Source organism: Microlunatus aurantiacus, assembly GCF_039536605.1.
Lineage (GTDB): Bacteria > Actinomycetota > Actinomycetes > Propionibacteriales > Propionibacteriaceae > Microlunatus > Microlunatus aurantiacus.
The window spans coordinates 285,476-343,146 of record NZ_BAAAYX010000020.1; the positions used below are offsets into that span (position 1 = coordinate 285,476).

A 57,671-nucleotide genomic window follows, 5' to 3' on the forward strand; every position below is an offset into this window, starting at 1 on the left:
TGAACAGCCCGTCGGGGAAGCGCAGCAGGTCGGCGATGCGCAGGTCGAACAGCCCGGCCCAGGCGTAGCAGTAGTCGACCATCGTCGACGTGGTGGTGGGCAGGATCGACGAGCGGGGATCGAGCACGCGGTCGCGGCGGGCCTCGGGCGCCCGCACCACCGAGCGACGCCCGGCGGTGGTCTGGACGTGGTCGGTGCGGACGAAGTCGACGTCCAGCCGGGACATCACCTCGACCATCCCGGCCAGATGGCCCCGGGCCAGCCAGTCGTCACCGTCGAGATAGGCGAGGTAGCGGCCCGTCGCCCGGTCGAGGCCGAGGTTGCGGGCGGTGGCCAGGCCGACGGGGACGTCGTTGCGCAGCACCTCCAGCCGGGGCAGCCGGTCCGCGTACGAGCGGGCGATCACGCCGGTGGCGTCGGTCGACCCGTCGTCGACCACGATCACCTCGAGCGCCTCGGGGTCGCCGAGCTGGCCGACGAGGCTGCTCAGGCAGTCACCGAGGTGGGGTTCCTGGTCCTTGGCCGGCACGACGACCGACACCAGCGGCCTCACGGGCCGATCCGGGTCAGCGCCCGCTGCACCTTGCGGTAGGCGCGCTCCGGCAGCGACCGGCGGTCGACGGCCCGGTTGATCCGGGCCAGCCGGGCGTCCTGGGCGTGCACCCGGTCGGCCAGCCGTCGGTTCTGGGTCTGCAGCGTCCTCAGCTCCGCGGTGATCCCGGTCAGCTCCGGCCGCAGCGAGTCGACCGGATCGGGAGGCAGCGGCACCGTCGAGCCGGTCATCCTCGGGTTGGTCACCGCGCCCTGGGTGTCGCGCCGCAGGTGGACCGCCAACGGGTGGTCGCTGTCCTTGAACCGGGGCACCGTCGCCTCGATGCCCTTGCCCGACACGCAGTAGACGCTCCAGTGCTCCCGCCAGCCGCCGAGGTGGTCGACCGGCACCGAGTCGTCGCCCGAGGGCCAGAAACCCGGCTGGTCGACGCGGCGCTGACTCAGGTCGTAGCCCTTCTCCAGGCAGGCGAGGTCGGAGAAGAGGAACTCCAGGCACTCCGGGGAGTAGCGCCAGTAGTCGATCGGGCACGGGTGGTTCCGCCAGGAGAACAGCGTGTGGGTGATGGCGACACCACCGGGGCGCAGGATGCGGGCGATCTCCGCGGCCGCCAGCCAGGGCCGGTCGATGTGCTCGAACACGTCGGAGGAGAACACCACGTCGAACGAGGCGTCCGGGATGACGTCGGCACAGCCGGTGATGTCGGCGATGATCGTGTTCGGGATGTCGGACGCGACGAGGTTCAGGTCGTGGTAGCGGAAGCGGGGCTCGGGGAACAGGCCGACCGCGCAGCCGGACAGCGTGTGGCCGCCGATCTCCAGCACGTCGCCGCTGAGGTCGAGCTCGTCGATGTAGTGCCGGGTGAGGGCACGGGTGGTGGTGCGCACGGCCCGACCCTAGGCATCCCGAGGAGGCGTCCGGTGATCATGAAGCGGATGTCCGGTGAACGCCCGATGTCTCGTCGGCGAACCGATCCCCACGGGTGGGCCAGCACGTCGTCTGCTGTTCGTCCGCCGTTCAGACGGCACCTCCCGTCCGGCAAGATGATCTTCCTAGCGTCTCGATCATGAGCACGCACCCCACCCTCACCACCCCCGCCCGCACGATCGGTGACAAGATCATCGGGGCGGGGCAGCCGGTCTACATCACCGGCGAGATCGGCATCAACCACAACGGTGAGCTGAGCAACGCGTTCGCCTTGATCGACCAGGCCGCCGCCGCCGGCTGCGACGCGGTCAAGTTCCAGAAGCGGACCCCCGAGATCTGCACACCGCGCGACCAGTGGGAGATCGAGCGGGACACCCCGTGGGGACGGATGACCTACATCGACTACCGGCACCGGGTCGAGTTCGGCGTCGAGGAGTACTCCGCCATCGACGAGTACGCCCGGCAGCGGGGGATCGCCTGGTTCGCCTCCCCGTGGGACGTGGAGTCGGTCGACTTCCTCGAGCAGTTCGACGTGCCCGCACACAAGGTGGCCTCCGCGTCGCTGACCGACGACGAGCTGCTCCGGCGGCTGCGGGCCACCGGCCGGACGATCATCCTGTCCACCGGCATGTCCACCCCGCGGCAGATCCGGCACGCCGTCGAGGTGCTGGGCAGCGACAACATCGTCCTGTGCCACGCCACCAGCACCTACCCGGCCAAGCCGTCGGAGCTCAACCTGCGGATGATCCACACCCTGCAGGCCGAGTTCCCGAACGTGCCGATCGGCTACTCCGGTCACGAGACCGGTCTGCAGACCACCCTCGCGGCCGTGGCGCTGGGCGCCACCTTCGTCGAGCGGCACATCACCCTCGACCGGGCCATGTGGGGCTCGGACCAGGCCGCCTCGGTCGAGCCGCCCGGCCTGCAGCGTCTGGTCCGCGACATCCGCACCATCAGCGAGTCCCTGGGTGACGGCGTCAAGAGGATCTACGACGGTGAGCTGGCCGCGATGAAGAAGCTGCGCCGGGTGCAGGACCCCCAGCTCGTCGGTGCCACCTGAGGTGAGGACCGTCGCCCTGGTCGAGAGCCCGGCCCAGCTGCTCAACGTGATCGAGTGGGCGCACCATGCGGCCACCCGGCCGGACGTGCTGATCCTCGCACCCAAGAACGAGACCAGCCGGTGGCAGCTGCGCTGCATGGCCCGGTTGGCCCGGGAAGCGGGTCTGTCGGTCGGCTGGCACGAGCCGCGTCTCGGTGGGGCCGCGATCGCCCGTACGGTCAGGGGTCTGGCCGGGGACCTGGCCGGCACCGACCGGCTCGTCCTCGGTGACCCGTTCTCCGGGGTCATGCAGGTCGTGGCCGGAGTCACCCGGACCAGCGAGCTGGTCATCGTCGACGACGGCACCGCGACGCTCGAGTTCGCCCGGCAGTGGGCCAGCGGGGAGCACCTGCGCCGTTGGCACCAGGTCGCGACCGAGGAGCACCGCCGCCAGATCTCCACCTTCGCCCGGGACCAGATCGCGGACTCGCTGCGTCGTCGCCTGCAGCCCGGGTCCGGGTGCCGGTTGACGGTCTTCAGCTGTCTGCCGGTCGAGGTCGCCCACGCCCGGGTGCTGCGCAACACCTACGCCTGGGTCCGGGCCCAGCACCCTCGACCACGGGTCAAGTCGGCCGCCGACCTGATCGGCACGTCGCTGGTGGAGACCGGGGTGGTCAGCGAGGACGAGTACGTCGCCGCGGTCGCCGCCCTGGCGGCGCAGCACGGTGTCGACCGCTACTTCGCGCACCGCAAGGAGGCGCGGGACAAGCTCGCCCGGATCGCCCGACTCGGCCTCCGGATCGCGATGCCCGAGCTGCCCCTCGAGGTGGCCATCCGCGAGGGCGCCGTCGGGCGGGTGGTCGTCAGCTTCCCGTCCACGGTGGTGCACACCCTCCCCGTCGTGCTGTCCGACACCAGCTCCGAGCTGCTGGTGTGCGAGATCGACCCGAGCTGGTACGCCCCCGGCACCGATCCGAACTCGCACCGGTTCCTGGGCGCGGTGACCGACTCGGCCCGCGAGCAGCACGGTCTGGCCAGTACCGCCTGCTGACACCGGCCGGCCCCGGCGGGCCCGAGAAATCGGCTTCGCGGGCTCGCGACGATAGGGTCGGCGGCGTGAACGCAGGGTGGGGTGACCGGTTGCAGCTGCTGCCGGCGGTCGATGTGTCCGGAGGTCAGGCCGTCCAGCTGGTGCAGGGGGTGGCGGGGTCGGAGAAGGTGTTCGGCGATCCCCGGGCCGCGGCTCAGCGCTGGCAGGACGCGGGCGCCGAGTGGATCCACCTGGTCGACCTCGACGCCGCGTTCGGCCGCGGGGACAACGCCGAGATCATCGCCGAGGTCACCTCGCAGATGCGGCTGCAGGTGGAGCTGTCCGGCGGGATCCGCGACGACGACACGCTGGAGCGGGCGCTGTCCACCGGGTGCACCAGGGTCAACATCGGCACCGCCGCGCTGGAGCGCCCCGAGTGGTGCGCCGAGGTCATCGCCACCTACGGCGACAAGATCGCCATCGGGCTGGACGTGCGGGGTCAGCGGTTGGCGGCGCGGGGCTGGACCCGCGAGGGCGGCGACCTGTTCGAGACGCTGGACCGGCTCGACGCGGCCGGCTGCGCCCGCTACGTGGTCACCGACGTGGCTTCCGACGGCATGCTGTCCGGTCCCAACACCACCTTGCTGCGGGACGTCTGCGCGCGTACGGAGGCCCCGGTCGTCGCCAGTGGTGGGATATCGTCCCTCACCGACATCGCCGATCTCGCGGCGCTGGTCGGCGTCGGCGTCGAGGGCGCCATCATCGGCACCGCCCTGTACGTCGGCAACTTCACCCTGACCGAGGCGCTCGAGCTCACCCGGGTCTCGAGCAGGGAGGACACCCCCTCATGAGCACGGTCACCCCGGCCGACACGTTCCGTCGCAGCGTGGACGCCGACCGCTCCGACCGGCCGTTGCTGGACGGCCGGCTGCGTGACCTGCTGGCCGGCAAGAAGATCCTGATGACCGGGGTCACCGGCTTCATCGGCGAGCAGCTGCTCTGGAAGATCCTCACCGAGCTGCCCGAGACCACCCCGGCCGTGCTGGTCCGCCGCAAGCGCTCCGCCGACGCCCGGGCCCGGATGATCACGGTGGTCAAGAAGGAGATCTTCCGCGGGGTCCGCGAGGCCGCCGGGGGACCCGAGGCGCTGCTGGACAGCCGGATCGACGTGATCGAGGGCGACCTGCCCAACGTGCCGGTGCTGCCGAGCGACATCGACGTCGTCGTGCACTGCGCCGGCGACGTGTCCTTCGACCCGCCCATCGACCAGGCCTTCACCACCAACGTGGTCGGCACCCAGGCGCTGATGGACCGGATGATCGAGGCCTGCTCCGACGACGACGGCAACCTGCTCAAGGTGCCGCACTACGTGCACATCTCGACCGCGTACACGGCCGGTCGCCGCCGGGGCGCGATCCCCGAGGCCGCGCACGTGCACACCATCGACCACCGGGCCGAGACCCGCGCCGGCCTGGCCATGCGGGACCTGATCGAGGCGGAGTCGCGGACGTCGGAGCGGCTGACCGCGCTGCGCAAGGAGGCCGAGCGGGAGCACCGCCAGGCCGGCTACCTGACGACCGCGGCCGACACCGAGCGGCGCCGGTTGGAGTGGGTGCAGTCCGAGCTGGTCACGGCGGGGACCGAGCGGGCCCGGTCACTGGGCTGGACCGACGTCTACACCTTCACCAAGGCCCTGGGCGAGCGGGTGGTCGCCGAGGTGGGCGCCGGCGTCGAGGTGTCCGTGGTGCGACCGGCCATCGTGGAGTCGTCCTGGCTGCACCCGTACCCGGGGTGGATCGAGGGCTTCAAGATGGCCGAGCCGCTGATCCTGGCGTACGGCCGCGGCGAGCTGCCGGAGTTCCCGGCGTCCCCGGACTCGGTGATCGACATCGTGCCCTGCGACCACGTGGTGAACGCGATCCTGGCCGTCTGCGCCACCCACCCGACGATCGGCCGGCCGGAGTTCTACCACGTCAGCTCCGGGGCCCGGAACCCCTTGACCTTCCAGGGGATCTACGGCCAGATCCGGGAGTACTTCTCCGAGCACCCGCTGGAGGGCGGACCGCGCGGGGCGGCCCGGCTGCCGCAGTGGCAGTTCCCCGGGGCGGGCTCGGTGGAGCGGCTGCTGGCCACCTCGGAGCGGGCGCACACGATCGCGAACCGGCTGCTGGACGCCGCCCCGCGGTCCGCGCGGACCCGCAAGTTCGCCAACGACCTGGACCGCACCCGCGGTCGGCTCAGCTTCCTGCGCCGCTACCTCTCGCTCTACAACGAGTACGCGCAGTCCGAGCTGCACTTCGTCGACGACCACACGCTCGCGCTGACGGAGTCGCTGCATCCCGACGACCAGCCGGTCTTCGCGTTCGACACAGCGGTCTACGACTGGAAGACCTACATCCAGGACGTGCATTGTCCCTCGATCACCTCGTCCATCCGGCGGATGGACGCGCTGCGCCGCCGACGTGGCAAGCGGCCGACCACGATGCGGGACCTGGGGCGCGACACCGCGGGCTCGACGGCGATGGCCGTCTTCGACCTGGACGGCACGATCATGTCGACCAACGTCATCGAGCAGTACCTGTGGTCACGGCTGCCGGGGCTCTCGGCCCCCCGCCAGGTCGCCGAGCTCGGTCAGGTGCTGCAGAAGCTGCCGTCCTACCTCTGGGCGGAGCGTCGCGACCGGAGCGCGTTCCTGCGCGCGGTCTACCGCCGCTACGCCGGTGCCGACCTGGCGGCGCTCGAGCAGTTCGTCGACACCGAGCTGGCGCCGACGATCCTGAGCCGGCTGTCGCCGGACGCCGGTCGCCGGATCCGGGAGCACCGGGCCGCCGGGCACCGGACCGTGCTGGTCACCGGGGTGGTGCGGCCGCTGACCCGGCCGCTGGAGCCCCTGTTCGACGTGATCGTGGCGGCCGACCTGGCCACCGACGCGGGCGGTCGCTGCACCGGGTTCCTCACCGGCCCGCCGTTGGTGGGCGAGTCCCGGGCCGCCTGGCTCCACCACTACGCCGCGCTGAACGGCATCGACCTCGCCAGGAGCTTCGCCTACGCGGACTCGCACTCCGACCTGCCGATGCTGGCGGCCGTGGGTCACGCCGTCGCCGTCAGCCCCGACATCGCCCTGATGCGGGCGGCCAACGCCAACCAGTGGACGAGCGTGGAGTGGAAGATCGCCCCGATGACCCCCCGCTGGGCGTTGCCCCGATGATCCCCCGCACCTCACCGACAGGAGCTCGCTAGATGGTCCGCCCCGGATTCGTCCTCGACGTCGACGACCGGACCCCACCCGTCCTGGTGGCTTCCGGTGACACCTTCCGCCTGGAACGGCTCCCGGTCGGGGCCCGGGTGGTCTACCCGGCCGACTCGCTGCCGGCCGTGCACGCCGACGAGGCCATCGCCGCGGCGTTGGACCACCCCACCGACTCCGAGCCGCTGGCCGCCCGGCTGCGGCCCGGCATGCGGTTGACCATCACCTTCGACGACAACACGGTGCCGGTGCCCGGGATGACGGCCCCCGACCTGCGGGCCGCGGTGATCGAGGCCGTGCTCGGCCGGGCCGCGGACGCGGGGGTGGACGACGTGGCGCTGATCGCGGCCATCGGTCTCAACCGTCGGCAGACCCCGGCCGAGCTGCGGACCCTGGTCGGGGAGCGGGTGTTCCGTTCCTTCCACGCCGACGGCCTGCTCACCGACCACGACGCCGAGGACGCCGAGGAGCTCACCGAGCTCGGCACCGTCGGTGAGCTGACGGTCGCCGTGAACCGGCGGGTGGCCGCGTCCGACCTGGTCGTGCACGTCCACCTGGTCACCTCTCCGACCGGTGGCGGAGCCGCGGCGGTGCTCACCGGGTTGGGCGCGGCGGCCACGCTGGCCGGGCTCGGAGCGGAGGACGCCGATCCCGCGACCGCTGGCGAGGCGGCGCAGCTGGTCGCGTCGTCGGTGCCGCTGTTCAGCGTGGAGGTCGTGCTGGACGCCAACGTGTTCCCCGAGCCGTTCGGCTTCCTGGCCAAGCGGGAGTGGGAGTGGAGCGTCAAGGACCAGGCGCGCTGGTTCGGTCTCCGCCGCGCCACCGAGGCGGTCACCTCGGCCACCCTGCGGCGTCGTGTCCTCGGTCGGCTGAACGCGCCCTGGCACCCGGTCGGCATCGTCGGTGGCGACCCCACCGCGACCGCCGCCGCGGGTGCCGAGCTGGTCACCGCGCAGCAGCGGGTGGAGGTCAGCGGCCAGGCCGACGTCGGCATCGTCGGGGTGCCGGGCCGGACGCCGTACAGCGTGGACTGCCCGACCAACCCGGTGCTCGCCGCCTGGGCCGGACTGGTCCGGGCGCTGGGTGCCCACACCGGCACCCCGCTGGTGCGCGAAGGCGGAGCCCTGATCGTGTTCCACCCGTTGGGCGGTGACTTCTCGCCGCTGTTCCACCCGTCGTACGTGGACTTCTTCGCCGAGGTGCTCGGCGCCACCACCGATCCCGTCCGGATCAGCGCCGACTTCGAGAAGAAGTTCGCCACCGACCCGTGGTACGCCCACCTGTACCGCACCAGTCACGCCTTCCACGGACTGCACCCGGTGCACCGCTGGTACGAGATCGCCCACGCCACCGCGCACCTCGGCGACGTCGTCTGGGTCGGCGCGGACCGCGCCAACGCCGAGCGGCTGGGGTTCCGGGCCGCGTCGACCCTGGCCGACGCGCTGGAGATCGTCTCCTCCTCGGTCGGCCGGTCGCCGTCGATCACCTACCTGCACACGCCGCCGCAGATCCTGCTGGACGTGTCGTGAGGGGGTCCGACGGTGAGTAGGGAGCTCGCGCCCTGGACGGTCGATCCCGGTCGGCGCCGGCCGGCGGGTCGGCTGGCCGACACGGTGGCGGACCTGCGGACGCTGGCCACGGGCTGGCGCTGGGACCTCGCCGTCGACGTGGTCAAGGCCGCCGCCCGCACCGCAGTGGGCACGGTCAAGGGTGACCAGGACGCGCCGCCGCTGCCGACCGCCTGGGCGCGGACGCCCCTGGTGGTGGCCGTCCGCGACCTCGGTCAGGCGGGCGTGCTGCGACCGGTGATCAGGGCCGAGGTGGCCCTCGAGGACCACGGCACGGAGCGGCTCCCCGGGGGGTCGGGCCCGACCCTGCTGGTGGCCAACCACGCCTCGCACCTGGACGTGGGAGCGGTGCTGGCCACCCTGCCCCCGTCCTGGCGGGAGCGCACAGCGGTGGCCCTGACCTCCGACACGTTCTTCCACACCTGGTGGAAGGCCGGCGCGGCCGCCTTGGGCTTCAACACGTTCCAGCTGCCGGAGACCGCCCCGAGCGCCGACGGGGCCCTCCGGTTCGACGTCGAGCCGTTGGCCAAGGTGCTCGCCACCGGCTGGAACGTGCTGGTCTTCCCCGAGGGCGGACGGACCCGCGACGGCGTGGTCCAGTCGTTCCACGCCGACGTCGCCGCGGTCGCGGCGCGCCTGGCCGTGCCGGTCGTGCCGGTGGGTCTCCGCGGGACGTTCACGGCGATGCCGCAGGGCACCAGCTGGCCCCGTCGGGGGCGCCCCCGGGTGGCCGTCCGCTACGGCGCAGCCCTCGAAGCGCAACCGGCCGAGTCGGCCGAGGTCTTCACGGCCCGGATCCACCGGGCGGTGGCCGACCTGATCGACGAGGACGCCAGCACCTGGTGGCAGGTCCGGCGCGGCTCGGGACCCGAGGTCGGTGACGCCCAGGGGGCGCGCTGGCGTCGCATCTGGCAGCAGAGTGAGGAGCCGACGGCCGGCGGTCGCCCGCACCGCAGGCGGATCTGGCGATCCTGACGGGCACCACCGTGCTGTACGCCGACCGCATCGCCGGCGCGGTGGACTAGGCTTCCTGACCATGTCGGGACATTCCAAGTGGGCGACCACCAAGCACCAGAAGGCCGTGGTCGACGCCCGGCGGGCCAAGTCGTTCGCCAAGCTGATCAAGAACATCGAGGTAGCCGCACGGATCGGCGGGGGCGACGTCGCCGGTAACCCCACGCTCTACGACGCCATCCAGAAGGCCAAGAAGACCTCCGTCCCCAAGGACAACATCGACCGCGCCGTCAAGCGGGGCTCGGGGGCCGAGGCCGGCGGGGCGGACTACGAGACGCTCATGTACGAGGCGTACGGTCCGGCCGGCATCGCCCTGCTGATCGAGTGCCTGACCGACAACCGGAACCGCTCCGCCTCCGACGTGCGGGTCGCCGTCACCCGCAACGGGGGCACCATGGCCGACGTCGGCTCCACCTCGCGGATGTTCAACCGCAAGGGCGTCGTGGTCGTGCCCAAGGCGCAGGAGGGCGGCCAGGCGGTCAGCGAGGACGACCTGCTGGAGGCGACGCTGGACGCCGACCCCGAAGAGGTCAACGACCTCGGCGAGAGCTTCGAGATCATCAGCGACCCCAGCGACACCGTCCGGGTCCGCGAAGCCGTTCAGGCCGCGGGTCTGGACTACGACTCGGCCGAGGTCTCCTTCGTGCCGGAGTACACGCAGGAGGTCGACGCCCCGACCGCGGAGAAGCTGTTCAAGATCGTCGAGGCGCTCGAGGACTCCGACGACGTGCAGAACGTCTACAGCAACGTCGACGTCTCCGACGAGGTGCTGGCCAGCATCGGCTGACCCCGTACCGGTGTGTCGGTGAGCACGTGGGCCGACCGGATCGCGTACCGTGCGAACGTCTGTTCGCTTCGCTTCTGGCCCCGGCGGCCGAGGGGGCGGGTTCTGCGGAGGAGGTCGGTGGATGCGCGTGTTGGGAATCGACCCGGGGCTGACCCGGTGCGGTCTGGGCGTGGTCGACGGCGTCCCCGGACGCCCGCCCACCCTGGTCGCCGTCGGTGTCGCGCGCACCCCGCCCGATCTGGACACCGCCCGGCGGCTGGTCCGGCTCGAGGCCGAGATCGAGATCTGGATCAGCACCCACCGTCCCGACGCGGTGGCCGTCGAGCGGGTTTTCGCCCAGCACAACGTGCAGACCGTGATGGGGACCGCGCAGGCCGCCGGGGTGGCGATGCTGGTGGCCGCCCGTCACGGTTACCCGGTGGCGCTGCACACCCCGAGCGAGGTCAAGGCGGCCATCACCGGTTCGGGTCGGGCCGGCAAGGACCAGGTGGGCAGCATGGTGACCCGGATCCTGCGGCTGGACGCGCCGCCCAAGCCCGCCGACGCCGCGGACGCGCTGGCCCTGGCCATCTGCCACGTGTGGCGGGGCGGCGCCCAGAACCGGCTGCAGGACGCCATCGACCGACAGCGGCAGGTCGACCGGACCACGCAGGGAGTCAGAGCCCGATGATCGCGCAGCTCACCGGCACGGTGATCCAGCTCGGCCCCACCTCGGCGGTGATCGAGGTCGGCGGCTTCGGGGTGCTGGCTCTGTGCAGTCCCAACACCACGGCCGGGCTCCGGCTGGGCGAGACCGCCACGCTGTCCACCTCGCTGGTGGTGCGGGAGGACTCCCTGACCCTGTACGCCTTCGCGACCGTCGACGAGCGGGAGTTGTTCGAGCTGCTGCAGACGGCGACCGGGGTCGGACCGAAGCTGGCCCAGGCGGCTCTCGCCGTGCTCCCGCCCGACGAGCTGCGCTCCGCGATCGCCACCGAGAACCTGGTCCAGCTGTGCAAGGTGCCCGGGGTCGGCCGCAAGGGCGCCCAGCGGCTGGTGCTCGAGCTCAAGGACAAGATCAACGCGGTCCGGCTGGTCGGCGATCTCGGGACGGCCACCCCGGCAGGACCGTCGACGACCAGCGGGGCCGGTTGGCGCGACCAGGTCAGCCAGGGTCTGCAGGGGCTCGGCTGGTCGATCCGGGACGCCGAGGCGGCCTGCGACGAGGTGGAGCCGCTGGCCGGCGAACCCGGCGTCGGCGTGCCCCAGCTGATGCGGGCCGCTCTGCAGTCGTTGGCGCGTCGATGAGGGAGGCCCGACCGTGAACGACCCGGTCAGCCTGACCGCCGAGGAGCTCGAGGCGCTGGTCCGACCCGACGCCCAGGCCGACGAGCGGGCCGCCGAGTCGGCTCTCCGTCCTCACGATCTGGCGGCCTTCCGCGGGCAGCCCCGGGTCAGCGAGCAGCTCGGTCTGCTGCTCACCGCGGCCCGCCAGCGCGGCTCGGTGCCCGACCACGTGCTGCTGTCGGGTCCCCCCGGACTGGGCAAGACAACCCTGGCCATGATCATCGCGGCCGAGATGTCGGCGCCGCTGCGGATCTCCAGCGGTCCGGCCATCCAGCATGCCGGGGACCTCGCCGCGATCCTCTCCGGGTTGAGCGAGGGCGAGGTGTTCTTCCTCGACGAGATCCACCGCATGTCACGACCGGCCGAGGAGATGCTCTACCTGGCCATGGAGGACTTCCGGGTCGACGTGGTCGTCGGCAAGGGCCCGGGGGCGACGGCGATCCCGCTGGAGATCCCGCGCTTCACCCTGGTCGGGGCCACCACCAGGGCCGGACTGCTCCCCGGTCCGCTGCGCGACCGGTTCGGTTTCACCGCCCAGCTGGAGTTCTACGACGCCGCCGACCTGGAGCACATCGTGCGTCGCTCGGCGGGGGTGCTGGGAGCGGATCTGAGTGACGACGGAGCCGCCGAGATCGCCCGGCGGTCCCGCGGCACACCCCGGATCGCCAACCGCCTGCTGCGGCGGGTCCGCGACTTCGCCCAGGTGCGGGCCGACGGTCGGATCACCCTCGATCTGGCCCATCGCGCTCTCGACCTGTTCGAGGTGGACGCGATCGGGCTGGACCGGCTGGACCGGGCCGTGCTCACCGCCCTCTGCCGACGGTTCGGCGGGGGACCGGTGGGCCTGTCCACCCTGGCCATCTCCGTGGGTGAGGAGACCGAGACGGTCGAGGAGGTGGCCGAGCCGTTCCTGGTCCGCGAGGGCTTCATGATGCGGACCCCCCGTGGTCGGGTGGCCACCCGGGCCGCCTGGTCCCACCTGGGTCTGACCCCACCCACCGCCACCACGGCGATCGACGCGCCCGGCATCTTCTAGTCCCGGTCAGGGCCCGGAGGCGAGCCCGAGCAGCAGCTTGACGGCGATGCCGGTCATCACCACCGCGACGGCGATGTCGAAGACCCGCCAGGCGCCCGGCCTGGCGAACACCGGCGCCAGCAGCCTGGCCCCGTAGCCCAGTCCGGCGAACCAGGCGAGACTGGCGATCGCCGCACCGAGCCCGAACAGCCACGGGGTGGCGTAGGTGGCCGAGATCGAGCCGAGCAGCACCACCGTGTCCAGGTAGACGTGCGGGTTCAGCCAGGTGAGGGCCAGCGCGGCCAGGACGACCGAACCCACCCGGGTCCGCTCGCCGCCGGCCGGGGAGACGGTCAGCGCGGCCGGTCGGAGGGCGCGGCGGACCGCCTGCACCGCGTACGTGAGCAGCACGGCGGCCCCCAGCACGGTGACGACGGTGAGCGCGGTGGTGTGGCGGGCGATCACCGCCCCCGCCCCGGCCGCACCCACGGTGATCAGCACCACGTCGCTGACGGCACAGACGGCCACCACCACCCCGACGTGCTCGCGCCGGATCCCCTGCCGCAGGACGTACGCGTTCTGGGCGCCGATGGCGACGATGAGTCCGAGACCGAAGCCGAGTCCGGCCAGGAGGGTGAGCATGCCTCGACCGTAGGAGTGCCCCCTGATGAAGTCCAACGAATGTTTCTTCGCCTCCATCAGCAGTGCTTAAGATGGTGCGGGTGGACTGGGACCTGAGCCAGCTCCGTGCCCTCGCGGCGGCCGTCGACCACGGCAGCCTGGACGGTGCGGCGGCGGCGCTGCACGTGACGCCGTCGGCGGTCAGCCAGCGGCTCAAGGCCCTCGAGCGATCGGTCGGCGCGGTGCTGCTGCAGCGCACCCGACCGGTCCGAGCGACGCGGCCGGGGGAGGAGGTGCTGCGACTGGCCCGGCAGCTGGACGCCCTCACCCGCGACGCGGAGCACGCCCTGGGGTCCGGCGACGCGAGGCAGGTGGTGCGGCTGGCCGTGAACGCGGACTCCCTCGCCACCTGGGTGCTGCCGGCGCTCGCCCCGCTGGCCGGCGAGCTGTCGCTGGAGCTGCTGCGCGAGGACGAGGACCGGACCGCCGACCTGCTCAGGGACGGGTCGGCGATGGCGGCCATCACCAGCGAGCGGGTCCCGGTGCAGGGTTGCACCGTCGAGCGGCTCGGCGCGATGCGCTACCAGCCGATGGCGGCACCCGCGTTCGCGAGCCGGTGGTTCCCCGCCGGTGTCACCCACGACGCGCTGTCCGTGGCCCCGCTGGTGGTGTTCGACGACGCCGACCGGCTGCAGCACCGGGTGCTGCAGCGGCACGGCGTCACCTCCGAGCCGCCGGTGCACCTGGTGCCGGCGTCCACCCAGTACGTGGAGGCGGTCCGGCTCGGGTTCGGCTGGGGCATGGTGCCGGACCTGCAGCGAGGGGACTGGACCACCCGGGACGCGGTCGTGCTGTCGAGCGCCGACGCGGAGGACGTGTCCCTCTACTGGCAGCAGTGGACGCTCCGGACGCCGAGTCTCGACCGGGTCGCCGAGGCGATCAGGGCCGCTTCGGCTCAGACCCTCCGCGCCGCGTGACAGAGATCCTGGCTCCGATTGGGTAGAGTACGGCGGTCGGCCTGAGCGTCGACCCCGCTGGCGCGCCGTGCCGCGGGCGCCCAGAGCCCCGAATCGTTGGAGACATGGGAAACTCACCCCTCAGCACGATCCTCTTGATCGCCTTGATGGTGGTCGCCTTCTACTTCCTTCTGCTGCGCCCGCAGAAGAAGAGGCAGCAGGCCCAGCAGAAGACCATGAACGAGATCGTGCCCGGCACCCGGGTGCTGCTCGGTAGCGGCATCTTCGGCACCGTGGTCTCCACCGGTGAGAAGCAGGCAGTGCTCGAGACCTCGCCCGGCGTCGAGGTCACCGTCCTCAAGCAGGCCATCGCCCGGGTGATCCGGCCCGGCGACGAGTTCAGCGAGCCGGTCGCGACCGACGAGGTCGAGGACCTGGACGCGACCAGCCCGCTGGAGCCCACCTCCGACTACGACACCCCCACGACCTTCGAGCGGCCCGCCGACTACGATCCGCTCGCCGCACGTGACCATCCCGCCGCGTACGACCCCGCCGCCGACCCGGCCTTCGGGAACGAGCCCAAGAACAAGGACTGACGCCTGGTGGCGAATCGAGGTGGCCATCCCGGCCGCACCCTGATCATCTTCGGCGTCATCGTGGCCGCGCTGTTCGGCCTGATGGCGATCTCCAACAACTGGACGCCCAAGCTCGGCCTGGACCTCCAGGGTGGCACCACGATCACCCTGACGGCCCAGAACACGAACGGGACCGGCCAGATCGACCCGAACAGCCTGCAGCTGGCCAGGACGATCATCCAGTCGCGCGTCGACAGCCTCGGCGTCGGCGAGACCGAGGTCACGACCTCGGGCGACCGCCAGATCATCGTCGCGGTGCCCAACGTCCAGCAGGACGAGCTGGTCCGCCTGGTCGGCCAGACCGCGGTGCTGCGCTTCCGCGCGGTCTACGGAGCCGAGGCCGTGACCCCACCGGTCACCCCCTCGACCGAACCGAGCGGCGGAGCATCGACGCCCACGACCGAGCCGTCCGCCGGGGCGCCCAGCGCCAGCCCGTCGGGTGACCGTCGGCCGGCGCCGCAGCTGCCGACGGCGCCCCCGGCGCCGACCACGCCGCGACCGACCGCCCCGGGTCAGGGCACCGCGCCGGACAAGGCGATCGAGTGGCAGCCCAGCGAGGCCGACCAGTCCGCCTTCGCGTCGTTCACCTGCGACCAGGCGGACGCCTTCCCCGACGTGTCCGACCAGCCCCTGGTGGCCTGCAACCGGGAGCAGACCGAGAAGTACCTGCTCGGTCCGACCCTGATCGAGGGCACCGACCTGGCCACGGCCTCGGCCGGCGTCCCGCAGAACCAGGTCCAGTGGGTGGTGAACCTGGAGTTCAACAGCGCAGGGGGCGCGGCGTTCGAGAGCGCCACCGGCACGCTGGCCACCCGGCAGCCGCCGGAGAACCAGTTCGCGATCGTGCTGGACTCCGAGGTCATCTCGGCCCCGTCGGTCAGCTCGGCCATCCCGGGCGGCCGCGCCGAGATCTCCGGCAATTTCAACCAGCAGTCCGCGACCGAGCTGTCGAACATCCTGAAGTACGGCGCCCTGCCGCTGGCCTTCGAGGTGTCGGAGGTCTCCAACGTCTCCGCGACGCTGGGTGGCGAGCAGCTGCGGGCCGGCATCATCGCCGGCATCATCGGTCTGATCCTGGTGGTCGGCTTCTGCTTCCTGTACTACCGGGGCCTCGGCATCGTGGTGGTCTCCTCGCTGGTCGTCGCCGGCGCGATCACGTACGCGGCGGTGGTGCTGCTCGGCGACTCGGTCGGTTTCGCCCTCAACCTGCCCGGTATCGCGGGCGCCATCGTGGCCATCGGCGTGACGGCGGACAGCTTCGTCATCTACTTCGAGCGGATCCGCGACGAGGTACGGGACGGCCGCAGTCTGAAGACGGCCATCGAGACCGGCTGGATCCGGGCCCGGCAGACCGTGCTGATCGCCGACGCGGTGTCGATGCTGTCGGCCATCATCTTGTTCATCCTGGCCATCGGGTCGGTCAAGGGCTTCGCCTTCACCCTCGGGTTGACCACGGTGATCGACGTGGCCGTGGTGTTCTTCTTCACCAAGCCGCTGATGACGATCCTGGGGCGGACGAGGTTCTTCGGTCAGGGCCACAAGTGGTCCGGGCTGGAGGCCGACCACCTCGGGGTCGCGGCCCTGCCCGGCAGCCGCGCCCGCCGCCCGCAGGCGGCATCGTCCACCGCACGGACCGCCGGCGCCCGCCCGGCCACCGAGAGCAAGGGGATCTAGATGTCCAGACTCCGCGATCTCGGCCACCGGCTCTACACCGGCGAGGTCTCCTACGACTTCGTCGGTCGCCGCCGCCGGTGGTACGTCATCTCCGCCGTCCTGATCGCGGTCTCGCTGCTGTCCATGGGCGTGCGCGGCTTCCAGTGGGGCATCGAGTTCGAGGGTGGGGCCGACTTCCAGGTCCAGACCGCCGTCACCGCCACCACCGTGACCGACATGCAGCGGGCGGTCGAGGACGCCGGCGTGCCCGAGCTCGGTGAGGCCACCGTCACCACGGTCGGCAACAACCAGGTCCGGGTGCAGACCCGCACCCTCGACCCGGTCGAGGAGGTGCCCAAGGTGCGGTCGGCCATCGCCACCGAGGCCGGGGTGCCGAGCGACCAAGTGGCGTACAGCCTGATCGGTGCCTCGTGGGGCGGTCAGATCACCGACCGGGCGCTGATCGCGCTCGGCGTGTTCCTGCTGCTGGTCACCCTGGTGATCTGGGCCTACTTCCGGAACTGGAAGATGTCGATCGCGGCCCTGGTCGCGCTGCTGCACGACCTCGTGCTGACCGTCGGCATCTACGCCCTGGTCGGCTTCACGGTGACCCCGGCCACGGTGATCGGCGTGCTCACCATCCTGGGCTACTCGCTCTACGACACCGTCGTCGTCTTCGACAAGGTGCGGGAGAACGTCCGCGACCTCACGTCCTCGGCCCGCCAGACCTACTCCGAGGCGGCCAACCTGGCCGTCAACCAGGTGCTGGTCCGCTCCATCAACACCACGATCATCGGGGTCCTGCCGGTGGCGGCGCTGCTGTTCGCCGGCGCGTTCATCCTCGGCGAGGGTCCGCTCAAGGACCTCGCGCTGGCGCTGTTCGTCGGCATGATCTCCGGGGCCTACTCCTCGATCTTCATCGCCACCCCGCTGCTGGCCCAGCTCAAGGAGCGGGAGCCGGAGATGCAGAAGCTCACCAAGCGGGTGCTGGCCCGGCGGGTCAAGTCCGACGCCAGGGTCGGGGCGACGGTCGGACCGGTCGACGCGCCGGCGTACCGGCCGCCGGTGGACTCCGCCGACGACGACGCCGAGGAGCCCGTCGAGCCCGTCGAACCCTCGAGCCCGAGCAGCCCGGCCCGACCCCGGATCACGGTCTCGACCACGCAACCGACGATCGTGAGTCGCCCGACGGCCGGCAAGCCGACCAGCGAGGGCGCGTCCGGGCGTCCGCAACCGCAGAACAGACCCCGCAGCCAGCGGAAGAAATAGGGGTCCGGCGTGCACAGTCATGAGCTCGCGGCGCTGATCCGACAGGTTCCGGACTACCCGCAGCCGGGGGTGGTCTTCCGCGACATCACCCCGTTGCTCGCCTCCCCGGCTGGTTTCGCTTCGGCGGTCGACGCCCTGGTCGAGCTGAGCCCCCGCGAGGTCGACGTGGTGGTCGGCATCGAGGCGCGCGGCTTCCTGTTCGGCGCGCCCGTCGCGCTGGCGCTGGGCGCGGGGTTCGTGCCCATCCGCAAGCCCGCCAAGCTGCCCCGCGAGGTCGTCTCGGTCACCTACGAGCTCGAGTACGGCACCGAGACCCTGGCCCTGCACACCGACGCGTTCGCGTCCGGTGCGCGGGTGCTGATCGTCGACGACGTGCTGGCCACCGGCGGCACCGTGGTGGCCGCCGCCGAGCTCGTCGCCCGCCTCGGCGGGGAGCTGGTCGGGGTCACCCTGCTGAGCGAGCTCGCCTACCTCGGCGGCCGGGGTCGGCTGGTGGACGCCGGGATCTCCCCGGTCACCTCGCTCCTCACCTTCGACGCCGCATGAGCATGCTGCGCGGCGGCGGTCCGCGCGCCCGCAGCCGGCAGTCCTGGTCCCACCAGACCCTGGTCAGCCTGCCGGCGCGGTCGTCGACCCCGGCTCGCGAGCTGTCCCGGCGTGGCCTGATGGCGCTGGCCCTGCTGGCGGCCATCGTGGCCCTGGTCTACTTCGACCGCGACGCCTACACCGACAACTACGACGGCTCGGTCACGCTGATCGACGCCATCTACTACGCGACCGTCACCATCACCACCACCGGGTACGGCGACATCACCCCGATCACCCCGACCGCTCGGATCCTGAACGCGGTCCTGGTGACCCCGATGCGGATCCTCTTCCTGGTGCTGTTGGTCGGCACCACGCTCGAGGTGCTGGCCAACGAAGGCCGCAGGATCATGCGGGACAACCGCTGGAGGAAGCAGATGCGCAACCACGTCGTGGTCGTCGGTTACGGCACCAAGGGCCGCAGTGCCGTCGAGACGATGCAGAACAACGGGTCGAACCCGGCCCAGATCGTCGTCATCGACCCCAAGCCGTCCGCCATCGTCGACGCGAACCTGCGGGGGTATGCGGCGATCGAGGGGGACGCGACCCGGCGGGACGTGCTGCGGCGCGCGGAGATCATCAAGGCCCGTGAGGTGATCATCACCCTCGACCGGGACGACTCGGCCATCCTGGTCACCCTGACCGTGCGCCAGCTCAACCCCAGCGCCCACGTGGTGGTGGCCGTCCGGGAGGACGACAACGCCTCGTTGCTGCGGCAGTCCGGCGCCAACGCCGTGGTGACCTCGTCGGAGGCCGTCGGCCGCCTGCTGGGGCTGTCCGCGGTCAGTCCGAACCTCGGCACGGTGATCGAGGACCTGCTGTCCAACAAGGACGGCCTCGAGGTCGGCGAGCGGCAGGTGCGCACCGATGAGGTCGGCCGGGCCCCCGACGACGTCAAGGGCGAAGCCGTGATCGCTGTCGTCCGCAACAAGACCCTGCGCCGGTTCTACGACCCGACAGTGGCCAAGCTGGAGACCGGCGACCAGGTCGTCGTCGTGCGGCACGCCGAGGCCGAGCTCGCCGAGCCGGACCAGCCGCCGCCCCAGTCACGCCGTCGACCGAGCCGCCGCGACGACTGGTGAGCGGTTCGGGAGCAGGCCCTAGACTGGCGACCTCGGCAGAAGGGGTGGCCCTGGGTGACGACTGATCCCGACACGGTGGCACGTCCGTCGTCCGAGACGACGGGTGACGACACCGCGCGCCCGCAGTCGGTCGCCGATGGCCTGAGCCCGGGTTCACCGGCCGGCGCCGCACCGCCGCCCACCCCGGTCGTGCGCGAAGCGGAGGGACCCGGCGTCCTCCCCGTGCGGTTGAGCACCGGCTCCGAGCAGCCGCGGGTCCGGATGCGTCAGCGGATCGCCCGGTTCGGGGTGGCGAAGACCCAGGCGCCGGTGCTGGACCCGCTGTTCAAGGTGATCCGGGCCAGTCACCCCAAGGCCGATCTGACCCTGATCGAACGGGCCTACCGGACCGCCGAGCGCTACCACCGGGGTCAGACCCGGCGCAGCGGCGACGCGTACATCACCCACCCGCTGGCGGTCACCACGATCCTGGCCGAGCTCGGGCTGACCGAGCCGACGCTGTGCGCCGCGCTGTTGCACGACACCGTCGAGGACACCTCGTACACGCTGTCCGCGCTGACCCGCGACTTCGGCGACGAGATCGCGCTGCTGGTCGACGGCTGCACCAAGCTGGACAAGGTCAAGTACGGCGACTCGGCCAAGTCGGAGACCATCCGCAAGATGGTCGTCGCGATGTCGCGCGACATCCGGGTGCTGGTCATCAAGCTGGCCGACCGGTTGCACAACATGCGGACGCTGCACTACCTGCGGCCGGACAAGCAGCACCGGATCGCGTCGGAGACGCTGGAGATCTTCGCGCCGCTGGCCCACCGGCTGGGCATGAACGCGATCAAGTGGGAGCTGGAGGACCTCTCCTTCGCCGCCATGCAGCCCAAGGTCTACGACGAGATCGTGCGGATGGTCGCCGAGGCCGCCCCCCGCCGGGACGAGTTCCTGTCCCAGGTGATCGAGCAGGTCACGTCGGACCTGCGGGCGGCCAAGATCCGCGCCACGGTGACCGGACGGCCGAAGCACTACTACTCGATCTACCAGAAGATGGTGGTCCGCGGTCGCGACTTCGCCGACATCTTCGACCTGGTGGGGCTGCGCATCCTCGTCGACAACCCGCGCGACTGCTACGCCGCACTGGGGGTGATGCACGTCCGCTGGAACCCGCTGCCCGGCCGGTTCAAGGACTACATCGCGATGCCGAAGTTCAACATGTACCAGTCGCTGCACACCACGGTGCTGGGTCCGCAGGGCGGGCCGGTCGAGCTGCAGATCCGCACCGAGGAGATGCACAAGCGGGCCGAGTTCGGCGTCGCCGCCCACTGGAAGTACAAGGAAGGCGGCAAGGGCATCGCGTCCACCGCCAACGGCGACAACACCGACCTGACCTGGGTGCGGCAGCTGCTCGACTGGCAGCGCGAGACCGCCGACCCGGGGGAGTTCCTGGACTCGCTGCGGTTCGAGATCAACTCCACCGAGGTCTACGCGTTCACCCCCAAGGGCGACGTGCACGCGCTGCCCCAGGGCGCCACCCCGATCGACTTCGCGTACGCGATCCACACCGAGGTCGGTCACCGCACCGTCGGCGCCCGGGTGAACGGGCGGCTGGTGCCGCTGGAGTCCGAGCTCTCCAACGGCGACGTGGTCGAGATCCTCACCTCCAAGGCCGACAACGCCGGCCCGAACCGCGACTGGTTGGAGTTCGTGCGCAGCCCGCGGGCGCGCAACAAGATCCGGCACCACTTCACCAAGGGCCGCCGCGAGGAGTCGATCGAGGCCGGCAAGGAGTCGATCGCCCGCCAGATGCGCAAGGCGGGGCTCCCGCTGCAGCGGCTCCTGACGCTGGAGCACCTGACCGCTGTGGCCAACCACCACAAGCTGCCCGACGTGTCGGCGCTGTACGCCGCCGTCGGCGAGGGCACCGTCGGTCCGCAGGCCGTGATCAACCGGCTGATCAGTGCCGAGGGCGGCGAGGACGCCACCGCCGACGAGATCAGCGAGGACCAGGTCGTCACGGGCCGGCGTCGACGCAAGTCGTCGGCCTCGGACTCCGGCATCGAGGTCGCCGGCGACACCGACCTGCTGGTCAAGCTGGCCAAGTGCTGTACGCCGGTGCCGGGCGACGCGATCCTCGGGTTCGTCACCCGCGGAGCCGGGGTGTCGGTCCATCGTCACGACTGCGTGAACGCCACCCACCTGAAGAGCGAGCACGCCGAGCGGATCGTCGGCGTCTCCTGGGCGCCGACCGCGCACAGCTCGTTCCTGGTGGCGATCCAGGTCGAGGCCCTGGACCGCAACCGGCTGCTGTCCGACATCACCCGGTCGCTGTCGGACCAGCACGTCAACATCCTGTCGGCGGCGCTGAGCACCTCGAAGGACAAGATCTGCAAAGCCAGGTTCACCTTCGAGACGGCCGACCCGACGCACCTGGACCACGTCCTGCGGGCGGTCCGTCAGGTGCCGGGCGTCTTCGACGTCTACCGCATCCGGCAGTAGTGTCTGCGACGCTACCGCGCCGCGAACGAACTCTCCGCGACGTCTGGGACGCCTGTCGTGGCTCAGAGACTCAGCCGCTGAAGTCGTCGGCCGCCTTGCGCGCCTGGGCCAGCCACTCGCGGTAGGTCTCGGCGGAAGCGGTCGCGTCGCGGGCCGCCTTGGCGTCCCCGCGGGACTCCGCCTTGGCGGCCTTCTCCTCCAGGGTGGCGATCTGCGCCTCGAGCTTGCTCGCCGTCTCCTCGGCGCGGGCGCGGGCCTCGGGGTTGGTCCGGCGCCACTGGTCGTCCTCGAAGCCCTTGATAGCGGACTCGACAGCACGGAGCCGGCTGTCCAGCGGCCTGATCATCTCCCGCGGCACCTTGCCGATCTCGGCCCACCGCTCCAGCACCGTGCGGTAGGCGGCCCGGGCCTCGGCCAGATCCCGTACGGGGAGGATCGTCTCGGCCTCCTCGACCAGCGCCTGCTTGGCCACGCCGTTGGCCTTGAACTCGCTGTCCTGCTCCGACATGGCGGCCGACTTGGCGCCGAAGAAGACGTCCTGCGCGCCCCGGAACCGCTTCCACAGCTCGTCGTCGACGCCCCGGGGAGCCGAGCCGGCGGCCTTCCAGCGGGTCATCAGGTCGCGGTACTCGCTGGTGGTCGGACCCCAGTCGGTGGAGTTCTGCAGCGCCTCGGCCTCGGTGACCAGCTTCTCCTTGGTGGCCCGAGCCGACTCGCGCTGCTCGGACTCCTTGGCGAACTGCGACTTACGGCGTCGGGTGTAGGTGGTCCGGGCGCTCGAGAAGCGGTGCCACAGCTCGTCGTCGGTGGCCCGGTCGAGGCGGGGGAGCGCCTTCCACTCGTCGAGCAGCTCCCGGAAGCGGTTGACCCCGCCACGCCAGTCGTTGCCGGCCGCGAGCTTCTCCGCCTCCACGACGTACCGCTCCTTGGCCTGCTTGGCCTGGGCGGTGGCCTCGGCCTTCTGAGCCTTGCGGGCGGCGCGCTGCTCGGCCACCTTGGGGACCAGAGCCTCCAGCCGGGCGGCGAGGCCGTCGAGGTCGCCCACGGCGTGGGCGTCGGTCACCGCTGTGCGCACGGTCCTGATGGAGGACACGGCGTCGTCGGGGGAGAGCGCCCCGGAGGCGATCCGCTTCTCCAGCAGCGACACCTCGAGCTCGAGGGCCTCGAAGCGGCGGGTGAAGAAGGTCAGCGCCTCCTCGGGTGGCACGTCCGGCACCTGGCCGACAGATCGCTCGCCCGCCTGTGTGCGGACGTACACCGTCCCGTCTTCGTCGACCCGGCCGTAGGAGGCAGGCCCCGCGCCGTCGCTCATAGGGCCCTATCCTGCCTGATCGGTCGGCGCGGGTCACAACAGGTTCTCAGCGTGGGCCACGCGGTGGCTAGTCTCGGCGACGTGTTCATCGCCTCCTTCCCCGCCGGTCCGTGGCAGACGAACTGCTACGTGGTCGCCACCGAGCCCGGCGCGGAGTGCGTGATCCTGGATCCCGGGATGGGAGCCGCCGACGGCGTCCGCGAGGTGGTGACGGAGCACCGGCTGAAGCCGGTGGCGGTGGTGCTGACCCACGGACACCTCGACCACATGTTCTCCGTCGCCCCGCTCTGCGGTGGCTACGACGCCACCTGCTGGGTCCACCCGGACGATCGCGCCCTGCTCGCCGACCCGCTGCGCGCGATGGGACCGGAGACCCACCAGCTGCTCGCCCAGCTGACCGGCGGCACCACCACCTTCGCCGAGCCGGACGACGTGCGCGAGCTGACCGATGGTGCGGTGCTGGAGATCGCCGGCGTCAGGCTGGACGCCCTGCACACCCCGGGGCACACCCGGGGGTCGGTGATGTACCGCAGCGACTACCCGTCGACGGCGCCCGGCGGCGGTGAGCTCGACCAGCTGGTGTTCTCCGGCGACGTGCTGTTCGCCGGGTCCATCGGACGGACGGACCTCCCCGGCGGGGACCACGCCGCGATGCTGCGCAGTCTGCGATCCAAGGTGCTGCCGCTGTCGGACACGACCGCGGTCCTGCCGGGCCACGGTCCGCAGACCACGATGGCCCGCGAGCGCGCGACGAACCCGTACCTGCAGCCCGGTCAGCTCTGAGCGACGGGCTCTCGGACACCCGGGAGTGCGGCCGCGGGCGCCGCTGGGTTCCACAGCTGATGGGCCCAGTCGTTGTGTCCGAGTGTGAGGGTGCCCTGGTTGGTGGTGATCGCGATCCAGCCCTCAGGAGATCGCCAGAGGTACGTGCCTGGTTCTGGTTGTCGACTCTGCCAGCAGCCGACGGTCTTGGCGCGGTGCTCGGACCTGGCGAGAGGACCGAGGTTGCCCAGGCCGGTCTGGCCGGCTGGTCCATCATGCTGCCACGGGCGGGTGTGGTCGAGGTCCATCCGGCCAGTTGCCGGGGAGTGCGGGAACACCGAGCGCGGGTGCCGGACCGCCATGGCTCGCCGCAGTCGGAGCGGGATCTCGTACGCGTCGGCTGAGGCCGTCTCTGCCGGGTCGACCACCGGCCGCACGATCACATTCGCGTCGGTCTGGACCAGGTAGCGACGCAGCTGCTCGACCGTGATCGGACCATCCGGGGACCGCACCACGCCGCGTCCGTCACGCAGGGTCTGGTCGGCGAGGTGGACGTGCAGCACCGCGGTGGGGCGCGACGCGGCGAGCTCTGCTGGAGTCAGTGCCCGCCACCGGGGCCGTCCACGAGCAGCGGGCCAGTCCGCGCGCACCACAGCGCGGCCCTCTGGCTCCGAGGGGGTGGCCGTGGCCGCTTCGGTCTCACGTCGGCCGGCGTGCCAGGCGAGGTCGGCGTCGTCGATCGGCGCTTCCTCCGACAGTTCGACCTCGTCGCCGCCTTCGGTCTGGTCGTCCCAGCAGTCGTCGTCGAGTCCCGGTTGGTGATGGTTGCCGTGGCGGGAGGTCTCCCAACCTGCAGCGGGTAGGTCGTCAGCCCACGGATCGGTCGGATCGTCCTGGTGGGCGGCGACCTGCACCCACGGCTCGCGGTGCGGGTCGGGGTCGTCGTGGTGGCGGGCCAGCAGGTCGATGAGCCGCGTCGGGTTGGCGATCACCCCGATCGCCTTGGACAGCCGCACCGGCAGTGGATCCTCGTCACCCTCGTCGGCCAACGCCTCGGCGACCTGCCCGTACAAGGCGAGCATCAGCGCCACGTCTCCGGACTCACCGCGGGCGATCAACGTCCGCAGTCCGTTCTCCGACTGCGTCGCCCGCACCTCCCGCTTCGCCGCCGCCAGCTGTTCCCGTTCGTGGTACGCCGCAGGATCGACCTCCAGGATGATCGCCTCCAGCGCCCGCAGCACACTCGCCCAAGGAAGCTGCTCCGTCCAGCGGGTGATCTGCGCGTCCACGATCCCGGCGGTCACCGGGTTCAGCCGAGCCGTCTGCTGCGCGATCTCCCGCGCCTTCCAGTGATGCACCTCCCCGGCCACCACCCGCGCCCACAGCTGGGGCAGCCGGTGCCGCAGGTTCAACGCATCCGAGATCCAACCCCGCGCCCCCAGCACCGAGGTCTGGAACGGCAGCACCAGACCGGCGGCCGCGGTCTCAGCCACCGGTGGACACCCGACGGGGCCCAGGGCCACCAGCTGCTCGACCCACGGCCCACCGTCGGGATCGTCGACCCCGGAGTGCGCGTCAGCCCAGGCCGCTGCCAGCACCAGCTTGCGACAGCCCGCGATCTTGTGGTCGTTCTGCACCGCCGCGGACAGGTCAGCCAACGCGCGCCGGTCTCCCAGCGCAGCCTCCAACCTGGTGTCGAACATGTGATCGATTATACTCCCTCGATCGCCCCGCGGGAAGAGCTCTGTTCGCCGATCTTCTTTACCTGGCAGGACATTCAGCGCGGCGCGATCGTCACTGGTCGACCATCTGGAGGGTCGTCGGCTGAACACGACGTCAGGTCAGGTGCTTGGTCGCCTCGCGTCGCGACAGTCCCGACATCCGGTCCTCGTGCTCGGCGACGAAGCCGCGCACCCAGTCCGGGTCGACCCGAGCGTGCTGGCGGAGAGCCCAGCCGATGGCCTTGCGGATGAAGAACTCTCGATCCGCCAGGTTGGGGAGCAGGCATTCGACCAGCAGCTGCCGGTCGAGCTCCTCGGCCGACCCGACCTGGTGGATGATCGCCGTCCGGCGCAGCCACCGGTCCGGGTCCGTCGCCCAGGCCCGCAGGGTGGCGTCCAGGGCCGGCCGGCTGGCTCGCTGGATCGGCCCGATCAGGTGGATGGCCACCACGTCCACGTGATCCCACCAGGCGCCGGTGACCACCAGGTGCTCGTACAGGTCGAGACAGTCGGGGTCCTGGTGGCTGCGGTACCGGCGGTCACCGGCGATCGACAGGGCGGCGTAGCGCTCCTCGCGGTAGGCGGCCTGGTCCCACAGCGTCCGCACCACGCCCTCCCACTGCGTCCGGTCGTGCAGCTGGTGGTCGGCGACCAGCGGACCGACGACCGACCGCAGCACCGGCGCCGGCACACCCCGGAAAGGCATGGTCGACTTCATGTAGCGCTGCTGCTGGACGGCCCGGTCGGGATCGGCGGACGCCGAGAGCCCCTCCCGCACCGCGGTGACCAACGCTCTCGCCTCGGTCCCGAGCTGCGTCCGCTCCTGCATCCGCCCATGATGACCGAACCGACCGACAGCGTCGCCCCCTCTAAGATCGGGCCCCGTGAGCCGACCCCGTCCCCTGTCCGGATTCCCCGAGTACACCCCCGACCAGCGCATCGTCGAGCAGTACGTGCTGGATCGGCTGCGGGAGACCTTCGAGCTGCACGGGTTCGCCTCGATCGAGACCCGGGCCGTTGAGCCGATCGACCGGCTCGCCAAGCAGGGCGAGATCGACAAGGAGGTGTACGCCGTCCAGCGGCTGCACGCCGCCGACGACGCCAAGGCCGAGCTGGGTCTCCACTTCGACCTGACCGTGCCGTTCGCCCGCTATGTGCTGGAGAACGCGCACCAGCTGTCCTTCCCGTTCCGGCGCTACCAGATCCAGAAGGTGTGGCGCGGCGAGCGCCCGCAGGAGGGCCGGTACCGCGAGTTCACCCAGGCCGACATCGACATCGTCGACGCCGGCACGCTGGCCGCGCACCACGACGTCGAGCTGCCCCTGGTCACCCTGCAGGCGTTGGAGCGGCTGCACACCGATCTCGGGCTGCCGCCGGTGCTGATGCGGGTCAACAACCGGCGGCTGGCCCAGGGCTTCTACACCGGTCTCGGCATCACCGACCCCGCCGCCGTGCTCCGCCAGGTCGACAAGCTGGACAAGATCGGGCCGGACAAGGTCACCGAGCTGCTCACCGGGCTGGGTCTGTCGACCACCCAGGCCGCCGCGTGCATCGAGCTGGCCGGGATCTCCGCCGCCGACGGCTCGTTCGTGGACCGGGTCCGGGCCCTGGGCGTCACCGACCCCGAGCTCGACGCCGGACTGGAGCTGCTGGCCGCGGTGGTGGAGACCGCCGCCCGCCACGTCCCCGGGCGGCTGGTCGCCGACCTGAAGATCGCCCGCGGTCTGGACTACTACACCGGCACCGTCTACGAGACCGAGCTGGTCGGCTCCGAGGGCTGGGGCTCGGTGTCCTCCGGTGGCCGGTACGACTCGCTGGCCAGTGACGGCAAGACGACCTACCCCGGGGTCGGTCTGTCCATCGGCGTCACCCGGCTGCTCGCGCCGCTGTTCTCCCGCGGACTGCTGACCGCGTCCCGGCCGGTGCCCACCGTCGTCCTCGTGGCCGTCGACCACGAGGAGACGCGCGACTCCGCGGTCGCGGTGGCCGAGAAGCTGCGGGCCCGCGGGATCTCCACCGAGGTGGCGCCCAAAGCCGACAAGTTCGGCAAGCAGATCCGCTACGCCGACCGCCGCCGGATCCCGTACGTGTGGTTCGGGGCACCGCCCCACAGCGAGGTCAAGGACATCCGCTCCGGCGAGCAGCTGCCGGCGGATCCGGACCGGTGGGAGCCCGACACCGCCGACCTGCGTCCGACCGTCAGCGGTCCGGCCTAGGGTCCGACCATGGCCCCGGACGAGACCCCTGCGCTCGACGGGGACACCGCGCTGGCGCGCCGGGTCGCGACCCAGCGGCTCGTCGGGGAACCGCTGCCCTCGGCGGCCGCGGTGGTCGAGCTGCTCGCCTGCGTCCAGGCCCAGGAGTGGGCCCACGCGGTCTGGTCGGTGGGGATGCGGTCCGCCGGGACGACGCACGACCAGATCCTGGCCGCCTTCGACGCCGGGGACCTGCTGCGCACCCACGTCCTGCGGCCGACCTGGCACCTGGTGGCCCCGGCCGACCTCGGCTGGATCCTGGCCGCGACCGCCGACCGGGTGCACGTCAAGAACGCAGGCATGTACCGCCGGGAGGGCGTGGACGCGGCCACCGCCGCCCGGGCCTGCGACCTGCTGGTCGCGCTGCTCGACGGGGGCCGGACCCTCACCCGCAGCGAGATCGGGGAGCGGCTGGCGGCAGCCGGGATCGAGTCGCCGGTCGGCTTCCGCCTCAGCTACCTGGTGATGCACGCCGAGCTGGAGGGCCTGATCGTCAGCGGTCCGCTGCGCGGCCAGCAGCACACCTACGCGCTGGTGAGCGAGCGGTTGGCCGGACGCCCGGTGCGTACCCCCGACGACCCGCTGGCCGAGCTCTGGCACCGGTTCGTGGTGGGCCACGGACCGACCAGCGTGCGGGACTTCGCCCGCTGGTCCTCGTTGACCCTGACCGCGGCGCGGGCCGCGGCCGGGCGGGTGGCCGACCGGCTCGAGTCCGCGGTGGTCGGGACCGAGGAGGTGTGGTGGGACCCCGCCGCGCCCGACGTCGCACCGGCCGCCGTGCGGGACGTCGTGCGGTTGCTGCCGCTCTACGACGAGCTGACGCTGAGCTATCCCCGGCTCGGCTTCCCGCTGGCCACCGGGCACCCGCACCCACCGGACGCCGACCTCCGCTGGGGCTCGGTGCTGGCGGGCCTGACCAGCGTGGGAGTGTGGCGGCGGACGATCGTCGAAGGTCGGCGGCGTACGGTCCGGGTCGCGGCTGCTCTGGCCCCGGGCACCACGTCCGCCCAACGGGCGGCCGTGGACGCGGAGCTGGACCGCCTGGCGGAGTTCCTGGACGCCGAGGCGGTCCGAGAGGAGTGGGACGGACGATGACCACCGCCGGCAACGGGCACGTCGTGCTCGCCGAGGCCGACAGCGCGCCGTACGGCTCGCTGCGCCAGCGCCCCACCTCCCGCCGGGAGCGGTACGCGATGGGCAAGGCGCTGCGGAAGAAGGTGCCGCGGTCCGCGCTCGGGCGCTGGGAGGTCCGACCCGACCGGCCCGACCCCGTCGAGCTGATCCGGCAGTCGCACGAGGGCCGCCTGGACTGGCTCGTCCCGACCCGGGTGGCCCGGATGGTCGGCTCGCCGTACGGGTTCCTGCGGGGGAGTGCGATCGTGATGGCCGCCGACGTGGCGGCCCTGCCGGCCACCGGGATCACCCCGGTGATCTGCGGCGACGCGCACCTGGGCAACTTCGGCTTCTACGCCTCGCCCGAGGGCGAGCTGGTGATCGACCTGAACGACTTCGACGAGGCGCACCCCGGCGGCTGGGAGTGGGACCTGCGGCGGCTGGTGGCCAGCATCTGGGTCGCCGGGCGGGAGAACGGCAGCAGCGAGCAACAGTGCGGCGACTCGGTCGCGTCGTGCGTCCGGGCCTACCGCGACGAGGTCGTGTTCCTGGCCGACGAGCCGCTGCTGATGCGCTCCTACAACCGGCTCGACGTCCACCGGCTGCACGAGACGGCCACCGAGAAGACGCTGCGGGCCGAGATCGCGCGTACGGCCAGACGGGCCCGCGAGCGCACCTCGGACCGGGCCCTGCCGCGGTTCACCCGCGAGCACGACGGGAAGCGGCAGATCGTGGAGGAGCCGCCGCTGATCACCCACGTGATGCGGGCGGAGGAGGACGCGATCGCCGAGGCGCTGGACGGCTATCTCGAGACGCTGGCCCCCCACTGGCGCCGGGTGGTGGGCGGCTACACGATCCTGGACATCGCCCACAAGGTGGTGGGCGTGGGCAGCGTCGGGCTGCGGGCGTTCGTGGTCCTGCTGGAGGGCAGCAGCCCCGACGACGTGCTGTTCCTGCAGCTCAAACAGGCCCGACGCTCGGTGCTGGCGCCGTACGTGCACGGCGAGTCGGCCTGGCACGCCCACCAGGGCCAGCGCGTGGTGGAGTACCAGCAGGCCCTGCAGACGGTCAGCGACCCGCTGCTGGGCTGGACCACGGTGGGGGACTTCCAGTACTACGTCCGGCAGTTCCGGAACATGAAGGGCACGATCCCGCTGGACGCCATCGACAGCGCGGCGCTGACCGACTACGCGGGCATCGTGGGTCATCTGCTGGCCAAGGGGCACGCCCGGACCAGCGGCGCGTCCATGATCGCCGGCTACTTCGGCCAGGGCGACAACATCGAGCAGGCGATGTGCCGGTTCGCGGCCGCGTACGCCGACCAGACCGAGGTCGACCACGCGGCCTTCGTGGCGGCGGCCCGGGCCGGCCGGCTGCCGATCGAGAAGGGTGCCCTGGACAAGGCGGGCTCGGCCTTCCGGCCCTGACCGGATCCGCTCAGCTCCGCTTCGGCCGCCAGAGGTAGGCGAGCCCGATCCCGATCAGCGCACCGAGCCCGAGCACCCCGATGCCGCCGATCACCAGGCCTCGGGTCAGCCGGGCATCGGTCGTCTCCGAGCGTTCCAACCGGTCCGAGGCGCCCGGAAGGGGGGCGCCCGGCCGGCCCAGGGAACGGGGTGCTGTGTCACCGGAGAGGTTGCCGCTGCACAAGGTGGTGGTCAGCCGGAGCTTCGCGGTCCTGCCCTCGCCCTGGATGGACCCGCTGGCGAAGATCACCCACGTCGAGCCGACGTCGGGAGTGAGCCCGCAGCCGGCTGAGTCGACGGGTGTGGTGATCACCTGGTCGCTGTAGACGGTGCCCTTGTAGACCCGGCTGACGTCGAAGCGGAGCTCGGTGGCTCGTTCACCGCCGATGCGGGTCTGGTCCACCCGGGTGACGGTGCCGAGGAACACCGCCTGGGCCTGCTCGGCCGCACGCCGCGTCGAGACTCCCAGACACGAGCAGGCAGCGGCCGGTGTCGGGTTGACGACGCCGGTGAACGCGATCAGACCCACGGCGACGAGGGCCAGCAGCACACGCCTCATAAACAAGTTCTACCTCCCCGGGCCATCCCCCGTAGGATCGACCAGCCGTTCGTGTCCGCGAACGGCCGCCCGACCTGGAGGAACTCATCCCGTGATCCGCACCCACGGCGCCGGCACCCTGCGTGCCACCGACGCCGGTCAGTCATGCGTCCTAGCCGGCTGGGTGGGCCGGCGTCGAGACCACGGCGGGGTGGCCTTCGTCGATCTGCGGGACGCGAGCGGCGTCGCCCAGGTCGTCATCCGGGACGAGATCCTCGAGGCGTCCGGCGCGCACGACCTCCGCAACGAGTTCTGCGTCGCCGTCACCGGCGTGGTCGAGCTGCGACCCGAGGGCAACGCCAACCCCGAGCTGCCGAGTGGTGAGATCGAGGTCGCCGCCACGGCGATCGAGGTGCTGAACTCGTCGGGTCCGTTGCCGTTCCAGATCGACGAGCGGGTCACCGTCGGCGAGGAGGCCCGGCTGAAGTACCGCTACCTGGACCTGCGCCGGCCCGCCCCGGCGCACGCCCTGCGGCTGCGCAGCCGGGTCAACCAGGTCGCCCGCAACCTGCTGGTCGAGCGCGACTTCGTGGAGATCGAGACGCCCACGCTCACTCGCTCCACCCCCGAGGGTGCCCGTGACTTCCTGGTGCCGGCCCGGCTGAAGCCCGGCAGCTGGTACGCCCTGCCGCAGAGCCCGCAGCTGTTCAAGCAGCTGCTGATGGTGGCCGGGATGGAGCGCTACTTCCAGATCGCGCGGTGCTACCGCGACGAGGACTTCCGGGCCGACCGGCAGCCGGAGTTCACCCAGCTCGACATCGAGATGAGCTTCGTCGACCAGGACGACATCATCGCGCTGACCGAGGACCTGATCGCCGCCATCTGGCAGCTGATCGGCTACCAGGTGCCGGCCACGTTCCCGCGGATCACGTACGCCGAGGCGATGGAACGCTACGGCTCCGACAAGCCCGACCTGCGGTTCTCCACCGAGATCACCGACCTCACCGCCCACTTCGCCGACACGCCGTTCCGGGTCTTCCAGGCCGACTACGTCGGTGCCGTCGTGATGCCCGGCGGAGCCGGCCAGCCGCGCCGCACCTTCGACGCCTGGCAGGAGTTCGCCAAGCAGCGCGGGCACCGCGGCCTCGCCTACGTCACGGTGGCCGACGACGGCACCCTCGGCGGCCCGGTGGCCAAGAACCTTTCCGACACCGAGCGGGACGGGCTGGCCGCCGCGGTCGGCGCCCAGCCCGGGGACTGCGTCTTCTTCGCCGCCGGTGCGCGCCGCGGCGCCCAGGCGCTGCTCGGCGCGACCCGGCTCGAGGTGGGTCGTCGCTGCGGGCTGATCGACGAGTCGGCCTGGTCGTTCCTGTGGGTGGTGGACGCGCCGCTGTTCGAGCCGGCCGCCGCCGCCGTCGCCGCGGGTGACGTGGCCGTGGGGTCCGGAGCCTGGACCGCTGTCCACCACGCCTTCACCTCGCCCAAGCCGGAGTCGCTGGAGACCTTCGACACCGACCCGGGGGCGGCGCTGGCGTACGCGTACGACCTGGTCTGCAACGGCAACGAGATCGGCGGCGGGTCGATCCGTATCCACCGCCGCGACATCCAGGAGCGGGTGTTCGCGGTGATGGGACTGTCGGCCGAGGAGGCCCAAGCCAAGTTCGGGTTCCTGCTGGACGCGTTCGCCTTCGGCGCACCGCCGCACGGCGGCATCGCCTTCGGCTGGGACCGGATCTGCGCGCTGCTGGCCGGCACCGACTCGATCCGTGAGGTCATCGCCTTCCCGAAGTCCGGGGGCGGGGTGGACCCGCTGACCGACGCACCGGCCCCGATCACGCCCGCGCAGCGCAAGGAGGCCGGGGTCGACGCCACGCCGGCGTCCTGATCACGGGTCTCAGTCGTTCCGGGCGGACCGGTCGGCTCGGTCCCTCAGCCGGCGGGCGCCGATCGCGTTCGGGAGCACCACCCACAGCGCGGCGGTGACGATCCACTGCGCCCAGTTGATCGCGGTCATCGGGCCGGGGACGAGGTGGCTCGCGGCCCCGAGGGGCGTGACCCAGTCGGCCGTGCCCTGAGGGGTGAGCAGCCCGACGAGCAGCGTGAACGTCAGCGGGACCACGACCGTGGCCAGGGCCGCCAGTCCCGCGCGAGGAATCAGCAGACCCGCGGCGCAGCCGACGCCCACGGGGATGAGCTGGACCAGGAGGCTGCCGACCACCACCGGAACGGCGCCCGCCCAGGGGTCGAAGGGTGGGTTCGCGCCGACGACGACCGCGACGGCGACGGCCGCGATGACCACTCCGGCCGCGCCGACCGCCAGACCGTAGAGACCTGAGGCGATCCAGCGGGACCGAAGGGGCACCGCGGTCCGCGACCGGAAGTCACCGTCCGGGTCGCGGAGGTCGTAGGTCAGCACGGCGGTCGAGAGCGGGGTCAGCACCGACATGATCACCTGGACCAGGGGGGCGACCGCGACCAGGGTCCGGTCGGACGGTTGCAGGATGAAGGCGAGGATGAAGGCCGCACCGGCACCGACCACCAGGGTGGCGAGCACCAGCGCGAGCCGCGTCTCGCTCGCGCCCACCAGCTCCCGCAGCGCGCCGCCCACCGTGGTGGTCTCGCCGGCCCCACCGGTCTGGTTGCTCCTCATTCGCAGCACCGTAGTCCCGCGGCCGACGGCTGACTGGGATCATCGCCGGATGGACTTCGCGTTGCGACCCTGGTCGACGACGGATGCGGCCGACCTGCGTCGGGCGGTGGCCGCCAGCCCGGACCTGGGTCTGCAGCTCGGCGAGGTGGACCTCCGCCGCGAGGACGCGTGCGTCAGGTTCATCGGCGAGGCGCTGGCGCCGGCGGAGGATCGGCTGCCGTTGGCGATCTGCGTCGACGGGGTCGTGGTCGGCAACGTCGGTCTGACCCACCTCGAGCACCGTCACGACACGGCCTGGGTCTCCTACTGGGTCGCAGCCGCGTTCCGCGGACGCGGGCTCGCGACCCGTGCCCTGAGCGCCCTGGCCGAGCACGCCTTCGCCGACCTCGGTCTGTTCCGGCTGGAGCTGGGCCACCGGGTGGAGAACGTCGCCTCCTGCCGGGTCGCGACCGGGGCCGGCTTCGCCGCCGAGGGGATCGAGCGGTCCAAGCTCCGCTACGGCGACCTGCGCTTCGACGTCGAGACCCACGCCCGGCTGGCGACAGACTGAGCCGGGACTTCGAGAGATCCCGGCGGCGTCGCTCGGTCCTCAGCCCGTGACGTCGCCCGGCCGGTGCTGGTGCGCCAGGTCGCGCTGGACGACCGACGATCGCGGCCGGGTGTCCACACCGAGCTGGAAGACGTCCGGCCGGTTGTAGTGGCCCACCGGGTCGAAGAGGCGACGTGCCGCGCGCACCGCGGCCAGGTCGACCTCGGCGTACAGGATGGTCTCCTCGTGCCGGGCGGGTCCGGCCATGATGGTGCCGGTCGGGTCGACGATCACGCTGTTGCCGTGTTCCACCCAGGTCCCGCTCTCGAGGGTCGGCCACACGCGGTCGCGGTGCGGGAAGTCCGCCGGGATCTGGTCGACGGTGAGGCACGGGTTGACGCCGATCACGTAGCAGCGGCCCTCCAGCGAGATGTGCCGCAGGGTGGCGATCCAGCCGTCACTGGGGGCGAGCGTGGGCGCGGCCCAGATGTCCACGCCCTGGCTGTAGAGGTAGTAGCGCGCCAGGGGCAGGTAGTTCTCCCAGCAGGTCAGCCCGGAGAGGCGCCCGTACGGGGTGTCGATGACCGGGAGGGTGGAGCCGTCGCCCATCCCCCAGACGGTGCGCTCGGAGCCGGTCGGCATCAGCTTGCGGTGCTTGCCCGCCAGATCGCCAGCGGAGTCCAGGTAGAGGGTGGTGTTGTAGACGGTGGCGCCGTGGGCCTCGCGCTCCTGCACCCCGATCACCAGGTAGACGCCGGCCTCGCGGGCGGCCGCGCCGAGCGTGTCGGTCACCGGCCCCGGCACGACCACTGCCTGGTCGACCAGCATCGCGTACCAGTCACCGTCCCCGTCCCAGATCGGTCGGGAGTCGATCCAGAGAGGTGTTCCCGGGATGAAGGCCTCCGGGAACACGACGATCTTCGCGCCGCCCGCCGCGGCACTCTGCAGCAACGTAACCGCCTTGTCCAGGCAGGCCTGCTGGTCCATCAGGATGTAGGCCGCCTGCACGGCGGCGACCGTCACGGTGGCCATGACTGCTCCTCTCGACGCAGCCGAGATCGAGACCCGCCCGGGACGGCTCGATCGTCTCCACTGTGGCAGAGTCACCGGGGTTTGTCGCCGGTTCGGCGGCGGGCCGGGCGGCCGTAGGCTGGCCCCGCCATGAGTGAGGACCTGTTCGGCGGCCTGATCGGCTCGCCCACGACTGCCGCGACCGCCATCACCGGCGGCAGCCTGGCCGACGCGAACCGGGCCGGAGACGGTGACGGTCAGCACAGCGGGCTGCCGCTGCCGGTCCGGATGCGGCCGCGCACCCTGGACGAGATCGTCGGGCAGCAGCACCTGCTGGCCCCGGGTTCGCCGCTCCGGCGGCTGGCCACCGGGGAGCCTATGTCGGTGTTCCTGTGGGGTCCGCCGGGCGTGGGCAAGACGACGATCGCCTCGGTCGTGTCGCGGCAGACCGACTCGAAGTTCGTCGAGATCTCCGCCGTCACCGCCGGCGTCAAGGACGTCCGGGCCGTGCTCGACCAGGCGCGGCGCGACCTGCGCACGGGGCGGCAGACCGTGCTCTTCGTGGACGAGGTGCACCGGTTCTCCAAGACCCAGCAGGACGTGCTGCTGCCCGCGGTGGAGAACCGGCTGGTCACCCTGATCGCCGCCACCACCGAGAACCCGAGCTTCTCGGTCATCTCCCCGCTGCTGTCGCGGTCGCTGCTGCTGACTCTGCGGCCACTCACCGACGACGACATCTCCGGACTCCTCGACCGCGCGCTGGCCGACGAGCGCGGGCTCCGCGGGGCGTACGCGCTGGCCGACGACGCCCGGGCCAACCTGCTGCGCCTCGCCGGTGGTGACGCCCGGCGGGCCCTGACCTACCTCGAGGAGTCGGCGGCCGGGGCGGGGGCGGTCGGGGCGACGACCATCAGCACCGACATCGTCGAGCAGGCGGTCGACAAGGCGGCCATCCGCTACGACCGTGACGGGGACCAGCACTACGACGTGATCAGCGCCTTCATCAAGTCGGTCCGCGGCTCCGACGTCCAGGCGTCGCTGCACTACCTGGCCCGGATGATCGCGGCGGGGGAGGACCCCCGCTTCATCGCGCGCCGGCTGGTCATCCTGGCCAGCGAGGACATCGGTCTGGCCGATCCGACGGCGCTGACCACCGCCGTGGCGGCGGCCGACGCGGTGGCCTTCATCGGCATGCCGGAGGGGCGGATCAACCTGGCCCAGGCGGTCATCGCCCTGGCGCTGGCGCCCAAGTCGAACGCCGTGGTGACGGCGGTCGACGCCGCGCTGGCCGACGTGCACGCCGGCAAGATCGGACTGGTCCCGCCGCACCTGCGCGATGCGCACTACGCCGGCGCGAAGACGTACGGGCACGGTCAGGGCTACCGGTACGCCCACGACCACCAGCACGGCATCGCGGAGCAGCAGTACCTGCCGGACGAGCTGACCGACGCCCGCTACTACAGCCCGACCGACCACGGCGCGGAGGCGGCGCTGGCGGCGCGGCTCGCCCGGATCGAGGAGCTGCTCGGGCGGAAGTAGGGCGAGCGACACCCTCCCGCCAGCACACGAGCGGGAAGACGGCGCGCCCGACGTACGGAGGAGCGATGAGCGGCGGCAACGCTTCTCCGCCGCCGCGAAGAGCGACGACGGAGTCGGTGAACGCGCGTCGTCGTCGCGAGTGGGCTCATCTGAAGGCGGTAGGGTTCTCAACGACCTTGACCAGACCCACGAAGCAGAGGGAACCCCGCATGACTCTTGGAGGAATCGCCGGCCTGATCGCCGCCGTCGCCTTCGTCGCGCTGGTGGGGATGGTCGCCGTGCCCCTGTGGAAGACGGGCCGGGTCCTCGACGAGCTCCGGCAGACCGTCCACGACATCGGCGAGGAGTCGGTTCCGATCCTGACCGAGCTGCAGGACACGGTCCGGGTCACCAACGGCGAGATCGGCCGGATCGGCCAGGTCACCGACGAGGTGGCGGTGCTGAGCAAGAACGCGGCGGCGCTGTCGGAGAACGCGGCGCAGGTCAGCGGTCTGCTCACCCACGCGGTCGGCACGCCCGTGATCAAGGTGGCCTCGCTGGCCCACGGCATCAAGGCGGGTTTCACCGGCGGGCGCCGCCGGCCGGCCGAGCTGGAACAGGAGGCCTGAGTGATGTTCGGACGAGTCTTCTGGTTCGCCGTGGGCGCGGGCGTGACGATCTACGTGGTGGTCAAGGCGCGCGACTACATCGACAAGCACAGCCCCGAGGCGCTCGTGGAGCGGGTGCAGACGTCGGTGGTGGAGGCGGGCGACGCGACCAAGGCCTTCGTGGCCCGGGTCCGAGCTGCACAGGCCGAGCGTGAGGCGGAGCTCCGCTCCACGATCGGCCTGCCCCAGTAGCCACCCGACCGACCGTCGGTCCGATCCCGGGCCGACACACCTGCGAGGACCACATCATGCAAACCGCCGAGATCCGGCGCCGCTTCCTGGACTTCTTCTCCACCCGCGGCCACGAGGTGGTGCCGTCGGCACCCCTGCTCTACAACGACCCGACCCTGCTGTTCGTGAACGCCGGCATGGTCCCGTTCAAGCCGTACTTCACCGGGGCCGAGCCGGCCCCGTTCAGCCGCGCGACCAGCGTGCAGAAGTGCGTCCGCACCCTCGACATCGAGGAGGTGGGCAAGACCACCCGGCACGGGACGTTCTTCCAGATGAACGGCAACTTCTCCTTCGGTGAGTACTTCAAGGCCGAGGCGATCAAGTACGCCTGGGACCTGGTCACCACCTCCCAGGAGGCCGGCGGTCTGGGCTTCGACCCGGACAAGGTCTGGGTCACCGTGCTGCATTCCGACGACGAGGCCGCTGCGCTGTGGTCCAACATCGCCGGACTGCCGGACCACCGCATCCAGCGCCGCGGGCTGCTGGACAACTACTGGCACATGGGCATCCCGGGTCCCGGCGGACCGTGCAGCGAGATCTACATCGACCGCGGCGCCGAGTACGGCCCCGACGGCGGCCCGATCGTGGACGAGGACCGGTTCCTGGAGATCTGGAACCTCGTGTTCATGCAGGAGGAGCTGTCGGCCGTCCGGGCCAAGGACGACTTCGACGTCGTCCGGCCGCTGCCCCGACCCAACATCGACACCGGCATGGGGTTGGAGCGGGTCGCGTACCTGCTGCAGGGCGTCGACAACCTGTACGAGATCGACGAGGTCTATCCCGTGATCGAGCGGGCGGCCGAGCTGGCGGGCAAGCGCTACGGCGCCGACCACGGCGACGACGTCCGGCTGCGGGTGGTCGCCGACCACGTCCGCTCCGCGCTGATGCTGATCGGTGACGGCGTCACGCCCGGTAACGAGGCGCGCGGCTACGTGCTGCGCCGGCTGCTGCGCCGCGTGGTCCGCTCGATGCGGCTGCTCGGGATGGACGCGCCGAGCTTCGGCGAGCTGTTCCCGGTCAGCCGGGACGCGATGAAGGGCTCCTACCCGGAGGTGGCGACCGACTTCGCGCGGATCTCCGACATCGCGTACGCCGAGGAGGAGGCGTTCCGCGGGACCCTGACCCAGGGCACCCACCTGTTCGACCTGGCCGTGAGCAAGGCCCGGTCGGAGTCGGCCAGCACGCTGTCCGGCGACCGGGCGTTCCAGCTGCACGACACGTACGGGTTCCCGATCGAGCTGACCCTGGAGATGGCCGGCGAGCAGGGGCTGGAGGTCGACGAGGCCGGCTTCCGCACCCTGATGACCGAGCAGCGCGACCGGGCCAAGGCCGACGCGCGCTCGAAGAAGGGCAGCGGGGTCAACACCGAGGTCTACACCCGGCTGCGGGCCGAGGGGGAGACGCCGTTCACCGGCTTCGAGACCCTCACCCAGGAGTCAGCGGTCCGCGGGATCGTGGTCGGCGGTGAGCTGCGCGAGGTGGCGCTGCCGGGCGACCAGGTCGAGGTCGTGCTGGCCGAGACCCCGTTCTACGCCGAGTCCGGCGGCCAGTCCGGCGACCACGGCGAGATCGTCACCGCCGACGGCCTGCGGCTGCGGGTCGACGACGTGCAGCGCCCGGTCAAGGGCCTGGTCGTGCACAAGGTCACTGTCGGCGAGGGCGAGCTGAGGACCGGTCAGACCGTGCAGGCACTGGTCGACGGCGACTGGCGGCTCGGCGCCTGCCAGGCGCACTCGGCCACCCACGTCATCCACGAGGCCTTGCACGAGATCCTCGGACCGACCGCGCTGCAGGCCGGCTCGTTCAACCGGCCGGGCTACATGCGCCTGGACTTCCGCTGGAACCACGGTGTCACCGAGGACCAGAAGGGGGAGATCGAGCAGGTCTGCAACCAGGCGATCCGGGCCGACCTCGGGGTCTCGGCGACCCTGATGCCGCTGGCCGAGGCGCGGGCCTCCGGCGCCATCGGCCTGTTCGGCGAGGTGTACGGCGAGGTGGTCCGAGTAGTCGACATGGGCGACGGGTGGTCCCGGGAGCTGTGTGCCGGCACCCACGTCGCGCAGTCGGCCCAGGTCGGCCTGCTCGCGCTCAACGCGGAGTCCTCGGTGGGCTCCGGCATCCGCCGGGTGGAGGCGTTCGTCGGGATGGAGGCGTTCCAGCACCTGGCCAAGGAGCGCTCGCTGGTGATGGGACTGGCGGACACCCTCAAGGTGCAGCCGGACCAGCTGAGTGACCGGGTGACGCGGATGGTCGCGCAGCTGAAGGAGGCTGAGCGGGAGATCGCGGCGCTGAAGTCGGCGAACCTGCTGGCCGGGGTCGGGGCGATCCTGGCCAAGGCCCACGACATGTGGGGGATCTCCTACATCGCGCACCGCGCCGACGGCGTGAGCGGCAACGACCTGCGTTCGCTGGTCACCGAGGTGCGGGGTCGGGTGGCCGACCAGGCAGCGGTCGTCTGCATCGTCGGCGGCACCGCCGACAAGCCGGCGGTGGTCGTGGCCACCACCGAGGCGGCTCGCCACCGCGGGGTCAAGGCGGGTGAGCTGGTCACCATCGCCGCGAAGGCGCTCGGCGGACGGGGTGGCGGCAAGGACGACCTGGCCCAGGGCGGTGGCACCAACGCGGCGGGCGCCGACCAGGCGTTCACCGACGTCGAGTACGCCATCGGCGGCATCGCCACGAGGTGACCACGGCACCGAGCGGGTGGCGCCCCGGGACGCGACTGGCCCTGGACTGGGGTCAGGCGCGGATCGGGGTGGCCGCCTGCGACCCGGCCGGCACCCTCGCCTACCCGGTGGAGGCGGTGCCGGCCGGACCGGCGGCGATTCCACGGATCCTGGCCCTGGTGGCGGAGTACGAGCCGATCGAGCTCGTGGTGGGTCTGCCGCGGTCGCTGTCCGGCGGCGAGGGACCGGCCGCGGCGACCGTCCGCACCCAGGTGGCCGAGCTGGCGCGGGCGGTAGGTCCGCTGTCCGTCCGGCTGGTGGATGAGCGGCTGACCACGGTGACCGCTGCGCAGCGACTGCGCGCCGGCGGCCGGTCGGCGAAGCAGCAGCGGTCCCGGATCGACGCCGCCGCGGCGGCCGCGATCCTGGAACACGCGCTGGACAGCGAACGTCACTCGGGGCAGCCACCGGGAGAGTTACTATCGATCGCGGACGCGCACGACTGACCCGGAGTGGGCTCCACCCAGGTGCTGGATGGGGCCCCAGGTGTGCCTGGAGGACTGACCAGGTGAACAGGAGACCGACGCGTGACATCGATGCTGGACCCGGATCTGCGACCGAGCCCGGCCCGCGAGTTCGTCCACAAGGGCAAGGGCTGCCTGGCGGTGCTGGTGGCTGCCGCCGTCCTGGTGTTCGGGGCCTACTTCGTCTACGACCGGGCCGGCGGTCTGCTCGCCGGCTGGGGTGAGGTCGCCGACTACCCCGGCCCGGGCAAGGGCAGCATCACCGTGACCGTCCCCGAGGGTGCCACCGTCAGCCAGATCGGCGACATCCTGGTGGAGGACAAGGTGGTCCAGTCCGAGCAGGCCTGGAACGAGGCCGTGACGTCGGAGGAGCGGTCCACCAGCATCCAGCCGGGTCGCTACGTGATGCAGACCGAGATGCGGGCGATCGACGCCCTGACCCTCTTGATCAACCCGGGGGAGTACCGGGTGCGGGCCCAGTTCACGGTCCAGGAGGGGCTGCGGCTGACCGCCCAGGTGGACGCCCTGGTCAAGGGGACCAAGATCAAGAAGTCGGCGTTCGAGAAGGCGCTGGACAAGCCGAAGTCGCTGGGCCTGCCGTCGTACGCCAAGAACCGGCCCGAGGGGTTCCTGTTCCCCGACACCTACGAGCTGACCGCCGGAGCGAACGCCACGTCGGTGCTGAAGCAGATGGCGGCGCGGTTCGACGACGTGGCCACCGAGGTCGACCTGGTCGACCAGGCCAAGAAGCTGGACCGGTCACCGTACGAGCTGGTGATCGTGGCCAGCATCATCGAGAAGGAGGTCCGGGCCGAGGGCGACCGGGCCAAGGTGGCGCGGGTGCTCTACAACCGCCTGGACAAGGGTGAGCCGCTCGGGCTGGACTCCACGGTGATCTACGCCGAGAACCTGAAGACCAACACCACCACGCCCGAGGACCGGGCCAGCACCTCGAAGTACAACACCTACAAGTACGCCGGGCTCCCGCCCGGCCCCATCTCCGCTCCGGGCAAGGCGGCCCTCGAAGCCGCCGCCAGCCCGGCCAGCGGCAAGTGGATGTACTTCGTGACGGTGAACTTCGACACCGGCGAGACCAAGTTCGCCAACACCCTCGCCGAGCACAACCAGAACGTGAAGGAGTTCCAGGCCTGGTGCCAGGCCAAGAAGGGCCGTTGTGACAGCTGAGCCCGGGCGGCCCGGTCGAGAGACAGGCGAACGGGTCTGCGCCGTCCTCGGCTCGCCGATCGCGCACTCGCTCTCACCGGCGCTGCACCGGGCCGCGTACGCCCACCTCGGGCTCGACTGGCACTACGAGCGGCACGAGGTGGTCGCCGACGAGGTGTCCGGCTTCGTCGCCGGCTGCGGTCCGGACTGGCGCGGGCTGAGCATGACCATGCCACTCAAGGAGGCCGCGCTGGCCCTCGGCGAGGTGGATGATCTGGCCCGGTTGGCCGGAGCGAGCAACACCCTGGTCTTCGGCGGTGCGCTCGGCGGCGCCGACCGGTCCCCACGGCTGTTCAACACCGACGTGGGGGGACTCGTCGACGCGCTGACCGCCGGTGGGGCCGCGGGTGCCCGGCGGGCCACCGTCCTCGGTTCCGGAGCCACCGCCCGGTCGACGCTGGTGTCGCTGGCCCGACTCGGGGTCGACGAGGTGACAGTGGTCGCCCGCACCCCGGCCAGGGCCGCCGTGCTGGTGCCGCTGGCCGAGACCCTCGGTGTGCGTCTGCGGCTGCAGCCGTGGGAGGAGCCGGTCGGCCCGAACGACCTGCTCGTGTCCACGGTGAACGCCGGGGCGGCCGACGACCGGGCCGAGGAGCTGGCCGAGGTGAGCCGGTGCGTCTTCGACGTCATCTACCACCCGTGGCCGACCCCGCTGGCCCAGGCGGCGGCGGCCCGGGACCGGGTGGTGCTGAACGGTCTCGATCTGCTGGTCCACCAGGCCGTCCGGCAGATCGAGCTGATGACCGAGGCGTCGGTGCCGGCCGCGGTGCTCTACCGGGCCGGGCACGCCGCGCTGGCCGTCGGCTGATCACCGGCGCCCGCGCGCTCACACCCGTGGAAGACTGGCCCGATGCTCAGATGGCTGACGGCCGGGGAGTCGCACGGGCCCGCCCTGGTGGCGATCCTCGAGGGACTTCCGGCGCACGTCCAGGTGACCAGCGCCGACATCGGCGACGCGCTCGCCCGACGCCGGCTCGGCTTCGGCCGCGGGGCCCGGATGAAGTTCGAGGCCGATCAGGTCACCATCCTCGGCGGGGTCCGGCACGGCGAGACCCAGGGCGGTCCGGTCGCGATCCAGGTCGGCAACACCGAGTGGCCCAAGTGGGAGACGGTCATGTCGGCCGATCCGGTCGACGACGACGTGCTGGCCGGGCGCGCCCGGAACGCCCCGCTGACCCGGCCGCGGCCGGGGCACGCCGATCTGGTCGGCATGCAGAAGTACGACTTCGACGAGGCCCGACCGATCCTCGAACGGGCCAGCGCCCGCGAGACGGCGGCCCGGGTCGCCCTCGGGCGGGTCGCGACCAACTTCCTCCAGCAGGCGTACGGCATCACGCTGCTCAGCCACGTGGTCGAGCTCGGGTCGGTGGCCGGACCGGCCGACGGGCTGCTGCCCACGCTGGACGACCTGAGCGTCATCGACGACGACCCGCTGCGCTGCTTCGACCGGGACCTGTCGGCCGCCATGTACGCCGAGGTCGAGTCCGCCCAGAAGGACGGTGACACCCTCGGTGGGGTCGTCGAGGTGGTCGTCTGGGGGCTGCCTCCGGGACTCGGGTCGCACGTGCACTGGGACCGCCGGCTGGACGCGAAGCTGGCGGGCGCGCTGATGGGCATCCAGGCGATCAAGGGGGTGGAGGTCGGTGACGGCTTCACCCTGGCCCGGACCCGCGGCAGCCTGGCCCACGACGAGATCGTGCCCGGCGCCGACGGGATCGCCCGGGCCACCCACCGTGCCGGGGGCACTGAGGGCGGGATGAGCACCGGTGAGGTGCTGCGGGTCCGCGCCGCCATGAAGCCGATCGCGACAGTGCCCCGGGCCCTGCGCACCATCGACACCGCCACCGGCGAGGCCACGGTGGCCCACCACCAGCGCTCCGACGTGTGTGCGGTGCCGGCCGCCGGGGTCGTCGCAGAGGCGATGGTCGCCCTGGTGCTGGCCGAGGCCGCGCTGGAGAAGTTCGGTGGCGACTCGGTGGGCGAGACCCGCCGCAACCACCGGGCCTACCTGGCCGACGTGGCCGAGCGCGGTCTGCGGATCCACTCGTGAGCGTGCCCACCGCCCCGGACGCAGCCGCCGCGCGCCCCGTGGTGCTGGTCGGGGCACCCGGGTCGGGCAAGTCGACTGTCGGTCGCCGGCTGGCAGCGGTGCTGGGCCGGGAGTTCTGCGACGTCGACGCGGTGGTCGAGGAACGGGCCGGCAAGCCGATCGTGGAGATCTTCGTCGACGAGGGCGAGCCGGCCTTCCGGGCCCTGGAGGTGTCGACGACGTTGGAGCTGCTGCAGCGACCGGCGGTGGTCTCGTTGGGGGGTGGCGCGGTGCTGTCCGACGTCATCCGTGAGGCCCTGGCCGACCACCACGTGGTGTGGCTGCAGGTGTCGGCCGGCGCGGCCGCCGACCGGGTCGGGATGAGCGCGGCCCGGCCGCTGCTGCTCGGCAACGTGCGCGGCCGACTGATCCAGCTGCTCAACCAGCGGACGCCGCTGTACGCCGAGGTGGCCAGCCAGTCAGTGGCCACCGACGGCAGGACCCCCGACGAGGTCGTCGCCGCGGTGCTCGCCGAGGTCGCCGGATGACCGTCGCGTCCGTGCGGGTGTCGGCCGACGACCCGTACGACGTCGTCATCGGCCACCACCTGCACGACCGGATCCCGGCGCTGGTCGGCGACGGCGTGCGGCGGGCCGCGGTGCTGCACCCACCGACCATGCTCGACGCCGCGGAGCGGGTGGCGCACGCACTGACCGCGGCCGGGATCGAGCCGGTCAAGGTGGACGTACCCGACGGGGAGGCGGCGAAGACCGCCCAGGTGGCCGCGCGCTGCTGGTCGGTGCTCGGCTCGGCCGGCTTCACCCGGTCCGACGCCGTGGTCGGGATCGGTGGCGGGTCGACCACCGACCTGGCCGGCTTCGTGGCCGCGACCTGGCTGCGCGGCGTCCGCCTGGTCACCGTGCCGACCACCCTGCTGGCCATGGTCGACGCGGCCGTGGGGGGCAAGACCGGCATCAACACCCCCGAGGGCAAGAACCTGGTCGGGGCGTTCTACGAGCCGGCCGGGGTCATCTGCGACCTCGACACCCTCGTCTCGCTCCCCGTCCCCGAGCTGCGCTCCGGACTGGCCGAGGTGGTCAAGTGCGGTTTCATCGCCGATCCCGAGATCCTCACGCTGGTGGAGACCGACCCGGCCGCCGCGCTGGACCCGGCCGGGCCGGTGCTGGCCGAGCTGGTGCGACGGGCCGTCCAGGTGAAGGCCACCGTCGTCTCCGCGGACCTGCGCGAGTCGACGTCCGTCGGCACCCGGGTGGGACGTGAGGCCCTCAACTACGGTCACACGCTGGGACACGCGATCGAGCAGCACGAGCAGTACCGCTGGCGGCACGGTGAGGCGATCAGCACCGGGATGGTGTTCGTGGCCGAGCTGGCCCACCGGGCCGGGCTGATCGACCACCAGCTGGTCGCCCGCCACCGGGACCTGCTCACCGGGCTGGGGCTGCCGACCACCTACCGGGCCGACGCGTACGAGGACCTGCGGGCGCTGATGGCGGTGGACAAGAAGTCCCGCGGTGCGACCCTGCGTTTCGTGGTGCTGCACGGTCTGGCCCGACCGGCGATCCTGGCCGGTCCCGAGCCGGAGCTGCTCGCTGCGGCGTACGCGGCTGTCAGCCGAGCATGAACCGGGTCGAGCTCTTCGGGCAGGCGGCCCGGGCGGTGGCCGACCTGGTCGCCGAGATCCCGGCGGACCGCTTCGACGGCCCCGGGCTGGGGGAGTGGGACCTGCGGGCGCTGGTCGGTCACACCAGCCGGGCGCTGCTGACGGTGGAGACCTACCTGGACCGACCCGCCGAGCGCGAGGACCTGGCGACGGCCGCGGCGTACGTGGCGGCGGGTCGGCGCCTGGCGGCGGATGCCGGTGGCGGTGTCGCCCAACGCGGCCGTGACGCCGGCGCGGCACTCGGTCCGGCACCGGCGGAGGCGTTCACGGCGATCGTCGACCGGGTGCTGCCCCGCTGCGAGCGAGCCGACGACCCGGTGATCGCGACCATCGCGGGCGGCATGCGGCTCTCGGTCTACCTGGAGACCCGCACGTTCGAGCTCGTCGTGCACGGGGTGGACATCGCCGACGCCCTCGGCGTCTCGCCACCCGCGTTCGCCTCGCCGGTGTGGCGGTCCTCGCTCCAGCTGGCCGCCGCCGTGGTCGCGCTCGGCGCCGACTCCCCGGTGCTTCTGCGCGCCCTGACCGGTCGAGCTTCCCTGCCGCCGGGTTTCAGCATCGTCTGAGTCGGCTCGGGGGTCCGGGTCGGCCCGGTTCCGCCGTCGCCCTGTGGCCGGCCAAACCCGTGGCTCACGGGTGGCGCGCCGGCGTGTCGCGGCCCGAAGGCTCACTGAGCCCCATGTTCGTCCCGATCTCCGCTCGTCCACAGGTCCGAGGCGACCCGATCCTCTGTCCACAGATCCGCCGGCACCCCGGTCGATCCGGGACGGGATCCACAGATTGTCGTCGTGAAGAGCGACCTGCTGATAGAGCACCTGCTGAGCGACGACCCCGTCCTGCTCGCCCGGGACCATCGCGAGCTGCGGCACGGTATCCTCCGGGCCACCGAGGCCGGCCGACTCCGGCGGCTCCTCCCCGGGGTCTACGTCGACGCGGGGCGGGCCGGCGAGCTGCGCGTGAAGGCGGCCGCCGTGGCGAGGTGGGACCCGTCAGCGGTGATCTGCGGTCGAGCCGCGGCTGCGCTGACCTACTGGCCGGAGATCATGGTCGGCCCGCTGGAGGTGGCCTCGCCGGTGCGGCACGCGGGTCAGCGCGGGTTCACCTTCGTCGAACGCCGGGTCCCTCCCGACCTGGTCCGGGACGCCGAACGCGTCCGGACCACCGTGCCCGCCCTGACCGCTGTCGAGCTGGCCACCTTTGACTTCACCGACCCCATCGACCTGGCTCTGCGCAAGCGCGTCGCCTCGTTGGGGAGCATGGACGAGGCCCTCCGGCTCACGTGCCACCGGCGCGGTCACACCGATCGGCGGCGACTGCTGCTGGACTCACGCGACGAGCCGTGGTCCGCCGCCGAGCGCCTTGCTCAACGGATCTACCGACGCGCCGGCATCGCCGGTTGGGCCACCAACGTCAAGACCGTGGTCCCCGACGTCGGTACGTACTACCTCGACTTCGCCTTCAAGCGGGAGCGGGTGGCGAGCGAGATCGACGGCCGGCTGCACCACACGGACGTCGACCTCTTCGAGAGCGACCGACTCCGACAGAACGCTCTGCTGCTCCACGGCTGGCTGGTGCTGCGGTTCACCTGGCACATGCTCGATGCCGACCCCACCTACCTGATCGCCACGACGCGAGAGGCGTTGGCCTGTCGTGGGACAAACGCGGGGTTCAGTGGCGGTTTCGCCCGCAACACGCCGTGGCCGGCCGGTTGAGCCGCACCTCGGTCCCGGCAGAGCGGGATCGCGGACGGTGCGCACCGACTAGACTGACTCGCTGGTCCGCGAGGACCACCTGAACTCTCACCAGTACGCGAAGGGCAACGACGTGGCGTCGACGAACGATCTGAAGAACGGCATGGTGCTCGACCTCGACGGTCAGCTGTGGTCGGTGGTCTGGTTCCAGCACCACAAGCCCGGCAAGGGCAACACCGTGGTCCGGACCAAGCTCAAGCACGTGCTGTCGGGCAAGGTCGTGGACCGGACGTTCAACTCCGACACCAAGGTCGACACCGCCAACGTCGACCGCCGCGAGATGCAGTACCTCTACCACGACGGCAGCGGCTTCGTCTTCATGGACATCAGCAGCTACGAGCAGCTCTCCATCGCCGACGACACCGTGGGCGACGCGAAGAACTACCTGCTCGAGGGTCAGAACGCCACCGTCGCGATCCACGAGGAGAACCCGCTCTACCTCGACCTGCCGGCGTCGGTCGAGCTCGAGATCACCTACACCGAGCCCGGTCTGCAGGGTGACCGCAGCACCGGCGGCACCAAGCCGGCCACGGTGGAGACAGGCCTGCAGATCCAGGTCCCGCTGTTCCTGACCACCGGCGAGAAGGTCAAGGTCGACACCCGTACGGGCGACTACCTCGGCCGCGTCGGTTCCTGAGCCGGACCGAGCGAGCGAAGCAGCGGGCATGACCACGCGCACCACCCACAGCAGCACCCAGACCAAGGCCCGCAAGCGCGCCGTCGACATCCTGTTCGAGGCCGACCTGCGGGACACCGACGTGCTGGCCACGCTGGCGGAGCGCTCGGCCGATGCCGAACCCCCCGTCCGGGACTTCACCGCCGGTCTGGTTCAGGGCGTCAGCGCGCACCGCGAGGTCATCGACGCGCGGATCGTGCGGGCGCTCGCCGACGGGTGGAGCCTGCAGCGGCTCCCCCGGGTGGACCGCACGATCATGCGGATCGCCGTCTTCGAGATCGACCACACCCCGGTGCCGGACGCCGTCGCGGTCTCCGAGGCGGTCGGGCTGGCCGGTCAGCTCTCCACCGACGACTCGCCGAAGTTCGTCAACGGCGTGCTGCGGACGGTGGTCGACACCAAGGCGTCGCCCGGGCCGACCACCGCCGAGATCGCCTGACCTGACGGCACCCTCGAGACCGAGGGGTCAGCGCGAGCGGGCGCCCACCGGCTCCTCCAGCAGTCGCCGCGGCACGACCGGGCCCACGGCCGCGGTCTCGACGGGCCGGGCAGCCTCACCGTCGGCCGCGACCGCCGGCTCGGACTTGAGGCTGATCGTGCTCCGCAGCGGGACCTCCTTGATGCAGATCACCGCTATCAGCGACACCAGCGCCGCGACCGCGCCGATCAGGAAGATCAGACCGGTGGCGTCGCCGTACGCGCCGCGCACGATCTGCACCACAGGAGCCGGCAGGCTGGACAGGTCCAGGCTGGCCGGCGCCGCGCCGTCGCCGTTCACGCCCAGTGCCGCCAGTCCGTCGACGATCAGCTGCTGGACGTGGTCGGCCAGCACCGCGCCGAGCACCGACACCCCGAGCGCGCCGCCGAGCGAGCGGAAGAAGGCGATGCTGGCCGAGGTGGAGCCGATGTCCTTCACGTCGACGGTGTTCTGCACCGCCAGGACCAGGTTCTGCATCATCGCGCCGACCCCCAGACCCATCAGGGCCATCCCGATGGAGATGAACCAGATCGGCGTGGTGTGGTCGATCGAGCCGAGGACGGCGAGGCCAGCAGTCAGGGAGATCGCGCCGGCGACCAGGAACCGCTTGAACCGGCCGGTCCGGCTGACGAGCTGGCCGCACAGGGTGGACGACAGCAGCAGCGCCGCCATCAGCGGGATGGTGAGCAGACCGGCGTGGGTCGGGCTGTAGCCGCGGGCCAGCTGGAAGTACTGACCGAGGAAGGTGGTGCCGCCGAAGAGTCCGATGCCCACCGAGATGCTGGCCACGATGACCAGGATCGCGGTCCGGTTGGCCAGCAGGCGCAACGGCACCAGGGGCTCCGGCGCGCGCAGCTCCCACCACACGGTGACGGCCAGCAGCACGACGGTCGACCCGAGGAAGGCGGCGGTCTGCCAGCTCCACCAGCCGAAGTCGTTGCCCGCGAAGGTCACCCACAGCATCGGCAGGCTGGCGGTGCCGGCCAGCAGCAGGGCGCCGAGGTAGTCGATCGTGGGCCGGCGGTGACCGACGGCGAACACCTTGAGGGTGGACTGGATCACGAACAGCGAGATGACGGCCAGCGGCACGCAGACGAAGAAGCACCAGCGCCAGCCGAGCGAGGTGTCCACCAGCAGGCCGCCCAGGAGAGGACCGGACACGGTGCTCACAGCCATCACCGAGCCCATGTAGCCGGCGTACCGACCGCGCTCCCGCGGAGCGATGATCGTGCCCATGATGGCCTGCACGAGGGCGGTCAGACCGCCCATGCCGAGACCCTGGACCACCCGCATGGCGAGCAGGAACGGCACCGTCTGAGCGAACCCGGCGGCCACCGAACCGGCCACGAAGACGACGATGGCCACCTGGACCAGCCGAACAGGTCGGCGAGCTTGCCCCAGATGGGCGTGGAGACGGTGGTGGCGAGCAGGGCGGCGGTGATCACCCAGGTGTACTGGCGCTGGGTGCCGGCCAGGTCGCCGATGATCGTGGGGAGCGCGACCGAGACGATGGTGGACGACAGCATCGCGGTGAACAGGGCCGCCAGCAGACCGGTCATCGCCTCGAGGATCTGGCGGTGGGTCATGGGCGAGGCCTCGGCGGCGCGGCGTGGTGCGACGGTGGCGGACACGGTGGATCTCCTGCGACTTCTGCCGCACGGCGGCGGGCGATGAGGGTGAAGCATCGTTGCTTGCTTCATACAACTATACGAATGTCAGATGCATAGCGCAACTAAGTACACACGTGATCCATTCCACAGAAAGCCGCCCGGCGTCCACGAGGCGGGGCCGGGGGTCGACAACTGCTACCCTCAACGCGGTCAAAGCCACCCTTTAAGACCTGTCCAGTGAGGCAGGAAAGGACGGTCATGCACTCTGCTGGTTCTCCCACGCCCGCGACCCGGTCGCAGGTCCCCGAGGCGATCCTCGTTCTCGAAGACGGGAGGACCTTCCGCGGACGTGCCTTCGGCGCCATCGGCGAGACCTTCGGTGAGGCGGTGTTCGCCACCGCCATGTCGGGCTACCAGGAGACGCTGACCGATCCGTCGTACGCGCGTCAGGTCGTGGTGGCCACCGCCCCGCACATCGGCAACACCGGCTGGAACGACGAGGACGACGAGTCATCGAGGATCTGGGTGGCCGGCTACGTCATCCGCGACGCGGCCCGTGTCCCCTCGAGCTGGCGCGCCCGGCGCACGCTGGCCGACGAGCTGGCCGCGCAGGGGGTCGTGGGCATGTCCGACGTCGACACCCGGGCCCTGACCCGCCACCTGCGCGAACGGGGCGCCATGCGCGTCGGCGTGTCCAGCGTGGAGACCGACCCGGCCGCCCTGCTGACCCGGGTGCTCGAGCAGCCGGCCATGGCCGGCGCGCACCTGGCCGACGACGTCAGCACCCGGCAGGCGTACGTGGTCGAGGCCCGGGGCGAGAAGCGGCAGACCGTGGTCGCACTCGATCTGGGCATCAAGTCGATGACCCCGCACCGGATGGCCGAGCGGGGGATCCAGACCCACGTGCTGCCGTCCACCGCGACCTTCGCCGACGTCGCCGCCCTGAACCCCGACGGGGTGTTCTTCTCCAACGGCCCGGGCGACCCCGAGGCCACCGAGGGTCCGGTGGAGGTGCTCCGTGAGGTGCTCGCCGCCGGCATCCCCTACTTCGGGATCTGCTTCGGCAACCAGCTGTTCGGCCGCGCCCTGGGCTTCGGCACCTACAAGCTCACCTACGGTCACCGCGGCATCAACCAGCCGGTGATGGACCTCACCACCCGGCGGGTGGAGATCACCGCGCACAACCACGGCTTCGCCGTCGACGCCCCGGTCGGGCAGCCGACCACCACCCCGTACGGGATCGCCACGGTCAGCCACGTCGGGCTCAACGACGACGTGGTGGAGGGGCTGGAGCTGCGGGACGCGGCCGGGGACCTGCTCTCCTTCTCCGTCCAGTACCACCCCGAGGCCGCGGCGGGACCGCACGACGCCAGCTACCTGTTCGACCGCTTCGTGGACCTGATGTCCGCCCGGTCGACCGCCACGAAGGACGGGGGCCGCTGATGCCCAAGCGCACCGACATCAGCTCGATCCTGGTCATCGGTTCCGGCCCGATCGTGATCGGCCAGGCCTGCGAGTTCGACTACTCCGGCACCCAGGCCTGCCGGGTGCTGAGGGAGGAGGGCTTCCGGGTCATCCTGGTCAACTCCAACCCGGCCACGATCATGACCGACCCCGAGTTCGCCGACGCGACCTACCTCGAGCCGATCACGCCGGAGTTCGTGGAGCAGGTGATCGCGCTGGAGCGGCCCGACGCGCTGCTGGCCACGCTGGGGGGCCAGACCGCCCTCAACGCCGCCATCGCCCTGCACGAGAACGGCGTCCTGGAGAAGTACGGCGTCGAGCTGATCGGCGCGTCGGTGGAGGCGATCCAGCGGGGTGAGAACCGCGAGCAGTTCAAGGAGATCGTGCTCGGGCTGGACCTGCCGCCCGACCTGCTCGACACCGAGGACCCGACCACCCCCGACGTCGGCGTGGCTCGCAGCGTGATCTGCCACTCCATGGACGACGTGCTGGGCGCTGCCGACGAGCTGGGCTACCCGCTGGTCGTCCGGCCCAGCTTCACCATGGGCGGGGTCGGCTCCGGCTTCGCGCACGACGAGGACGAGCTGCGTCGGATCGCCGGCGCCGGTCTGTCCGCCAGCCCCACCACCGAGGTGCTGATCGAGGAGTCGATCCTGGGCTGGAAGGAGTACGAGCTCGAGGTCATGCGCGACCGCGCCGACAACGTGGTGATCGTCTGCTCGATCGAGAACTTCGACCCGATGGGCGTCCACACGGGCGACTCCATCACCGTGGCGCCGGCCATGACGCTGACCGACCGCGAGTACCAGCGGATGCGCGACGTGTCCATCGCCATCATCCGCGCCGTCGGGGTGGACACCGGCGGCTGCAACATCCAGTTCGCTATCGACCCGGCCACCGGTCGGATGATCGTGATCGAGATGAATCCCCGGGTGTCCCGCTCCAGCGCGCTCGCGTCCAAGGCGACCGGTTTCCCGATCGCCAAGATCGCGGCCAAGGTGGCCATCGGCTACACCCTGGACGAGATCCCCAACGACATCACCCAGGTCACCCCGGCGAGCTTCGAGCCGACGCTGGACTACGTGATCGTCAAGGTGCCGCGGTTCGCGTTCGAGAAGTTCCCGGCCGCCGAGGACACCCTGACCACGCACATGAAGAGCGTCGGCGAGGCGATGGGCATCGGTCGCAACTTCACCGAGGCCCTGGGCAAGGCGCTGCGCAGCCTGGAGGACCCCAAGGCGCCGTTCAACTGGGTGCGCCCGGTCAGCGGGGCCGACGTGGACGAGCTGCTCCGGTTGGCCGCCCGCCCGCACGACGGCCGGCTGCAGGTCGTGATGCAGGCCCTCCGGGCCGGCGCCTCGCCCGAGCAGGTGCACGAGGCCACCAGGATCGATCCCTGGTTCGTCGACCAGCTGGTGCTGCTGACCGAGGTCGCGGCCGAGATCGAGGCCGCCGCCGAGCTGACCCCGGAGCTGCTCCGGACGGCCAAGCGGCACGGCTTCTCCGACGCCCAGGTCGCCGGCCTGCGGCACCTGCGCGAGGACGTGGTGCGCGGGGTCCGGTGGGCCCTGGGCATCCGTCCGGTCTACAAGACCGTGGACACCTGCGCCGCGGAGTTCGCCGCCAGGACGCCCTACCACTACAGCTCGTACGACGACGAGACCGAGGTCGAGCCGCGCACCAAGGAGGCGGTGCTGATCCTGGGCAGCGGGCCGAACCGGATCGGACAGGGGATCGAGTTCGACTACTCGTGCGTGCACGCGGCCATGACGCTGTCGGACGCCGGCTACGAGACGATCATGGTCAACTGCAACCCCGAGACCGTCTCCACCGACTACGACACCGCCGACCGGCTCTACTTCGAGCCGCTGACGCTGGAGGACGTGCTCGAGATCTACCACGCCGAGCTGGCCGCCGGACCGATCGCCGGGGTGGTGGTCCAGCTCGGCGGGCAGACCCCGCTGCGGCTGGCCCAGGCCCTCAAGGACGCCGGCGTACCCGTGGTCGGCACCAGCCCCGAGGCCATCCACCTGGCCGAGGAGCGCGGCGCCTTCGGCCAGGTCCTGGACGAGGCCGGGCTGCCCGCCCCCAAGCACGGGATGGCTCGCTCCTTCGACGAGGCCCGACGGATCGCCGAGGTGATCGGCTACCCGGTGCTGGTCCGGCCCTCGTACGTGCTGGGCGGGCGCGGGATGGAGATCGTCTACGACGAGAGCACCCTGGCCTCCTACATCGACCGGGCCACCCAGGTCTCCCCGGAGCACCCGGTGCTGGTCGACCAGTTCCTGGACGACGCGGTGGAGATCGACGTCGACGCCCTCTACGACGGCACCGAGCTGTATCTCGGTGGCGTGATGGAGCACATCGAGGAGGCCGGCATCCACTCCGGTGACTCGGCGTGCGCCCTGCCACCCATCACCTTGGGCGCGGAGGTGATCGACCGGATCCGCGAGTCCACCCGGGCCATCGCCGACGGCGTCGGCGTCCGCGGTCTGATCAACATCCAGTACGCGCTGGCCGGCGACACCCTGTTCGTGCTCGAGGCCAACCCGCGGGCCTCGCGGACGGTGCCGTTCGTGTCCAAGGCGACCGCCACCCCGCTGGCCAAGGCGGCGGCCCGGGTGATGCTGGGGACCAGCATCACCGGCCTGCGGGCCGAGGGGCTGCTGCGCCCGGTCGGTGACGGGGCCACCGAGTCCCACACCGGACCGATAGCGGTCAAGGAGGCCGTGATGCCGTTCAACCGGTTCCGGACGGTGGACGGCACGTCGGTCGACACCATCCTCGGACCAGAGATGAAGTCGACCGGGGAGGTGATGGGGATCGACATCGCGTTCGGCACGGCCTTCGCGAAGAGCCAGGTCGCCGCCTTCGGTCCGCTGCCGAGCAGCGGGACCGTCTTCGTCTCGGTGGCCAACCGGGACAAGCGGTTCGTGATCTTCCCGGTCAAGCGGCTCGCCGATCTCGGCTTCGAGCTGCTGGCCACCGCCGGCACCGCCTCGATGCTGCGCCGGCACGGCGTCTCGGTGACGACCGTGCGCAAGCACAGCGCCGGTCCCGGCCCGGACGGGGAGAAGACCATCGTGCAGGCCATCCTGGACGGCGAGGTCGACCTGATCTTCAACACCCCGCACGGGCTGAGCCCGGACGGCCGGCCCCGCTTCGACGGCTACGAGATCCGCACCGCCGCCGTGCTGCGCAACGTGCCCTGCGTGACCACGGTGCAGGGCCTGGCGGCCGCGGTGCAGGGGATCGAGGCGATCCGGGCCGGCGACATCGGCGTCCGGTCGCTGCAGTCCTGGTCCACCGACCTGGGCACGGATCTCACCAGGTGATCTACCACCGACTCGTCCGTCCCGTCCTGTTCCGGGCGTACGGCGGCGACGCCGAGCGGGTCCACGAGCAGACACTCGCCGGGCTGGCCCTGCTGGGTCGGGCGGCCCCCGCGCGCGGGCTGACCGCGGCCCTGCTGGCCCGCCGGCGGCAGCCGGTCTCGGTGGCCGGGATCGACTTCCCGGGGGCCGTCGGGGTGGCCGCCGGTCTGGACAAGAACGGCGTGGCCGTCCGGTCGTGGGCCGCCCTCGGCTTCGGGTTCGCCGAGCTCGGGACCGTCACGGCCCGACCGCAGCCCGGCAACGACCAGCCCCGGCTGTTCCGGTTGCCGCAGAGCCGCGCGATCGTCAACCGGATGGGCTTCAACAACGCCGGCGCGGCAGCGCTGGCCCAGCGACTCGCCGCCGCAGGCGTGGCCCGCGGCAACGGCGCGGTCGGGATGCCGCTGGGCATCTCCATCGGCAAGTCCAAGGTGACGCCGATGGCCGAGGCCACCGAGGACTACCTCGGCTCGCTGCGGCTGCTCGCCCCCTACGCCGACTACGTCGCGGTCAACGTGTCCAGCCCCAACACTCCCGGTCTGCGGGCGCTGCAGGACGCCGACAGCCTGACCGCGTTGCTCACCGCGCTGACGGCTGAGGCGGGTCGGCTGGCCGCAGGTGCGACCCCGGTGCCGGTGTTCGTGAAGCTGGCCCCCGATCTGAGCGACGCGGCCCTCGAGCAGGCGGTCGAGGTGGTCGAGCGGTCCGGGGCCGCGGGGCTGATCGCCACCAACACCACGCTGGCCCGGGACGGTGTCGACCCGCTCGATGCGGAGCGGGCCGCGGAGGCCGGGGGACTGTCGGGCGCGCCCCTGACCGTACGGGCCCGCGAGGTGGTCGCCTTCCTCGCCGCGCGTACCGACCTGCCGGTGATCGGGGTGGGCGGGGTGATGACCGTCGACGACGGTCAGGCCCTGCTCGACGCCGGGGCCCGCCTGATCCAGCTCTACACCGGCTTCGTCTACGCCGGACCCGGGTTGGTCACCGGCCTGAACGCCCGCCTCGCGAACGCTGCTCTGGAGAGGACGACATGACGGGGTACGGAGAACGCCTGGCCCGGCTGGTGGCCGCCCGTGGTCCGCTGTGTGCCGGGATCGACCCGCACCCGGCCCTGCTGACCCAGTGGGGACTGCCCGTGAACGCCCGCGGGCTGGAGCGGTGTGCGCGCACCATGGTGGACACGCTCGGCGACCTGGTGCCGGTGCTCAAGCCGCAGTCGGCGTTCTTCGAGATGCACGGTTCGGCCGGCATCGCCGTGCTCGAGCGGGTGCTGGCCGACCTGCGGGAGGCCGGGGCGATCTCGCTGCTGGACGTGAAGCGGGGGGACATCGGGTCGACCATGGACGCGTACGCGGCCGCCTACCTCGCCGACGGGGCGCCGCTGGCGGCCGACGCCATCACCGTCAGCCCCTTCCTGGGCTTCGGTTCCCTGGCCGGGACCATCGCCCTGGCCGAGGAGGAGGGGCGCGGTGTGTACGTACTGGCCCTCACCTCCAACCCCGAGGGCCGCCAGGTCCAGCACGCCCGCACCGACACCGGCCGCCGGGTGGCCGAGGAGATCGTCGCCGCGGCCGCGGCCGCCAACGCCGGCCGCGCGCACGGGAACGTCGGGCTCGTGGTCGGCGCCACCATCGGGGCGACCGGGGTGGATCTGAGCCAGGTCCACGGTTCGCTGCTGGCCCCGGGCATCGGGGCCCAGGGAGCCGGTGCCGCCGAGCTCGTCGAGGTGTTCGGGGACGCCCGTGAGTACGTGCTGCCGTCGGCCAGCCGGGAGCTGATGGGAGCCGGCCCCGACCCGACTCAGATTCGCGTGCGGGCCGAGAAAATGCTGGCCCAGATGAGGTCCGTGCTGTCGGTGGGGTAGGTTCGCTACCCGGTCGTCGGCGCACCGCGCCCGACCGGCTCCCGGCAGGCTTTCGAAGGAACGAGTGTGACGATTCCCCCGCTGAGCGACGAGCAGCGGCAGCAGGCCCGGCACGCGGCAACCGAGGCACGACGCCGACGGGCTGCGGTCAAGCAGGGTCTCCGGACCGGTGAGACCACCCTGGCCGAGGTGCTGGCCACCGCCGAGACCGATGACGTGATCGCCCACGCCAAGGTGGTCGACGTGCTCAAGGCGCTGCCCCGGGTCGGCGCCGTGCGGGCCGACCGGGTGATGCACCGGCTCGACATCGCACCGAACCGTCGGCTGCGCGGTCTGGGCCGGCACCAGATCGCTGCGCTGATCACCGAGTTCGCCCCCCGCAGCACGTGAGTGCCCCGACGGACCCGAACCCGACCGGCTCCCGCAGCCCACGGTTGACAGTGGTCTCCGGTCCGACCGCCGTCGGCAAGGGGACGGTCGTCGCCGCCCTGCGGCGCGCGCACCCCGAAATCTTCGTGTCGGTGTCGGCGACCACCCGGGCGCCGCGGCCCGGCGAGGTCGACGGCGACCACTACCTGTTCGTCAGCGAGGCCGAGTTCGACCGGCTGATCGCCGACGACGAGCTGCTCGAGTGGGCCGTGGTGCACGGTCGACACCGCTACGGCACCCCGCGGGGACCGGTGCTGGCGGCGATCGAGGCCGGTCGGGAGGCGGTGCTGGAGATCGACCTGCAGGGCGCCCGCCAGGTCCGGCAGCGCTGGCCGGACG

Annotated in this window: 54 protein-coding genes (2 of these 54 running past the window's edge); 43 read left to right on the top strand and 11 right to left on the bottom strand. The window is 71.7% G+C overall.

The window, feature by feature from the left end:
• Positions 1-553, bottom strand: the 5' portion of a protein-coding gene (locus ABD714_RS19695; RefSeq protein ID WP_344814153.1) for a glycosyltransferase family 2 protein. 464 nt of this gene lie to the left of the window's left edge; 553 of the gene's 1,017 nt are visible here — the first part of the coding sequence; the start codon lies at positions 551-553; its stop codon lies off the left edge, out of view.
• On the bottom strand, positions 550-1,437 hold the full coding sequence (locus ABD714_RS19700) for a methyltransferase domain-containing protein (RefSeq protein ID WP_344814154.1): 888 nt from the start codon (positions 1,435-1,437) through the stop codon (positions 550-552). The genes ABD714_RS19695 and ABD714_RS19700 overlap by 4 nt, the downstream gene beginning before the upstream one ends.
• Before the next feature lie 179 nt (positions 1,438-1,616).
• Here ABD714_RS19700 and ABD714_RS19705 point away from each other — a divergent pair, with 179 nt between their 5' ends.
• From ABD714_RS19705 to ruvB, 10 genes are all read left to right on the top strand, one after another.
• Positions 1,617-2,537 carry an N-acetylneuraminate synthase family protein gene (locus tag ABD714_RS19705; RefSeq protein ID WP_344814155.1) on the top strand — a complete coding sequence of 307 codons (921 nt, stop codon included), beginning with the start codon at positions 1,617-1,619 and terminating at the stop codon, positions 2,535-2,537.
• Position 2,538: 1 nt separating this feature from the next.
• The gene (locus ABD714_RS19710; protein ID WP_344814156.1) at positions 2,539-3,567 is read left to right on the top strand and encodes a hypothetical protein; all 1,029 of its coding nucleotides are present in this window, start codon (positions 2,539-2,541) and stop codon (positions 3,565-3,567) included.
• Between the two features lie 65 nt (positions 3,568-3,632).
• Positions 3,633-4,397, top strand: a complete 765-nt coding sequence (gene priA, locus ABD714_RS19715; RefSeq protein ID WP_344814157.1) for a bifunctional 1-(5-phosphoribosyl)-5-((5-phosphoribosylamino)methylideneamino)imidazole-4-carboxamide isomerase/phosphoribosylanthranilate isomerase PriA — start codon at positions 3,633-3,635, stop codon at positions 4,395-4,397.
• On the top strand, positions 4,394-6,754 hold the full coding sequence (locus ABD714_RS19720) for an HAD-IB family hydrolase (protein WP_344814158.1): 2,361 nt from the start codon (positions 4,394-4,396) through the stop codon (positions 6,752-6,754). The genes priA and ABD714_RS19720 overlap by 4 nt, the downstream gene beginning before the upstream one ends.
• 32 nt (positions 6,755-6,786) lie before the next feature.
• Positions 6,787-8,322, top strand: a complete 1,536-nt coding sequence (locus ABD714_RS19725; RefSeq protein WP_344814159.1) for a lactate racemase domain-containing protein — start codon at positions 6,787-6,789, stop codon at positions 8,320-8,322.
• A gap of 12 nt (positions 8,323-8,334) precedes the next feature.
• The gene (locus tag ABD714_RS19730) at positions 8,335-9,336 is read left to right on the top strand and encodes a lysophospholipid acyltransferase family protein (RefSeq protein WP_344814160.1); all 1,002 of its coding nucleotides are present in this window, start codon (positions 8,335-8,337) and stop codon (positions 9,334-9,336) included.
• A 61-nt stretch (positions 9,337-9,397) separates the two neighbouring features.
• Entirely contained in the window at positions 9,398-10,162 is a 765-nt protein-coding gene (locus tag ABD714_RS19735; protein ID WP_344814161.1) for a YebC/PmpR family DNA-binding transcriptional regulator, read from the top strand.
• Between the two features lie 130 nt (positions 10,163-10,292).
• The gene (gene ruvC, locus ABD714_RS19740; RefSeq protein ID WP_344814314.1) at positions 10,293-10,832 is read left to right on the top strand and encodes a crossover junction endodeoxyribonuclease RuvC; all 540 of its coding nucleotides are present in this window, start codon (positions 10,293-10,295) and stop codon (positions 10,830-10,832) included.
• On the top strand, positions 10,829-11,449 hold the full coding sequence (gene ruvA / locus ABD714_RS19745) for a Holliday junction branch migration protein RuvA (protein ID WP_344814162.1): 621 nt from the start codon (positions 10,829-10,831) through the stop codon (positions 11,447-11,449). Before ruvC ends, ruvA begins: the two co-directional genes overlap by 4 nt.
• Positions 11,450-11,504: 55 nt before the next feature.
• Positions 11,505-12,524, top strand: coding sequence for a Holliday junction branch migration DNA helicase RuvB (gene ruvB / locus ABD714_RS19750; RefSeq protein WP_425562425.1), 1,020 nt, complete (start codon positions 11,505-11,507; stop codon positions 12,522-12,524).
• Positions 12,525-12,530: 6 nt separating this feature from the next.
• Here the strand turns inward: ruvB and ABD714_RS19755 are convergent, their stop codons facing one another.
• Positions 12,531-13,145 carry a LysE/ArgO family amino acid transporter gene (locus ABD714_RS19755; protein WP_344814163.1) on the bottom strand — a complete coding sequence of 205 codons (615 nt, stop codon included), beginning with the start codon at positions 13,143-13,145 and terminating at the stop codon, positions 12,531-12,533.
• Positions 13,146-13,225: 80 nt separating this feature from the next.
• Here ABD714_RS19755 and ABD714_RS19760 point away from each other — a divergent pair, with 80 nt between their 5' ends.
• The 7 genes from ABD714_RS19760 (at position 13,226) to ABD714_RS19790 (ending at position 21,788) form a co-directional block, all read left to right on the top strand.
• Entirely contained in the window at positions 13,226-14,101 is an 876-nt protein-coding gene (locus ABD714_RS19760; protein WP_344814164.1) for a LysR family transcriptional regulator ArgP, read from the top strand.
• A 104-nt stretch (positions 14,102-14,205) separates the two neighbouring features.
• Positions 14,206-14,676: a preprotein translocase subunit YajC gene (gene yajC, locus ABD714_RS19765; protein ID WP_344814165.1), complete on the top strand. Its 471-nt coding sequence runs from the start codon at positions 14,206-14,208 to the stop codon at positions 14,674-14,676.
• Between the two features lie 6 nt (positions 14,677-14,682).
• On the top strand, positions 14,683-16,389 hold the full coding sequence (gene secD, locus ABD714_RS19770; protein ID WP_425562422.1) for a protein translocase subunit SecD: 1,707 nt from the start codon (positions 14,683-14,685) through the stop codon (positions 16,387-16,389).
• The gene (gene secF / locus ABD714_RS19775; protein WP_344814166.1) at positions 16,390-17,637 is read left to right on the top strand and encodes a protein translocase subunit SecF; all 1,248 of its coding nucleotides are present in this window, start codon (positions 16,390-16,392) and stop codon (positions 17,635-17,637) included.
• A gap of 9 nt (positions 17,638-17,646) precedes the next feature.
• Positions 17,647-18,183, top strand: coding sequence for an adenine phosphoribosyltransferase (locus tag ABD714_RS19780; protein WP_344814167.1), 537 nt, complete (start codon positions 17,647-17,649; stop codon positions 18,181-18,183).
• Positions 18,180-19,304: a potassium channel family protein gene (locus ABD714_RS19785; RefSeq protein ID WP_425562423.1), complete on the top strand. Its 1,125-nt coding sequence runs from the start codon at positions 18,180-18,182 to the stop codon at positions 19,302-19,304. The genes ABD714_RS19780 and ABD714_RS19785 overlap by 4 nt, the downstream gene beginning before the upstream one ends.
• 261 nt (positions 19,305-19,565) lie before the next feature.
• On the top strand, positions 19,566-21,788 hold the full coding sequence (locus ABD714_RS19790) for a RelA/SpoT family protein (protein ID WP_344814318.1): 2,223 nt from the start codon (positions 19,566-19,568) through the stop codon (positions 21,786-21,788).
• 70 nt (positions 21,789-21,858) lie between these two features.
• Here the strand turns inward: ABD714_RS19790 and ABD714_RS19795 are convergent, their stop codons facing one another.
• Positions 21,859-23,100 (bottom strand): DUF349 domain-containing protein, encoded by a 1,242-nt coding sequence (locus ABD714_RS19795; RefSeq protein WP_344814168.1) that lies wholly within the window; start codon positions 23,098-23,100, stop codon positions 21,859-21,861.
• Between the two features lie 81 nt (positions 23,101-23,181).
• Here ABD714_RS19795 and ABD714_RS19800 point away from each other — a divergent pair, with 81 nt between their 5' ends.
• Entirely contained in the window at positions 23,182-23,883 is a 702-nt protein-coding gene (locus ABD714_RS19800) for an MBL fold metallo-hydrolase (RefSeq protein WP_344814169.1), read from the top strand.
• Here ABD714_RS19800 and ABD714_RS19805 read toward each other — a convergent pair.
• Both ABD714_RS19805 and ABD714_RS19810 read right to left on the bottom strand, forming a co-directional pair.
• Positions 23,874-25,565, bottom strand: coding sequence for a hypothetical protein (locus ABD714_RS19805; RefSeq protein ID WP_344814170.1), 1,692 nt, complete (start codon positions 25,563-25,565; stop codon positions 23,874-23,876). The genes ABD714_RS19800 and ABD714_RS19805 overlap by 10 nt on opposite strands.
• A 133-nt stretch (positions 25,566-25,698) precedes the next feature.
• Entirely contained in the window at positions 25,699-26,412 is a 714-nt protein-coding gene (locus ABD714_RS19810) for a DNA alkylation repair protein (protein ID WP_344814171.1), read from the bottom strand.
• A gap of 55 nt (positions 26,413-26,467) precedes the next feature.
• Here ABD714_RS19810 and hisS point away from each other — a divergent pair, with 55 nt between their 5' ends.
• The 3 genes from hisS to ABD714_RS19825 are packed head-to-tail and all read left to right on the top strand — an operon-like array spanning position 26,468 to position 30,378.
• The gene (hisS, locus tag ABD714_RS19815; RefSeq protein ID WP_344814172.1) at positions 26,468-27,799 is read left to right on the top strand and encodes a histidine--tRNA ligase; all 1,332 of its coding nucleotides are present in this window, start codon (positions 26,468-26,470) and stop codon (positions 27,797-27,799) included.
• 9 nt (positions 27,800-27,808) lie between these two features.
• Positions 27,809-28,933 carry a winged helix DNA-binding domain-containing protein gene (locus ABD714_RS19820; RefSeq protein ID WP_344814173.1) on the top strand — a complete coding sequence of 375 codons (1,125 nt, stop codon included), beginning with the start codon at positions 27,809-27,811 and terminating at the stop codon, positions 28,931-28,933.
• Complete coding sequence (locus tag ABD714_RS19825; RefSeq protein ID WP_344814174.1) at positions 28,930-30,378, top strand: DUF2252 domain-containing protein; 1,449 nt, start codon at positions 28,930-28,932, stop codon at positions 30,376-30,378. Before ABD714_RS19820 ends, ABD714_RS19825 begins: the two co-directional genes overlap by 4 nt.
• A 10-nt stretch (positions 30,379-30,388) precedes the next feature.
• Here the strand turns inward: ABD714_RS19825 and ABD714_RS19830 are convergent, their stop codons facing one another.
• The gene (locus ABD714_RS19830) at positions 30,389-30,976 is read right to left on the bottom strand and encodes a hypothetical protein (protein ID WP_344814175.1); all 588 of its coding nucleotides are present in this window, start codon (positions 30,974-30,976) and stop codon (positions 30,389-30,391) included.
• Between the two features lie 91 nt (positions 30,977-31,067).
• Here ABD714_RS19830 and aspS point away from each other — a divergent pair, with 91 nt between their 5' ends.
• Positions 31,068-32,840: an aspartate--tRNA ligase gene (aspS, locus tag ABD714_RS19835; protein ID WP_344814176.1), complete on the top strand. Its 1,773-nt coding sequence runs from the start codon at positions 31,068-31,070 to the stop codon at positions 32,838-32,840.
• Positions 32,841-32,849: 9 nt separating this feature from the next.
• Here the strand turns inward: aspS and ABD714_RS19840 are convergent, their stop codons facing one another.
• A complete protein-coding gene (locus ABD714_RS19840; protein ID WP_344814177.1) occupies positions 32,850-33,605 on the bottom strand; it encodes a hypothetical protein in 756 nt (251 codons plus the stop codon).
• Positions 33,606-33,654: 49 nt separating this feature from the next.
• On the opposite strand from ABD714_RS19840, the gene ABD714_RS19845 reads away from it, so the two are divergent.
• Positions 33,655-34,155 carry a GNAT family N-acetyltransferase gene (locus tag ABD714_RS19845; protein WP_344814178.1) on the top strand — a complete coding sequence of 167 codons (501 nt, stop codon included), beginning with the start codon at positions 33,655-33,657 and terminating at the stop codon, positions 34,153-34,155.
• A 39-nt stretch (positions 34,156-34,194) separates the two neighbouring features.
• Here the strand turns inward: ABD714_RS19845 and ABD714_RS19850 are convergent, their stop codons facing one another.
• On the bottom strand, positions 34,195-35,166 hold the full coding sequence (locus ABD714_RS19850; protein WP_344814179.1) for a carbon-nitrogen hydrolase family protein: 972 nt from the start codon (positions 35,164-35,166) through the stop codon (positions 34,195-34,197).
• A 129-nt stretch (positions 35,167-35,295) separates the two neighbouring features.
• Between ABD714_RS19850 and ABD714_RS19855 the strand changes: the two genes are divergently transcribed.
• From ABD714_RS19855 to nusB, 14 genes are all read left to right on the top strand, one after another.
• Positions 35,296-36,684 carry a replication-associated recombination protein A gene (locus ABD714_RS19855; protein ID WP_344814180.1) on the top strand — a complete coding sequence of 463 codons (1,389 nt, stop codon included), beginning with the start codon at positions 35,296-35,298 and terminating at the stop codon, positions 36,682-36,684.
• A 209-nt stretch (positions 36,685-36,893) separates the two neighbouring features.
• Entirely contained in the window at positions 36,894-37,292 is a 399-nt protein-coding gene (locus tag ABD714_RS19860) for a DUF948 domain-containing protein (RefSeq protein ID WP_344814181.1), read from the top strand.
• Between the two features lie 3 nt (positions 37,293-37,295).
• The gene (locus ABD714_RS19865; RefSeq protein ID WP_344814182.1) at positions 37,296-37,523 is read left to right on the top strand and encodes a DUF6167 family protein; all 228 of its coding nucleotides are present in this window, start codon (positions 37,296-37,298) and stop codon (positions 37,521-37,523) included.
• A 56-nt stretch (positions 37,524-37,579) separates the two neighbouring features.
• Positions 37,580-40,249, top strand: a complete 2,670-nt coding sequence (alaS, locus tag ABD714_RS19870; RefSeq protein ID WP_344814183.1) for an alanine--tRNA ligase — start codon at positions 37,580-37,582, stop codon at positions 40,247-40,249.
• Positions 40,246-40,734 (top strand): Holliday junction resolvase RuvX, encoded by a 489-nt coding sequence (gene ruvX, locus ABD714_RS19875; protein WP_344814184.1) that lies wholly within the window; start codon positions 40,246-40,248, stop codon positions 40,732-40,734. Before alaS ends, ruvX begins: the two co-directional genes overlap by 4 nt.
• A gap of 90 nt (positions 40,735-40,824) precedes the next feature.
• Entirely contained in the window at positions 40,825-41,937 is a 1,113-nt protein-coding gene (gene mltG / locus ABD714_RS19880) for an endolytic transglycosylase MltG (protein WP_344814319.1), read from the top strand.
• Positions 41,927-42,784, top strand: coding sequence for a shikimate dehydrogenase (locus ABD714_RS19885; protein ID WP_344814185.1), 858 nt, complete (start codon positions 41,927-41,929; stop codon positions 42,782-42,784). The genes mltG and ABD714_RS19885 overlap by 11 nt, the downstream gene beginning before the upstream one ends.
• Before the next feature lie 42 nt (positions 42,785-42,826).
• Positions 42,827-44,026 carry a chorismate synthase gene (gene aroC / locus ABD714_RS19890; RefSeq protein ID WP_344814186.1) on the top strand — a complete coding sequence of 400 codons (1,200 nt, stop codon included), beginning with the start codon at positions 42,827-42,829 and terminating at the stop codon, positions 44,024-44,026.
• On the top strand, positions 44,023-44,553 hold the full coding sequence (locus tag ABD714_RS19895; RefSeq protein ID WP_344814187.1) for a shikimate kinase: 531 nt from the start codon (positions 44,023-44,025) through the stop codon (positions 44,551-44,553). The genes aroC and ABD714_RS19895 overlap by 4 nt, the downstream gene beginning before the upstream one ends.
• Positions 44,550-45,647 carry a 3-dehydroquinate synthase gene (aroB, locus tag ABD714_RS19900; RefSeq protein WP_344814188.1) on the top strand — a complete coding sequence of 366 codons (1,098 nt, stop codon included), beginning with the start codon at positions 44,550-44,552 and terminating at the stop codon, positions 45,645-45,647. The genes ABD714_RS19895 and aroB overlap by 4 nt, the downstream gene beginning before the upstream one ends.
• Positions 45,644-46,252: a maleylpyruvate isomerase N-terminal domain-containing protein gene (locus ABD714_RS19905; protein ID WP_344814189.1), complete on the top strand. Its 609-nt coding sequence runs from the start codon at positions 45,644-45,646 to the stop codon at positions 46,250-46,252. The genes aroB and ABD714_RS19905 overlap by 4 nt, the downstream gene beginning before the upstream one ends.
• Positions 46,253-46,474: 222 nt before the next feature.
• Positions 46,475-47,398: a DUF559 domain-containing protein gene (locus tag ABD714_RS19910; RefSeq protein WP_344814190.1), complete on the top strand. Its 924-nt coding sequence runs from the start codon at positions 46,475-46,477 to the stop codon at positions 47,396-47,398.
• Positions 47,399-47,510: 112 nt separating this feature from the next.
• Positions 47,511-48,074 (top strand): elongation factor P, encoded by a 564-nt coding sequence (gene efp, locus ABD714_RS19915; RefSeq protein ID WP_344814191.1) that lies wholly within the window; start codon positions 47,511-47,513, stop codon positions 48,072-48,074.
• Between the two features lie 28 nt (positions 48,075-48,102).
• The gene (gene nusB / locus ABD714_RS19920) at positions 48,103-48,552 is read left to right on the top strand and encodes a transcription antitermination factor NusB (protein WP_344814192.1); all 450 of its coding nucleotides are present in this window, start codon (positions 48,103-48,105) and stop codon (positions 48,550-48,552) included.
• Between the two features lie 27 nt (positions 48,553-48,579).
• Here the strand turns inward: nusB and ABD714_RS19925 are convergent, their stop codons facing one another.
• The gene (locus ABD714_RS19925; protein WP_344814193.1) at positions 48,580-49,956 is read right to left on the bottom strand and encodes an MFS transporter; all 1,377 of its coding nucleotides are present in this window, start codon (positions 49,954-49,956) and stop codon (positions 48,580-48,582) included.
• Positions 49,848-50,222: an MFS transporter gene (locus tag ABD714_RS19930; RefSeq protein ID WP_344814194.1), complete on the bottom strand. Its 375-nt coding sequence runs from the start codon at positions 50,220-50,222 to the stop codon at positions 49,848-49,850. The genes ABD714_RS19925 and ABD714_RS19930 overlap by 109 nt, the downstream gene beginning before the upstream one ends.
• Before the next feature lie 237 nt (positions 50,223-50,459).
• On the opposite strand from ABD714_RS19930, the gene carA reads away from it, so the two are divergent.
• From carA to gmk, 6 genes are all read left to right on the top strand, one after another.
• Positions 50,460-51,644: a glutamine-hydrolyzing carbamoyl-phosphate synthase small subunit gene (gene carA, locus ABD714_RS19935; RefSeq protein WP_344814195.1), complete on the top strand. Its 1,185-nt coding sequence runs from the start codon at positions 50,460-50,462 to the stop codon at positions 51,642-51,644.
• The gene (carB, locus tag ABD714_RS19940; protein ID WP_344814196.1) at positions 51,644-55,000 is read left to right on the top strand and encodes a carbamoyl-phosphate synthase large subunit; all 3,357 of its coding nucleotides are present in this window, start codon (positions 51,644-51,646) and stop codon (positions 54,998-55,000) included. Before carA ends, carB begins: the two co-directional genes overlap by 1 nt.
• Entirely contained in the window at positions 54,997-56,073 is a 1,077-nt protein-coding gene (locus ABD714_RS19945; protein WP_344814197.1) for a quinone-dependent dihydroorotate dehydrogenase, read from the top strand. Before carB ends, ABD714_RS19945 begins: the two co-directional genes overlap by 4 nt.
• Entirely contained in the window at positions 56,070-56,903 is an 834-nt protein-coding gene (gene pyrF, locus ABD714_RS19950) for an orotidine-5'-phosphate decarboxylase (RefSeq protein ID WP_344814198.1), read from the top strand. The genes ABD714_RS19945 and pyrF overlap by 4 nt, the downstream gene beginning before the upstream one ends.
• A 66-nt stretch (positions 56,904-56,969) precedes the next feature.
• Positions 56,970-57,293 (top strand): integration host factor, actinobacterial type, encoded by a 324-nt coding sequence (mihF, locus tag ABD714_RS19955; RefSeq protein WP_344814199.1) that lies wholly within the window; start codon positions 56,970-56,972, stop codon positions 57,291-57,293.
• Positions 57,290-57,671 carry the 5' portion of a guanylate kinase gene (gene gmk, locus ABD714_RS19960; protein ID WP_344814200.1) on the top strand. Its footprint extends 206 nt past the window's final position, so only the first 382 of its 588 coding nucleotides appear in the window; it begins with the start codon at positions 57,290-57,292; its stop codon lies beyond the right edge, outside the window. The genes mihF and gmk overlap by 4 nt, the downstream gene beginning before the upstream one ends.

Coding starts and splice junctions, on each gene's coding strand:
- alaS (WP_344814183.1), top strand. CDS start 37,580: ATGCAAACCGCCGAGATCCGGCGCCGCTTCCTGGACTTCTTCTCCACC.
- ABD714_RS19850 (WP_344814179.1), bottom strand. CDS start 35,166: ATGGCCACCGTGACGGTCGCCGCCGTGCAGGCGGCCTACATCCTGATG.
- ABD714_RS19865 (WP_344814182.1), top strand. CDS start 37,296: ATGTTCGGACGAGTCTTCTGGTTCGCCGTGGGCGCGGGCGTGACGATC.
- aroB (WP_344814188.1), top strand. CDS start 44,550: ATGACCGTCGCGTCCGTGCGGGTGTCGGCCGACGACCCGTACGACGTC.
- ABD714_RS19810 (WP_344814171.1), bottom strand. CDS start 26,412: ATGCAGGAGCGGACGCAGCTCGGGACCGAGGCGAGAGCGTTGGTCACC.
- ABD714_RS19795 (WP_344814168.1), bottom strand. CDS start 23,100: ATGAGCGACGGCGCGGGGCCTGCCTCCTACGGCCGGGTCGACGAAGAC.
- ABD714_RS19755 (WP_344814163.1), bottom strand. CDS start 13,145: ATGCTCACCCTCCTGGCCGGACTCGGCTTCGGTCTCGGACTCATCGTC.
- ABD714_RS19720 (WP_344814158.1), top strand. CDS start 4,394: ATGAGCACGGTCACCCCGGCCGACACGTTCCGTCGCAGCGTGGACGCC.
- carA (WP_344814195.1), top strand. CDS start 50,460: ATGCACTCTGCTGGTTCTCCCACGCCCGCGACCCGGTCGCAGGTCCCC.
- ABD714_RS19785 (WP_425562423.1), top strand. CDS start 18,180: ATGAGCATGCTGCGCGGCGGCGGTCCGCGCGCCCGCAGCCGGCAGTCC.
- ABD714_RS19855 (WP_344814180.1), top strand. CDS start 35,296: ATGAGTGAGGACCTGTTCGGCGGCCTGATCGGCTCGCCCACGACTGCC.
- ABD714_RS19830 (WP_344814175.1), bottom strand. CDS start 30,976: ATGAGGCGTGTGCTGCTGGCCCTCGTCGCCGTGGGTCTGATCGCGTTC.
- ABD714_RS19735 (WP_344814161.1), top strand. CDS start 9,398: ATGTCGGGACATTCCAAGTGGGCGACCACCAAGCACCAGAAGGCCGTG.
- ABD714_RS19825 (WP_344814174.1), top strand. CDS start 28,930: ATGACCACCGCCGGCAACGGGCACGTCGTGCTCGCCGAGGCCGACAGC.
- ABD714_RS19845 (WP_344814178.1), top strand. CDS start 33,655: ATGGACTTCGCGTTGCGACCCTGGTCGACGACGGATGCGGCCGACCTG.
- mltG (WP_344814319.1), top strand. CDS start 40,825: ATGCTGGACCCGGATCTGCGACCGAGCCCGGCCCGCGAGTTCGTCCAC.
- ABD714_RS19820 (WP_344814173.1), top strand. CDS start 27,809: ATGGCCCCGGACGAGACCCCTGCGCTCGACGGGGACACCGCGCTGGCG.
- ABD714_RS19705 (WP_344814155.1), top strand. CDS start 1,617: ATGAGCACGCACCCCACCCTCACCACCCCCGCCCGCACGATCGGTGAC.
- ruvA (WP_344814162.1), top strand. CDS start 10,829: ATGATCGCGCAGCTCACCGGCACGGTGATCCAGCTCGGCCCCACCTCG.
- carB (WP_344814196.1), top strand. CDS start 51,644: ATGCCCAAGCGCACCGACATCAGCTCGATCCTGGTCATCGGTTCCGGC.
- ABD714_RS19860 (WP_344814181.1), top strand. CDS start 36,894: ATGACTCTTGGAGGAATCGCCGGCCTGATCGCCGCCGTCGCCTTCGTC.
- yajC (WP_344814165.1), top strand. CDS start 14,206: ATGGGAAACTCACCCCTCAGCACGATCCTCTTGATCGCCTTGATGGTG.
- pyrF (WP_344814198.1), top strand. CDS start 56,070: ATGACGGGGTACGGAGAACGCCTGGCCCGGCTGGTGGCCGCCCGTGGT.
- ABD714_RS19725 (WP_344814159.1), top strand. CDS start 6,787: ATGGTCCGCCCCGGATTCGTCCTCGACGTCGACGACCGGACCCCACCC.
- ABD714_RS19905 (WP_344814189.1), top strand. CDS start 45,644: ATGAACCGGGTCGAGCTCTTCGGGCAGGCGGCCCGGGCGGTGGCCGAC.
- aroC (WP_344814186.1), top strand. CDS start 42,827: ATGCTCAGATGGCTGACGGCCGGGGAGTCGCACGGGCCCGCCCTGGTG.
- ABD714_RS19790 (WP_344814318.1), top strand. CDS start 19,566: ATGCGTCAGCGGATCGCCCGGTTCGGGGTGGCGAAGACCCAGGCGCCG.
- ABD714_RS19840 (WP_344814177.1), bottom strand. CDS start 33,605: ATGAGGAGCAACCAGACCGGTGGGGCCGGCGAGACCACCACGGTGGGC.
- nusB (WP_344814192.1), top strand. CDS start 48,103: ATGACCACGCGCACCACCCACAGCAGCACCCAGACCAAGGCCCGCAAG.
- secF (WP_344814166.1), top strand. CDS start 16,390: ATGTCCAGACTCCGCGATCTCGGCCACCGGCTCTACACCGGCGAGGTC.
- ABD714_RS19805 (WP_344814170.1), bottom strand. CDS start 25,565: ATGTTCGACACCAGGTTGGAGGCTGCGCTGGGAGACCGGCGCGCGTTG.